39 protein-coding genes and 1 tRNA gene (1 of these 40 running past the window's edge) are annotated in these 57671 nt (G+C 65.6%); 20 read left to right on the top strand and 20 right to left on the bottom strand.

Going from position 1 to position 57671, the window contains the following annotated elements; genetic code table 11:
• The 15 genes from AC1HIY_RS11985 to AC1HIY_RS11915 form a co-directional block, all read left to right on the top strand.
• Nucleotides 1–277 carry the 3' portion of a polysaccharide biosynthesis/export family protein gene (locus AC1HIY_RS11985; RefSeq protein WP_479576975.1) on the top strand. The gene continues 212 nt to the left of window position 1, outside the view, so 277 of the gene's 489 nt are visible here — the last part of the coding sequence; the start codon falls outside the window, past its left edge; its stop codon occupies nt 275–277.
• 193 nt (nt 278–470) lie between these two features.
• Nucleotides 471–1994 (top strand): oligosaccharide flippase family protein, encoded by a 1524-nt coding sequence (locus tag AC1HIY_RS11980; protein WP_479577007.1) that lies wholly within the window; start codon nt 471–473, stop codon nt 1992–1994.
• Between the two features lie 27 nt (nt 1995–2021).
• Nucleotides 2022–2894: a sulfotransferase family 2 domain-containing protein gene (locus tag AC1HIY_RS11975; RefSeq protein ID WP_479576974.1), complete on the top strand. Its 873-nt coding sequence runs from the start codon at nt 2022–2024 to the stop codon at nt 2892–2894.
• A gap of 2 nt (nt 2895–2896) precedes the next feature.
• Nucleotides 2897–3916 (top strand): sulfotransferase family protein, encoded by a 1020-nt coding sequence (locus AC1HIY_RS11970; protein ID WP_479576973.1) that lies wholly within the window; start codon nt 2897–2899, stop codon nt 3914–3916.
• Nucleotides 3913–4872, top strand: coding sequence for a sulfotransferase domain-containing protein (locus AC1HIY_RS11965; protein ID WP_479576972.1), 960 nt, complete (start codon nt 3913–3915; stop codon nt 4870–4872). Before AC1HIY_RS11970 ends, AC1HIY_RS11965 begins: the two co-directional genes overlap by 4 nt.
• 46 nt (nt 4873–4918) lie before the next feature.
• A complete protein-coding gene (locus tag AC1HIY_RS11960) occupies nt 4919–5953 on the top strand; it encodes a glycosyltransferase family 4 protein (protein WP_479576971.1) in 1035 nt (344 codons plus the stop codon).
• Nucleotides 5954–6095: 142 nt separating this feature from the next.
• Entirely contained in the window at nt 6096–7010 is a 915-nt protein-coding gene (locus tag AC1HIY_RS11955) for a sulfotransferase domain-containing protein (RefSeq protein WP_479576970.1), read from the top strand.
• A 52-nt stretch (nt 7011–7062) separates the two neighbouring features.
• Complete coding sequence (locus AC1HIY_RS11950) at nt 7063–8193, top strand: glycosyltransferase family 4 protein (protein ID WP_479576969.1); 1131 nt, start codon at nt 7063–7065, stop codon at nt 8191–8193.
• A gap of 74 nt (nt 8194–8267) precedes the next feature.
• Nucleotides 8268–9146, top strand: coding sequence for a sulfotransferase family protein (locus tag AC1HIY_RS11945; RefSeq protein ID WP_479576968.1), 879 nt, complete (start codon nt 8268–8270; stop codon nt 9144–9146).
• 62 nt (nt 9147–9208) lie between these two features.
• Nucleotides 9209–10366: a glycosyltransferase gene (locus AC1HIY_RS11940; RefSeq protein ID WP_479576967.1), complete on the top strand. Its 1158-nt coding sequence runs from the start codon at nt 9209–9211 to the stop codon at nt 10364–10366.
• A 44-nt stretch (nt 10367–10410) separates the two neighbouring features.
• The gene (locus tag AC1HIY_RS11935; RefSeq protein WP_479576966.1) at nt 10411–11865 is read left to right on the top strand and encodes an O-antigen ligase family protein; all 1455 of its coding nucleotides are present in this window, start codon (nt 10411–10413) and stop codon (nt 11863–11865) included.
• A gap of 13 nt (nt 11866–11878) precedes the next feature.
• Complete coding sequence (locus AC1HIY_RS11930; RefSeq protein WP_479576965.1) at nt 11879–12655, top strand: hypothetical protein; 777 nt, start codon at nt 11879–11881, stop codon at nt 12653–12655.
• Nucleotides 12656–12680: 25 nt separating this feature from the next.
• On the top strand, nt 12681–13829 hold the full coding sequence (locus AC1HIY_RS11925) for a glycosyltransferase family 4 protein (RefSeq protein WP_479576964.1): 1149 nt from the start codon (nt 12681–12683) through the stop codon (nt 13827–13829).
• Nucleotides 13826–14998: a glycosyltransferase gene (locus AC1HIY_RS11920; RefSeq protein ID WP_479576963.1), complete on the top strand. Its 1173-nt coding sequence runs from the start codon at nt 13826–13828 to the stop codon at nt 14996–14998. Before AC1HIY_RS11925 ends, AC1HIY_RS11920 begins: the two co-directional genes overlap by 4 nt.
• 68 nt (nt 14999–15066) lie before the next feature.
• Entirely contained in the window at nt 15067–15843 is a 777-nt protein-coding gene (locus tag AC1HIY_RS11915; protein ID WP_479576962.1) for a rhomboid family intramembrane serine protease, read from the top strand.
• An 84-nt stretch (nt 15844–15927) separates the two neighbouring features.
• Here AC1HIY_RS11915 and AC1HIY_RS11910 read toward each other — a convergent pair whose 3' ends face one another.
• The 8 genes from AC1HIY_RS11910 to AC1HIY_RS11875 all read right to left on the bottom strand — a co-directional run bounded on the left by AC1HIY_RS11910 (nt 15928) and on the right by AC1HIY_RS11875 (nt 31291).
• Nucleotides 15928–18513: an ATP-dependent Clp protease ATP-binding subunit gene (locus AC1HIY_RS11910; RefSeq protein WP_479576961.1), complete on the bottom strand. Its 2586-nt coding sequence runs from the start codon at nt 18511–18513 to the stop codon at nt 15928–15930.
• A gap of 335 nt (nt 18514–18848) precedes the next feature.
• Complete coding sequence (locus tag AC1HIY_RS11905; RefSeq protein ID WP_479576960.1) at nt 18849–19205, bottom strand: HesB/IscA family protein; 357 nt, start codon at nt 19203–19205, stop codon at nt 18849–18851.
• A 271-nt stretch (nt 19206–19476) separates the two neighbouring features.
• Complete coding sequence (locus AC1HIY_RS11900; RefSeq protein ID WP_479576959.1) at nt 19477–23769, bottom strand: lamin tail domain-containing protein; 4293 nt, start codon at nt 23767–23769, stop codon at nt 19477–19479.
• A gap of 91 nt (nt 23770–23860) precedes the next feature.
• Nucleotides 23861–25102, bottom strand: coding sequence for an amidohydrolase (locus AC1HIY_RS11895; protein WP_479576958.1), 1242 nt, complete (start codon nt 25100–25102; stop codon nt 23861–23863).
• Between the two features lie 378 nt (nt 25103–25480).
• On the bottom strand, nt 25481–27643 hold the full coding sequence (locus AC1HIY_RS11890; RefSeq protein WP_479576957.1) for a hypothetical protein: 2163 nt from the start codon (nt 27641–27643) through the stop codon (nt 25481–25483).
• Nucleotides 27644–27722: 79 nt separating this feature from the next.
• On the bottom strand, nt 27723–29324 hold the full coding sequence (locus AC1HIY_RS11885; protein ID WP_479576956.1) for a S8 family serine peptidase: 1602 nt from the start codon (nt 29322–29324) through the stop codon (nt 27723–27725).
• 104 nt (nt 29325–29428) lie between these two features.
• Nucleotides 29429–30403: a calcium/sodium antiporter gene (locus AC1HIY_RS11880; RefSeq protein ID WP_479576955.1), complete on the bottom strand. Its 975-nt coding sequence runs from the start codon at nt 30401–30403 to the stop codon at nt 29429–29431.
• A gap of 69 nt (nt 30404–30472) precedes the next feature.
• Nucleotides 30473–31291 (bottom strand): cytidine deaminase, encoded by an 819-nt coding sequence (locus AC1HIY_RS11875; protein WP_479576954.1) that lies wholly within the window; start codon nt 31289–31291, stop codon nt 30473–30475.
• 139 nt (nt 31292–31430) lie between these two features.
• Here AC1HIY_RS11875 and AC1HIY_RS11870 point away from each other — a divergent pair.
• The 4 genes from AC1HIY_RS11870 (at nt 31431) to AC1HIY_RS11855 (ending at nt 34286) form a co-directional block, all read left to right on the top strand.
• Nucleotides 31431–31516 (top strand) — tRNA-Leu (locus AC1HIY_RS11870).
• A gap of 57 nt (nt 31517–31573) precedes the next feature.
• Nucleotides 31574–32299: a methyltransferase domain-containing protein gene (locus AC1HIY_RS11865; RefSeq protein WP_479576953.1), complete on the top strand. Its 726-nt coding sequence runs from the start codon at nt 31574–31576 to the stop codon at nt 32297–32299.
• 4 nt (nt 32300–32303) lie between these two features.
• Nucleotides 32304–33437, top strand: a complete 1134-nt coding sequence (locus AC1HIY_RS11860; RefSeq protein WP_479576952.1) for an NAD(P)/FAD-dependent oxidoreductase — start codon at nt 32304–32306, stop codon at nt 33435–33437.
• Nucleotides 33438–33503: 66 nt separating this feature from the next.
• A complete protein-coding gene (locus AC1HIY_RS11855; protein WP_479576951.1) occupies nt 33504–34286 on the top strand; it encodes a phosphatase PAP2 family protein in 783 nt (260 codons plus the stop codon).
• 16 nt (nt 34287–34302) lie between these two features.
• On the opposite strand, the gene AC1HIY_RS11850 is transcribed toward AC1HIY_RS11855, so the two are convergent.
• Complete coding sequence (locus tag AC1HIY_RS11850) at nt 34303–35250, bottom strand: L-threonylcarbamoyladenylate synthase (RefSeq protein WP_479576950.1); 948 nt, start codon at nt 35248–35250, stop codon at nt 34303–34305.
• Between the two features lie 114 nt (nt 35251–35364).
• Here AC1HIY_RS11850 and AC1HIY_RS11845 point away from each other — a divergent pair, with 114 nt between their 5' ends.
• Nucleotides 35365–35574, top strand: coding sequence for a dodecin family protein (locus tag AC1HIY_RS11845; RefSeq protein ID WP_479576949.1), 210 nt, complete (start codon nt 35365–35367; stop codon nt 35572–35574).
• A 33-nt stretch (nt 35575–35607) separates the two neighbouring features.
• Here the strand turns inward: AC1HIY_RS11845 and AC1HIY_RS11840 are convergent, their stop codons facing one another.
• The 11 genes from AC1HIY_RS11840 to AC1HIY_RS11790 form a co-directional block, all read right to left on the bottom strand.
• The gene (locus tag AC1HIY_RS11840; RefSeq protein WP_479576948.1) at nt 35608–38643 is read right to left on the bottom strand and encodes an efflux RND transporter permease subunit; all 3036 of its coding nucleotides are present in this window, start codon (nt 38641–38643) and stop codon (nt 35608–35610) included.
• The gene (locus tag AC1HIY_RS11835; protein ID WP_479576947.1) at nt 38640–41936 is read right to left on the bottom strand and encodes an efflux RND transporter permease subunit; all 3297 of its coding nucleotides are present in this window, start codon (nt 41934–41936) and stop codon (nt 38640–38642) included. The genes AC1HIY_RS11840 and AC1HIY_RS11835 overlap by 4 nt, the downstream gene beginning before the upstream one ends.
• Before the next feature lie 223 nt (nt 41937–42159).
• Entirely contained in the window at nt 42160–43212 is a 1053-nt protein-coding gene (locus AC1HIY_RS11830; protein WP_479576946.1) for an efflux RND transporter periplasmic adaptor subunit, read from the bottom strand.
• Between the two features lie 189 nt (nt 43213–43401).
• Nucleotides 43402–44031, bottom strand: a complete 630-nt coding sequence (locus tag AC1HIY_RS11825; protein WP_479576945.1) for a lysoplasmalogenase — start codon at nt 44029–44031, stop codon at nt 43402–43404.
• A 70-nt stretch (nt 44032–44101) separates the two neighbouring features.
• Nucleotides 44102–46132 (bottom strand): TonB-dependent receptor family protein, encoded by a 2031-nt coding sequence (locus AC1HIY_RS11820; RefSeq protein WP_479576944.1) that lies wholly within the window; start codon nt 46130–46132, stop codon nt 44102–44104.
• A 77-nt stretch (nt 46133–46209) separates the two neighbouring features.
• Nucleotides 46210–47529 (bottom strand): SpoIID/LytB domain-containing protein, encoded by a 1320-nt coding sequence (locus tag AC1HIY_RS11815; protein ID WP_479576943.1) that lies wholly within the window; start codon nt 47527–47529, stop codon nt 46210–46212.
• A gap of 210 nt (nt 47530–47739) precedes the next feature.
• The gene (locus AC1HIY_RS11810) at nt 47740–49377 is read right to left on the bottom strand and encodes an N-acetylmuramoyl-L-alanine amidase (RefSeq protein WP_479576942.1); all 1638 of its coding nucleotides are present in this window, start codon (nt 49375–49377) and stop codon (nt 47740–47742) included.
• 82 nt (nt 49378–49459) lie between these two features.
• The gene (locus AC1HIY_RS11805) at nt 49460–50500 is read right to left on the bottom strand and encodes a PorV/PorQ family protein (RefSeq protein WP_479576941.1); all 1041 of its coding nucleotides are present in this window, start codon (nt 50498–50500) and stop codon (nt 49460–49462) included.
• A gap of 52 nt (nt 50501–50552) precedes the next feature.
• Entirely contained in the window at nt 50553–53960 is a 3408-nt protein-coding gene (locus AC1HIY_RS11800) for a fibronectin type III domain-containing protein (RefSeq protein ID WP_479576940.1), read from the bottom strand.
• A gap of 84 nt (nt 53961–54044) precedes the next feature.
• Nucleotides 54045–56378: a TonB-dependent receptor plug domain-containing protein gene (locus AC1HIY_RS11795; RefSeq protein ID WP_479576939.1), complete on the bottom strand. Its 2334-nt coding sequence runs from the start codon at nt 56376–56378 to the stop codon at nt 54045–54047.
• Between the two features lie 17 nt (nt 56379–56395).
• Nucleotides 56396–57667, bottom strand: coding sequence for an IS256 family transposase (locus AC1HIY_RS11790; protein WP_479577006.1), 1272 nt, complete (start codon nt 57665–57667; stop codon nt 56396–56398).
• Nucleotides 57668–57671 lie beyond the last annotated feature (4 nt).

Below are 57671 nucleotides of genomic sequence, written 5' to 3'. Positions count from 1 at the left end.
TCTGGCGGGCGGTCCGGGTGAACGCGTTCGGGATTCCCGTGAAAAACGGTGGTCCATCGTTCGCGTCTCCCGCAAGGTAGGCGATGGATGGACGACGGCGTACGAAGCGCCCATCGAAGAATTGATGGCGTTGCGGCAACCCGAACCGGTGCTTCAGGACGACGACATCATCAAGGTGGAAACGTACGTGCGTCAGCGCTTCAGTTGGAGGGATGTATTGACGATCGTCGGCACGGTCGGAACCCTGGCCTTGATCGGCGACCGGATCCTCCGTTGATGTTTGCCTCGATGGTATCGCGATGTCGTTTGGGGCGCGAGATACCGACACCACGGGGGGGAGGGCCACCATGGACCGTGCGCGCACGGTCATCCTCCGCTCCCTGAAACGCACGGCGCGTCTCCGGTCTTCCGGGACCGCATAGGGCAGAGCCGCGCGTCTGAATGAATCAACCCCCGGCGTGCCGCACGGCATGGCGGCCATCAACAAGAGATCACGGGTGCCAGGCATGCGGGACGTGCACAAGCAGGCCAGAAAAGGGATCAGGCTGTTGCTTGTTCGTCAGGGCTTCCTCCAGGTGTTCACCTTTCTGGGAGGGATCGTGCTGGCCCGCGTGCTCAACCCCGCCGACTTCGGGCTCTTCGGCATCACGACGTTCCTCGTGAACATTCTGGCGCTGTTTGCCGACTTCGGGATGTCGCCGGCGCTGATTCAGCGCAAAAAGGAGATCAGTGACCGAGATTTGCAGATCGGCTTCACCATGAAGCAGGTGCTCGTCTCGGTGGTCGTGGTCATGCTGTGGTTCGGCGCGCCGTGGCTGGCGAGCTTCTATCCCAAGGACACCACGGCGTTGATCTGGCTCGTGCGGGCGATGGGCTTCAGTCTCTATCTGAACACGTGGCGCTCGATCAGTGCCATACAACTGGAGCGCACCCTTCGATACGAGAAGCTTGCCGTAGTGGAAGTGGTCGAGAGCCTCAGTTATCAGATCGTGGCCGTGGGGATGGCCGTATACGGTTTCGGGGTGTGGAGTCTGATTTCCGCCGTACTCATGCGGGGGCTGCTCGGCACGATCCTCGTCTACATCGTCGCGCCGTGGAAGGTGCGGCTGGACTTCGATCGCGAAGTGGCGCTCGAGATGCTCCGTTTCGGGCTGCCGTTTCAGCTTCACCGCGTCGTGGGCAACGTGCGCACATGGGTCACGCCCACGCTCGTGGCCTCGCTCATCGGCGCGGACGCCGTTGGTTTTTTGATGTGGGCCTCCAGCAACGGGCGCAAACCGCTCACGGTGGTGCAAAACGTGGTGCGCGTGTCGCTCCCGCACTTCTCCCGCATTCAGGACAACCTTCCGGAAGTGAAGCGAATCCTGTCCCAGTACGTGATGTACTTCCTCGTCTTTTGCGGGGCGTGGTTTGCCGTGATTGCCGCCGCCGGGTATCCGGTGGTTGAACTCGTCTATACCGCGAAGTGGCTTCCGGCGGTGCCGGCGCTCATCCTGTATGCCGGCCTGCTCAACCTGAATGCGGTGAGCTGGATCGTGAAGACGGCGCTCAGCGGCACCGGTCGCGTCAAATACGTGATGTACGTCACGATGCTTACCACGGCGATCAGCGTCGGGTTGAGCGTTGCGCTGGTGCTCACCGTCGGCTTCATCGGTGTGCCCATCGCCGAGGTGGTCAGCATGGTGGTGACCGTGCCCATCCTGGCGCGGGGCCTCGGGCGAAGCTCGATCCGCCGGATCTTTCTGCCGTCGGCCTGGGTGCTCGCTCCGCTCCTGACGGCCATCGTGGCCGGCTACGGCGTGCGCCTGATGGGACTGAACCTGGTCGGAGAAGCGGTCCTGGCCGCGGCTGTGACGGGGCTTGCCTATCTGGGCGTCAGCTGGCTCGTCGGTCCGAAGTGGATGAAAAAGCGGGTGTTGGCCCAGAAAGACCGGGTGCTCGCCAGAGTGCGGGGCCGAAGCGTCGTGAAAAGCCGGGAAACGCCGGTCGCCTGAACTCCGTGAAGGAACCCGAGCACGTTTATGAGAAACGATCTCTCTTCGAAACCGCGCCTGATCATCTTCGGACATATCCCGAAGACGGCCGGCAGCACGTTCAAGATGATCCTCTGGCGACAGTATGATCCGGAGCGCGTCTTCTTTTCGATGACGCCGGCCACACACGCGGAGAAATTTGCCGAGCTTCGCCGCCGTCTCGAAGGCGAGGGGGAAGGTGTCGACGTGCTCGTCACCCACGCGGGCTACGGTGTGCACGAGACGCTGCCGGACACCCATGCGTATCCGTACATCACCTTCCTCCGCGAGCCGATCGACCGGGTCATCTCGGGGTATCACATGTTCCTCCGGCAGGGAAAAGCGCCGAAAGGCATGCCCCTCGACGACTTCGTTCGGACGTTCCTCAAGCCGGGCTGCAACATGCAGACCTCCTTCCTCTCCGGTTATTTTCTCGAATGCCACCTCGCCGGGCGGGAGCCGGCGCTGGAGGCGTTCGACGAGGAGATGCTCGCAAAGGCGAAACGCAACCTCGAACGGCACACGGTGATCGGCCTGACCGAACGCTTCGACGAGTCCCTCATCATGTTGCGGGAGGCCTTCGGGTGGGACTGGCGCAAGCTCTTATATTACCGCGCCAACGTCGGCGCGAACCGCAAGCCCCGCGACGAATTTTCGGCCCAGACCCTCGAGGTCGTCGAACAATACAACCGCCTCGACCTCGAACTCTACGAGTACGCCCGGACGCTCTTCGAGGAGCGCCTCGAGGCGCGGCGCGGGGAGGTCGAGCGGGCGCTTCATGCGTTCAACACCGTCAACCGGTGGTATGAGGCCGTGGCGCCCCGCGTACTGCCGCCGGCCCGGTCCGTTTATCGTAGCTTCAAAAAAATCTTCGCACGTTAGAAATGTCTGCATCGGCGTCGACCCCCAACCGCTCCGCGACCGCCGAAACGACGGCGGGGGCCATTCATAAACCGGATTTTTTCATCGTGGGCGCGCCCAAATGCGGCACGACGGCCATGCATACGTACCTCTCGGAGCATCCGGACGTGTTCATGGCGAAAAAAGAGCGCCACTTCTTTGGCCGCGACCTCCGGCCCGAAGGCTATGCCGGTCCGCACTCCGATCCGGCGTGGTATCTGTCGTTCTTTGAGGACTGGAACGGGGAAAAACGCACGGGCGAGACGTCGGTGTGGTACCTGTACTCGAAGAAGGCCGCCGAAGAGATCAAGGCCTTCAGCCCGGACGCCGACATCGTCATCATGCTCCGCAATCCCGTGGACATGATGTACTCGCTCTACAACATGTTCGTGTGGGTGAAAGACCTCACGCCGGGCGGCGTCATCGAGGCGGAAACGAAGCGCGCGCTTTTCTTTGAGGAGGCGCTCGAGTCGCAGGAACGGCGAAAGGTCGAGTTCGAACGGCAGTTCCGGAACCCCGACCCGGACCGCGACCCGGAGATCGAGATGCGCCTCTTCCACACCGATGCGGCGATGTATGCCGAACAGGTGAAACGCTACCTCGACGTGTTCGGGCGCGAGCGGATCCACTTCATCGTTTACGACGACTTCAAGGCAAACCCCCGGAAGGTCTACCGCGAACTCCTCCGGTTCCTCGAGGTGGATCCGGACTTCGACCTCGATTTCGAGGTGGTCAACAGCAACCGGCACATCAAGAACGCCAGGCTGCATTATCTCCTCCGGACGCACGACTCGATGGGTATTTTGCGCGCAGTGGGGCGGGCGCTCGTGCCGGCGCCGCTCCGAAAAAAAGTGCACCGCGTGCTCATGGCGTATAACGTCAAGCACAAACCGCGCCACCCGATGCACCCGGACACGCGCGCCTTCCTTCAGGAGCACTTCCGCGAGGACGTCGCGCGTCTGAGCACCCTCATCGACCGCGATCTCGTCGCCCAATGGCTATGAAAGGACCGGATTTTTTCATCGCCGGGCAGTCGAAGAGCGGCACGACGGCGCTCTATCATTTCCTTCGGGCGCACCCTCAGATCTACATGAGCCGCCCGAAGGAGCCGAACTATTTCGCGAAGGACTTCTGCCGCGATCCCGATCCGAACGGCTCTTTCCACCCGCGCACGGAGGACGAGTACCTCTCGTTCTTTGCCGGCGCGCGCCCGGACGATCTTTGCGGCGAGGCGAGCGCATGCTATTTGTACTCGAAGGCGGCGGCGCGTGAGATCCACGCGTTCAATCCGGAGGCGAAGCTCATCGCGATGCTTCGCGAGCCGGTCGATTTCTTGTATTCGTATTACCTGCAACAACTCAAAAATCCGATCACCGAGGGGGAAGACGCGCCCGACTTCGAGACGGCGCTGGCTCTCGAACCGGAACGGAAGGCGGGACGGCGCATCCCGAAAGGGTGTCTCGTGCCGGAACTGCTCTATTATTCGGAACGCATCCGGTATGCCGAGCAACTCGAACGGGTGCACCGGTACTTCGAACCGTCTCAGGTGCTCGTAATCATCTATGACGACTTCCGGCGGGACAACGCAGCCGTCTACCGGCGCGTGCTCGAATTCCTCGGCGTCGATCCGGAGTTTACGCCGAATTTCGAGACGCACAACAAGGGCGCGGAGCTTCGTTCGAAGCGGATGCAGCGGCTCGTGCGGAAGGTGACCTTCGGCGATGGATGGGCTGCCCCGATCAAGAAAGCCGTGAAGGCGCTCCTTCCGCGGGATCTGCGGAAAGGAATGGTCGATGCGGTGTACGACAAAGTCGTCTTCAAGCCGAAGGAGGGGCTCGACCCCGCGTTCGTCCGGCGGCTCAAACGCGAATACCGGGCGGAGGTCGAGAAGATCGGCGCGATGCTCGGACGCGACCTCCTGACGCTCTGGGGGTACGAGGAAGAACAGGTGACCGTATGAGGCGGCGCGCCCGCCGGATTGCGGATTCTCGATACGGACGTTGAACATGACCACACTTTCGTGCCGTGCGCCCTACGGCAAAGGCGGGCTGGGACAACACTTCGCGCAGATCGTCGAAGAGGAACGCGAGGCCGGGCGCCTGGCGCGATACTTCAGCATCGGCGTGAAGCCGGGCGACGAAGCGCTCGGCTCGGTGGTGGCGATGCCCTACGCGCGCCCGCTCATCCGGGCGACGCCGCTCCGTGTGCTCCGAGGCTGGAAGAACTACGTCATCGGCGACCTTTTCGACCGCGCCGTCGCCGCCCGCCTCGACGCGCCGACGGAGACCTTTGTCGGCTTCATCGGAAAATCGCTCCGGAGCTTTCGGCGCGCCCGTGCGCTGGGCTTCGAACGCCTCGGGGTGCATGTGGGCAACAGTCACGTCGAGAAGGTGCGGCGGCTGCACGACCGGGCGTTTCGGCAGTGGGGCATGGAGCGGAGCTGGCTCAACGGCGCGCAGATCCGAAAGGCCCTCCTCGAGTACGAGATGGCCGACATGATCTTCGTCAACTCGGCGTATACGTGGGCGTCGTTCGTGGAGGCGGGGGTCCCGGCGGAAAAGCTCCGGCGCTTCCGACTCAAGCCGTTGCCGCGCTATCAACCGCCCCCCTCACGTCCGACGGACGGCGTCTTCCGCGTGGTCTATGCCGGGAGCCTGACCGTTCCGAAGGGCGTCCCGGTGCTCGTCGAGGCGTTCGGGCGGCTCGAAGGGGCGGCGGAACTGACGCTCGTCGGGCACTGGACGTCGCGGGCGATGCGGCGGTATCTCGAAGGCTGGATGGCCCGCGACCCGCGCATCCGTGTGGCGCCGGGCGACCCGCTGCCGCACTACCGGCGCGCCGACGTATGCGCGCATCCGACGTACGAGGACGGCTTCGCGTATGCTCCCGCCGAGGCGCTGGCGTGCGGCGTCCCGGTGATCGTCACCGAGGACACGGGCATGAAAGAACTCGTGCGCGAAGGGGAGAACGGCTTCATCGTGCCCACCGGGGACGTGGATGCGCTCTTCGAACGCTTGCGCCATCTCATGCGCGCGCGATAGAGGATCGTCCGCCCCGGACGCTCCGGGTTCCGGCCATCCAACCCATTGTTGATTCTCATGTGCCTGCCCTGAAGGGTCTGTCCCCGCCCGGGGATCTATGCTTTCCGGCGCGACGGCTTCAAACACTTTTTCCCACACGCTCATGACGCAAACGATGACGAAGGAACGCACGGACGCCGTTGCCGCCGAGGCGCGGCCCCTGTACGTTTTTTTCGGCCACCACAAATGCGCCACGGGATGGATCGACGGCATCCTTCGGGAGACGTGCTTCAACCTCGGGTGGCGCTTCCACATCGTCCACCGCCCCGTCGACTTTGCGCGGCAGGGTTCGCTCGGGCGGTACGTGGCGGCGGAACGGCCCGATCTCCTCGCGTATACGAACGCCGACCGGGACCACATCGGCGACCTGCCGGCCTTTCGCGGCTTTCACGTCGTGCGCGACCCGCGGGACGTCCTCGTCTCCGGCTATTTCTCCCATCTCAACACCCATCCCACCGACGGGTGGCCCGAACTCGTGGAACATCGCAGGCGGCTTCAGGCCGTCTCGAAAGAGGAAGGGCTGATGCTCGAAATGGCGTTCAGCCGTCAGTTCCTCGATCCGATGAACCGCTGGAACTACGAGATGCCGAACGTGCTCGAGATGAAGATGGAGGAGATCTCGGCCGATCCCGAGGCCGCTTTCCGCCGGATCTATACCTTCCTCGGTCTCCTCGACGACGCCGACGCCACCGTGCTTCAATCCCTGACCATGCGGCTGAACATTCTCAATCAGCGCGGGCGGCGCTTTACGCCGTTTCATCTGCCGATGTCGCCCTTTCGCTTTCCCATGATGCGCCTGCCCAAAGACCGGCTCCGGCCCATCCTCGAACGGAAAAGCTTCAAGCGCATGTCGGGCGGGCGCAAGCCGGGGCAGGAGAACGTGAAGAGCCATTACCGGAAAGGACGGCCGGGCGACTGGCGGAACCACTTCACCGAGGCGCATATCGACCGTTTCAAGGAACGGTACAACGACCTCGTGCTCAAGCTCGGCTACGAAACCGATCCGGACTGGCGATGAGGCCGGCGGCGCCCCCAGGCTCTCCCTTTTCGCCAAACCCCCTTTTCGACGCATGAAGATCTTCTTTTTCAGCCCGTGCGCGCTCGACCCGAAGCTCGGGGCCGCAAAAATGCTCATGGAGCTTTCCTCGGCCATGGAAAAGCTGGGCTGGTCGGCCACGCTCATGGGGCCGCCCGAACTCGGCGCGGACCGCCACGACGGCCCGGCGAAGCTGCAGGCCTACCTCGAAAAGCACGCGGGCGAATACGACGTCGTCGACTTCGATTACAAATACCTCAACCTCAAACGCTCCGATTTCAGCGACCGGGTTCTCTTCGTGGCTCGCGCGCAGCTTTTGCTTCATCATTATGTCTTCAGCCCGCTGCCGCCGGTCACGGACGTGCGCGGGGGGCTGCGGCTGCTCAAACATCAGGTGGATCGCTTCCGGAAATGGCGCACGCTTTCCGCCCTCGACGCCACGTTCCGCGAGGCGGACCTCGTCTCGGTGCTCAACCGTCACGCCCGGCGCGACCTCGCCCGGCGCGGCGTCGATCCGGAAAAGATCCTCGTGTTCCCGAACGGCATGAGCGAGGCGCGACGGCCCGCCTTCGAGCGTGTGCCTGCGGCGCCTCCGCCCGATCCGGTGGTGGCATTCATCGGCATGTTCGGCCCGCGCAAAGGCTCCGCCGACCTGCCGGACATCGTTCGGCGCGTCACCGACGCCGTGCCCGGCGCGCGCTTTCGGCTCCTCGGCACGCGCGGCATGTTCCGAACGGAAGCGGAAGTGCTTGCCCACTTTGCGCCCGAGCTTCGCCCGCGCATCGAGGTCATCCCCTCGTATGCCCCGGAGACGTTGCCGGACCTTCTGAGGACGTGCGCCGTGGGGGTCTTCCCCTCGTATGCCGAGGGCTTTCCACTCGGCGTGCTCGAGATGCTCGCCGCTGCCGTGCCGGTCGTCGCGTATGACCTGCCGGGCGCGCCGGAGATGCTCGACGCCGAATACCTCGTGCCGCCGAAAGACACCCGCGCCATGAGCGCCCGCCTCGCCGCGCTCCTTCTCGATCGGGAGCGGCTGGCCGGGGCGAGGGTCTGGGCGCGAGAACGGGCGCGCCGCTTCACGTGGGATCGCATCGCCGCCGAGACGCATGAGGCGTACATGAAGGCGCTCGAAAAGCAACGCGCCTTCGCGAAGCCCGCCCCCTGAGTGCCGCTCGCGCGTGAGCGGCTCCGCACGCCCCCCGTTTGGGACTACGATCACCTTCAAAAAGTAACAGATTCATGGTGGAAACCGGCATCGTCCTCGGCTGTCCCCGTTCGGGAACCACGTTCCTCATGGGCGTCCTCGACACCGTCCCGGGCACGGAGAGCGTGACAGGCATCATATGGCCCGCCGGCCTGTGTCAGATCGTCAACCACCCGCTCCCGGAGGAGGTGCGCCGCGCGATGGTCACCGAGTTCGAGCGCTCCCTCGTGCGGTATCTCGACTCCGGATGGTATCACTCCCGGGCGGCGGCGCTTCAGAAATGGTTCAAGGCCCCGACGTCGCTCGGCGACCTGGTGCGCGCCTCCCGGGGAAAACGGTCGCTCGAACGGCTGATCTATAAGGAACCCTTTCTCAGTTTTTGCCCCGACTTCGTGTACGAGGCGCTTCCGGAAGCGCCCATCGTCCACATCTACCGGGACGGGCGCGACTGCGCCAACTCGCTCGTGCGAAGCTACGACGTGCTCACGGACGAAAAGTTGACCGACCTTCGGAGCACGGAGATGCGGATGGGTCGAAAGGTCGATCACCGATACGTGCCGTGGTGGGTGGAGGAAGGGGGGGAAGATGCGTTTTTGGCCGCTTCGCCGTACGTGCGGGCCATATGGATGTGGAAAGCGATGGTGGAGCGCTGTCATGCCTTCTTCTCCCGCCCGGAGGTGGCCGAGAGCGGTCGCGTGCTTTTGCTCCGCTACGAGGACCTCATGCGCGATCCTCTGACGCACGGGGAACGGGTGGCCGAGCATTTCGGCATGACGTTCGGGACGAAAACGCGCAAACGTCTCGAAGGGGCCCATATGAAGTCTATCGGGAAATACAAGAAAAGGGACCGCGCCGAGATCGAAGCGGCCGAACGCCTGGCCGCAGACACGCTGCGGTTATACGGGTACCGTTAACAACATGCTTCGTGGGGGAAGGCCCCCACCTCCCTCCGCACTTTGCATCAGTCGCACGCCTTTTGACCATCGACCTCGTCTATACGGCCCTGCCGCCCACGCCGAATGCCATCGGCGAGCACACGGCGCTGCTGGCTTCGGCCCTCGCGGCGCACGCGGAGGTGCGCGTGTGGACCGCCGACGCCGACCCGGAGCCGATCCCGGGCGTCGAGGTACGGGCTTCGGCGTTCTCGGTCGGCGAGCCGAAGGGCGTGCGGCGGCTCGTCGAAGCGGCGTCCTCGGGGACGGCGGACTGGCTGTTGCTTCAATACAACCCGTTCAGCTATGGGAAGTGGGGGTTCAACCCGTATCTGCCCGGCGTCATCCGGGACCTTCGGCGGGCGCGCCCGTCGATGCGTTTTGGGTTGATCGTGCACGAGGTCGCGCCGCCGTGGTTGAACTGGCGGCTCATGCTCATGTCCTCGTGGCAGTTCGCGATGCTGGCGGGGCTCGCCCGACAGGCGGACGCCCTCTTTCCGGCGATCGACTACTGGGCAGCGGGCTTCCGACGCCGCTTCCCCCGCGCGCGCGTGGCGTCGGTGCCGGTGGGGTCGAACATTCCGTACGTCGGGGAAGCGTACGCCGGGGCGCGGGCGCGGCTGGCGATTCGCGACGAGGCGTGTGTGCTCGGCATCTTCGGCACGGCGCATCCGACGCGGCTCCTCCCGCTCATCGGCGAGGCGGTGGCGGCGGAGCGGCGGGCGGGCGCGCCGGTGCAGGTGCTCTATGTCGGACCGGACGGAGCGGCCGTGCGCGCCGCGATGCCGGACGTCCCCTTCCTCGACGCGGGACGGTTGCCGGGGCCGGAGGTCTCCCGCCATCTCGCTGCGATGGACGTCTACCTCTCGCCGTTCCGGAACGGGGTCTCGGCCCGACGCGGCTCTTTCCTGGCTGCCGTGCAGCACGGCGTGGCCTCCGTCTCCACGCACGGCCGGCACACCGACGCCTTCCTCCATGCCGCCAACGGAGCGGCGTTCCTGCTCGCTCCGGAGGGCGACGCCGCCGCCTTCGTCGCGGCCGTCCGAACGCTCGTCCACGATCCGAAACGCCGCGCACGGATCGCAAAGGCGGCACGGACGTTGTACCTGAATCATTGCGACTGGCCCGTGCTTGCCGAGACGTTCATGGATCATCTTCGGGCCGTCGATGCGGGTGAGAATCTCCCGGTCAAGAATCAATAGCGACACCTTTTGTCCCCGCCTCCGTTTCCGGTATCTTTCCGAGCATGATCGACTCCACGTATCTCCTCGAACAGCCTCAGCGCGCCGATCCGAGCACGACGTTCATCGTGAGTGCCTCCGTGCTCTTCGTGGCGGGGCTCTTCCTCATGATGTGGTGGGGGGGGACGATCGCGTACATGCGGCTGGTCTATCCGGCGGCGACGTTTCTGATCGGGGTGATGCTCTATCGCGCGTTCCCCGTGCTCTACCTCGGTTTCACGTGGTGGGTGTGGTTTCTCTCGCCCATGATTCGGAGAGTGGTGGACCTTCAGGCGGGGTGGGCCGATCCGAACCCCATTCTGCTCGCGCCCTATCTCGTCGGCGGCATTACCATCTTCACGCTGGCCAGACATGTGGGACGGTTGCGGGAGAAATCGACCTTCGCTTTCCTGCTCGTGCTCACGGGCATCTTGCTCGGGTATCTCGTCGGGGTCGTGCGCGTGAGCCCCTTTGCCGCCACGTTCAACCTCCTCCAGTGGATCGTGCCGGTGCTCTTCGGCTTTCACGTGTACGTGAACTGGCAATCTTTTCCCCGGTACCGCCAGACGTTCACCAGGGTGTTTCTCTGGGGTGCGCTGGTGATGGGGACCTATGCGCTCCTACAGTTTTTCTTTCTCCCCTCATGGGATGCTTTCTGGATGGTCAGCTCGGAGATGGATTCTGTGGGGAAGGCAAAACCGCTCGAAGTGCGGGTCTTCAGCACGGTGAATGCGCCGGCGCCCTTCGCCTATGCCATGATTCCGGGGATGCTTCTGATTTTCGCGGGTCGGCGGCTGCTCAACTTCCTCTCGGCCGTGGCCGGCTATGGCGGTTTTCTGCTCTCGCTCGTGCGTTCGGCGTGGGGGGGGTGGCTCGTCGGGCTGCTATTTCTGACGATGCGGACGAGCGGCAAGGGACGCTCCCGCCTGATCACGGTGATGCTCGTCAGCGGTCTCATCGCCTTGCCTTTGCTCTCGACGGGCGTCATCCTCGACAAGGTCGGCGCGCGGTTTCAGACTTTTTCGAGCATCGAACAGGACAACAGCCTCAACGCGCGCCTGGCCGCCTACAAGGGCGTGACGATCCGCATTCTGAACGATCCCATCGGGTACGGGATGGGCGTCTCCGGAAGCGCGAGCCGCAAGGTCAACGACAAGGTTCCCGTGCTCGACAGCGGTCTGCTCGACATCGCGCTTCAACTCGGATGGCTCGGCGCGTTCCTCTACTACTGGGGGCTGGCGCGGCTGACGCTCCCACTCATCCGAGAGCATCGGCTGCGGCAGGATCCGCTCGCGGTGACCTTTCTCAGCATCGTCCTGGCGATGATCTCGCTCCTGGTTTTCGGGAAAACGCAGATCGGTCTCGGCGGGATGATCCTGTGGAGCTTCCTCGGCCTTGCGGCGGCGGGCGCGCGGTATTATGCCGCAGAAGAAGAGCGCATGGCCGAGGCTGAAGAAGCCGTTTTCGAACCCCAAGCATGAACCCCTTTTTGTGATGGCGAAGCTGTACGACGTGCTCAATACGATCAAAGGCGGCCCGCTGATGCGCGCTCCGCGCCGGTGGAGCTTCGACGTGCGTTCGATGCTGGCGCGCGAACCGCTGCTCTGGCCCGTGTATCAGCCGTACATCTGGTGGGATCAGCTGAACATCACCTCGCGCGGCATCGCCGAGGCGCGGGAGCGCGTGGTGGGGCCGCACACCGAGATCGTCATCGACGGCTATCCCGGCTCGGCCAACAGCTTTGCCACCGCCGCCTTTCGGAACAGCCAGACGCGACCCGTGGAGCTGGCGCATCATATGCATTCGCCCGTGCAGATCATTCAGGGCGTGCGGCGGGGACTGCCCGTGATCGTCACCATCCGCGACCCGCGCGGGGCGACGCTCTCGCTTACGAGCCGGTGGCCCCACGTCTCGGTCAAGCAGGGGCTCCGCAACTACATCCGCTTTTACGAACGCCTCAAGCCCCACCTCGACGGCATCGTGATCAGCACCTTCGAGCGCACCACGAGAGGGTTCGACGCCGTCGTGGCGGAAGTGAACGAACGCTTCGGCACGAACTTCGACCTGTTCGAGCCCACCGAAGAGAACCTCCGGAAAATTCGCCGTCCCGAGAAGTTCGAGACCGAAGGCTGGCGTCGTCGACAGGAGGAGAAGCAACGCAAAGAGAAAGACTTCGAGACGCCGCGCTGCCGCGATCTGCACGAGCGGGCAAAGGCGCTTCACGAGGAGTATGCGGCCATGGCCGCCGTGCAAACCGTCCCGAAGCCTTGAATCACCGACGCCGCCGGAGAGGAGCATGAGCGAGACGATACGGACGTTGCAATTCGGCATGGGCTGGTTTCCCGAACAGGCGGGTGGGCTCAACCGGGTCTATTATCATCTGATGAAAGAATTGCCCGGCGCGGGCGTCTCGGTGCGGGGACTCGTCGCCGGAACACCTGCGGACGGCTCGGCAGAGCGGCACGACGTCGCTTTCTTCGCGCCCATCGCCACGCCGCTGCCGGTGCGGTGGCTTCGGGCGCGGCAGGCCGCCCGGCGCGCACTCTCGGGTGGCGACGTGGACCTGGTGGCTTCACATTTCGCGCTGTATACGTACCCCGCGCTCGGTCCGGTGACCACGCGTCCGCTCGTGGTGCACTTCCACGGGCCGTGGGCGCTCGAGTCGGCGGTGGAGCAAGACGCCGGGTGGTACGTTCGTTTCAAGCTCGCCGTCGAGCATGCGGTGTACGGGAAGGCGGCGCTTTTCATCGTGCTCTCCGAGGCCTTCGCGTCGGTGCTCCGGGAACGGTACGGGGCGCCGGCGGAGCGCATCCGGGTCGTCCCCGGTGGCGCAGACGTGTCGCGCTTCGGCGTCGAGGAGTCCCGGGCGGCGGCCCGTGAGCGCCTCGGGTGGCCATCGGATCGGTTCGTGGTGCTCGCCGTGCGCCGGCTGGCCCACCGGATGGGCCTCGAAAACCTGATCGACGCCATGGCGACGGTGCGGCGCGTCGCCCCCGAGGTGTTGCTCCTGGTGGCGGGCAAGGGGCCGCTGGCCGGAGCGCTCGAAACCCGCATCGCCGAGCGCGGCCTCGAAAACCACGTGCGGCTTCTCGGCTTCGTGCCCGACGAAGACCTGCCCTCCGCCTATCGCGCCGCCGACCTCTCCATCGTGCCGACGCAGTCGTTCGAGGGCTTTGGGCTGATCACCGTAGAGTCGCTCGCTTCGGGCACGCCGGTGCTCGTCACGCCGGTGGGCGGGCTGCCGGAGGTGGTGCGCGGGCTCTCGCCCGATCTCGTGCTTGCCGGCTCGGATGCCGCCGCGCTCGCCGAAGGGCTCACGGGCGTCGTGCACGGCGCGCGCAGGCTCCCCGACGCGGAGGCGTGCCGCGCCTATACGCTCGAACATTATACGTGGGCATCGGTGGCGCGGCGGACCGCAGAGGTCTACCGGGAGGCGCTCCGATGACCCCCCGCATCCTCTTCCTCGATCACGTCGGCGTCCTCGGAGGGGCGGAGCTGTCTTTGCTCGACGTGGCCCGTCACTTCGCCGATGTGAGCCGGGTGGCGCTCTTCGAAGACGGCCCTTTCCGCCATCGTCTCGAAGAAGCCGGGGTGGGCGTAGACGTGCTGGCCGCTCCGGAGTCGGTGAAAAAGGTGTCGCGGGAAGGGGGGAAGGGCGGGGATCTGAAAAGCCTGCCGGGGGTGGTGGCGCTCGCCTGGCGTGTGGCGCGACGCGCGCGTGGATACGACGTGCTCTATGCAAACTCCCAGAAGTCGTTCGTCGTCGGCTCCGTGGCGGCGCGTCTGGCGCGGAAGCCGATGATATGGCATCTCCGCGACCTGCTCACGAACGACCATTTCAGCGCCTCGCACCGTCGTCTGGCCGTCACGCTCGGCAATATGCTGGCGACGCGGGTGATTGCCAATTCCGAGGCGACGGCGCATGCGTTCGTCGAGAGCGGGGGGCGGGCCGATCGGGTGCGCGTGGTGTACAACGGGATCGACCCCGCGCCGTTCGAAGCCGTCACGCCGGAGGAAACGGCGGCGGCGCGCAGGGAGATCGGCCTCGGCGATGCTCCGGCGGTCGGGGTGTTCAGCCGCCTCTCGCCCTGGAAAGGGCAGCACGTACTCCTCGATGCGCTGACCCGGATGCCCGATCTTCACGCCGTGCTCGTGGGCGGCGCGCTCTTCGGCGACGAAGAGCGGTACGCGGCCTCTCTGCACGAGAAAGTCGTCGCCTCCGGGCTTTCGGACCGGGTGCATTTCCTCGGTTTCCGCCGGGACGTGCCGCGTCTGCTTCATGCCGTCGACGTGGTGGCGCACACGTCCGTCGCGCCCGAGCCCTTCGGCCGCGTGGTGGTGGAGGGGATGCTTGCCGGCAGGCCCGTCGTGGCGACGCGCGCGGGCGGAGTGCTCGAGATCGTCGAGGACGGCGTCACGGGGCGGCTCGTGCCTCCGGGCGATGCGGCGGCGCTTGCCGAGACGCTCGGCGCGCTCCTCGCGGATCCCGCGCGCACGGCAGCGCTGGCGAGGGCCGGGCGAGCAGACGCCCGCCGCCGTTTCTCGCGCGAAGCCATGCTCGAAGGCGTCGCGCGCCAGATACACGGGGTCGCCGGTTTTCAGGCGGTCACATAATCCTTTACCTTACCTTATCCCACGCGATAGGCTGGGAATGGCGCTCCTCACCATAGAAGGCAGACGATATGCTCTTTCCCATCGCAGACGACGATCATAAACTCAAACATCCGGGCTACGTCACCATCGGGCTCGTGGTGGTCAACATACTCGTCTTTTTCCTCCTTCAGCAGGTGGGGGCCAACACGAGCTTCACCTATGGATGGAGCGTGATCCCCCTCGAAATCACCACGGGGCAGGACCTCGTCACGCCGCAGACGATTTTCGTGAACGGGCACGCGATCACGATCCCCGAAGCGCCCGGTCCGAGGCCGATCTATCTGACCATCCTCACCGCCATGTTCATGCATGCCGGGTTCGCGCACCTCTTTGGCAACATGCTCTACCTCTGGATCTTCGGCGACAACGTCGAGCTCCGGTTCGGTTCCGGCACATTCCTCGCGTTTTATCTGGCGAGCGGCATCGTAGCCACGCTCGTGCAGGTGGGCATGGACCCGTTGTCCGTCGTTCCGAACCTCGGGGCTTCCGGCGCGATCTCCGGGGTGCTGGGGGCCTACCTCGTGCTCTTTCCCCGAAACCGTGTGTACGCGCTCTTCCTCTTCTTCTTCGTCATCTCCATCCCGGCCGTCGTCGCTATCGGGCTATGGATCGCGGTTCAGTTCATCAACTGGGGCTCCGTGATGATGTCGGCACAGACCGTGGACGGGGTGGCGTACGGGGCGCACATCGGGGGCTTTCTGACCGGCGTCGTGATGGCGCTCGTCCTGCGAAAGCTGATCCGAGAGGAGCCCGAGCATCCGTTCACCCGGATTGCCGTCGCCGACGGGTCGAGGAGGTACTGGTAGGCGCGCGGTTCGGGCAGATACGCAAAAGCCCCGCCATCGGAGCAGCGATGACGGGGCTTTCGTAGGGTCGGGAGAGAGGAAGGATCAGGTGCTTTCCTCGGCCGTCTCCTCCGTGGACGACTCGTCTTTCGGCTCGGCGTCCGGTTTGGGTTCGGGATCGGCGGCTTTCGCTTTCGGCTTCCGGGCCTTCTTCGTTTTGAAGATCAACTCCTGCGGGTTCTCCTTCTCGTTGTACGTGATCTGCAGCACGTCGCCGGGAGAGAGGTCGGAGCCCAGGATGGCTTCGGCCATCGGATCCTCGACGTACTTCTGGATGGCCCGGCGAAGCGGGCGCGCGCCGAACTTGGCGTCGTAGCCCTTCTCCACGAGGAAGTCCTTGGCGTTCTTGGTCAGCTTCACCTCGATGCCAAGGTCGTGAGCGCGCTTGAACAGCTCGGACGCCATGATGTCGATGATCTTGAAGATGTCCTTCTTCTCCAGCGGGTGAAAGACGATCACGTCATCGATGCGGTTCAGGAATTCGGGATTGAAGACCCGCTTGAGGGCGTCCTCCACCGTGCTCTTGAGCGCCTGATAGTTGAACTCCGTCTCGGACTGCGCGAAGCCGATCCCCTTACCGAGGTTTTTGATGTCCCGCGCCCCGATGTTCGAGGTCATGATGATGATCGTATTCCGGAAATCGACGCGGCGGCCGAGACCGTCGGTCAGGATGCCGTCGTCGAGCACTTGCAGGAGGATGTTGAACACGTCCGGGTGCGCTTTCTCGATCTCGTCGAGGAGCACGACCGAGTACGGCTTGCGGCGCACCTTTTCGGTGAGCTGCCCGCCTTCCTCATAGCCGACGTATCCCGGAGGAGCGCCCACGAGGCGGCTGACGGAGAACTTCTCCATGTACTCGCTCATGTCGATGCGGATGAGCGCGTCCTGCGAGTCGAAGAGGTATTCGGTGAGCACTTTGGCCAGCTCGGTCTTCCCGACGCCGGTGGGGCCGAGGAAGATGAACGATCCGATGGGGCGCTTCGGGTCCTTGAGCCCGGCGCGGGTCCGGCGAATCGCTTTCGAGAGCTTCCTGATGGCTTCGGTCTGACCGATGACGCGCTTCGTGAGCTCCTCCTCCATGCGGAGCAGCTTCTTCGTCTCGGGCTCGGAGATCTTGTCCACCGGGATGCCCGTCATCATGGCGACCACTTCGGAGATGTCCTTCGCGGTCACGTCGTGCACTTCGGTTTCGGCTTTGCGCTCCCATTCGCGCTTGGCCTCTTCGAGTTGTTCCTGAAGCTTCTTCTCCTTGTCGCGGAGGCGCGCGGCTTCTTCGAAACGCTGGCTCTTGACCACCTGGTTCTTCTCTTCCCGGATCGTCTCGATCTGCTCTTCGAGCACCACGATCTCTTTCGGCACGCGGATGTTGTTGAGGTGGACGCGCGCGCCCGCCTCATCCATCACGTCGATGGCCTTGTCGGGGAGGAACCGGTCGGTGATGTACCGCTCGGAGAGCTTGACCGTCAGGTCGATGGCTTCGTCGGTGTAGCGTACGTTGTGGTGTTCCTCGTACTTGTCCTTGATGTTTCGGAGGATTTCAATCGTCTCCTCCGGGGTGGAAGGATCGACGAGGATCTTCTGGAATCGGCGATCGAGCGCGCCGTCTTTTTCGATGTATTGCCGGTATTCGTCGAGCGTCGTCGCGCCGATGCACTGGATCTCACCGCGGGCGAGGGCGGGCTTGAACATGTTCGAGGCGTCGAGGCTGCCCGAAGCGCCGCCGGCGCCGACGATGGTATGCAGCTCGTCGATGAAGAGGATGACGTCCGGGCTCTTTTCGAGCTCGTTCATGACGGCCTTCATTCGCTCCTCGAACTGCCCGCGATATTTCGTGCCGGCCACGAGCGCGGCCAGATCGAGCGTGACGATGCGTTTATCATACAGCACCCGGCTTACCTTGCGCTGAACGATGCGCATGGCGAGGCCCTCGGCGATGGCGGTCTTGCCGACCCCCGGCTCGCCGATGAGCACGGGGTTGTTCTTTTTCCGTCGACTCAGGACCTGCGCCACGCGTTCGATTTCGCGTTCGCGGCCCACGACGGGGTCCAACTTACCTTCTTCGGCCAGCTTCGTCAGATCGCGGCCAAAGTTGTCCAATACCGGGGTTTTGCTCTTTTCCATTTTGCTTCGCTCCTTGTATCCGGACGAGGAGCGGCCGCCCTGGCCGCCGCTGCTTCGCGCGGATGCTTTCCCACTAATGATGGAGTCCAACTCCGAGCGAACGGCGTCATAGGTGATGGAGAATCCTTGCTGTAAGATCTGCGCGGCGATATTCTCGTCGTCACGGAGTAAGCTCAGCAACAAATGCTCGGTCCCGATGACGTCGCTCTTGTAGAGCTTGGCTTCCAGGTATGTAATCTTGAGCACCTTCTCGGCCTGCTTCGTCAGGGGAATGTTCCCGACGGTAAGCGTGCCACCGGTGCTGCGCACGGTATCCTCGATCGCCTTTTTGAGCTTGCCGAGGTCGCATCCAAGGTTGCGGAGGATCTTTACGGCGATGCCTTCCCCTTCCCGAATGATACCGAGCAATAAGTGTTCGGTGCCGATGTAGTCGTGTCCGAGGCGGATGGCTTCCTCTCGGCTAAACGAAATCACGTCGCGAACACGGTTTGAAAAATTTCCTCCGTCCATACTAAACTCTTCTTGAGCGTGAAGGACACTCTGGGCCATCCCCCCCTGAGCGTCTCTGTCAGTGTGTCGAAATAAAGGGTGATCCGGGTGATCACAAAATCCAGACCAATAATTGTAGGCCCGGTTTGGCGCAACGTTCCAGCCGGTGGCGCGGCGTCGGGAGGCCCGATGAGGGGAAGACGCTCGCGCGGCTGTGCACCATTATGGTCAAAAAAAGCGCGAGGGGCTCATTCGCCACACGCGCTCCACGGGCGGCGTGGGGACGAGGCCGTCAAAGCCCCGTGTACGCCGGCCTGTAAGAGAACAGGTTGAAAAACAAGCTTCACGGCCCAACGTCAGGCCGAAAAACTGGTGCCGCAGCCGCACGAGGAAACGGCGTTCGGGTTGTCGAACGTGAAGCCGCGTGCGTTGAGGCCGTCATGATAGTCGATCACGGTGCCCATCAGGTAGAGGCCGTGGCGCTTGTCCATGTAGACGGCAATCCCATCGACCTCGAACTGAGTGTCGTGCTCTCGTTTTCTGTCGAAGCCCAGGATGTACTGCATCCCGGAACAGCCTCCGCCTCGCACACCGACACGAAGACTGAAGCCTTCCGGAATGTCTTTCGTCGTCATGATCTTCTTGATCTCCTCCGCCGCGCGGGGGGTCAACTGAACCGGCGTTGCAAGCGTCTGGGTTGCGGTTTCTGCCATGAGGATTGATCGGTAATTGATGGGTGGCGGTGAAAGATAGCCCGTAAAAGGCTGTTCTTGCAACGACCGCTTTCGGGGGCTGTTCCGTATGGTTCATGGAATATTTGGTTGAACCGTAGGCGCCGTCGTATCAGTCGTTTAGGCATTCGGATGAGCGGGGAGGAGGGGCATTCGGAGCGGCATGCGCGCGCAACGGGTGATACGGCAGGGGTCGGCAATTAATTCCGGAAGAGCCTGCGAATCGGCGGAAAATGTGTCGTGGGGAGGCGCATTAATTCAGCGGGCGGGCCAGCACCACAGGGGCCTTGTATGCCTCGGTCGTGCCGGATTGCGGGGAGACGGCTTCGAGGTAGACGACGTAGATGCCGATGCGGAGTTCGCGGGCGTCGTCGTCGAGGCCGTCCCAGAGGAGCGCGCCGGTGCGGGCCGTCAGGCCGGTGTCTTCGAGGGTGCGCACGAGCCGCCCGCTCGCGTCGAAGATGCGAGCGCGGACGAGTGCGGCGTCGGCGCGGAGCGTGTACCGGATCTCGGCCACGTCGTCCATACCGTCGCGGTCGGGAGAGAAGGGGGAAGGCTCGACGGTGATGCCGGGCGTCTCCACCGGCGCGTCGGAGAGGAGGAAGACGCTGTTCCGGAACCCCGGCGTGCCGCCTGCCGCGGCCACACTGCTCGTCCAGTTCTCCGGGAGGTCGCTCGGCGCTTCCGGCGTGATGCGTTCGAGCGAAGTGCCGCGCGTGTCCCGCAGGTTCGGGTGATGCCAGTCGGGTCGGTAGGCGACGTCATCGAGCACGACGCCGTCGGAGGCGTGGAGGCGCACCAGGTCGCCGCTGTTGTCGAGCGCGAGGGAACGGCGGATGGGCAGCAACGCGACGCTGGGGCCCTCCGGGTCGAGGTCGGGGAAGGGGCGCGTGAGCACGAGCGCGAGGCTGTCCACAGGCGTGCCCGAAGGCACGGTGTAGACCACCGCGTATCCGCCCGGAGGGAGCACGGTCGGGGTGAAGGCGATGCGGACCGTGTCGGCCACGCCGTTCTCGTCGGGACGGTCGGTCAGGAAAAGGCCGTTGAGTTGAAGCGCCTCGGCCGAGCGATTGAAGAACTCGACGTACTCGGGCTGGTCGGGCCGGTTGTCGAAGGCGTCGGCGAGGGGTTCATACATGATCTCGTTGACCACGAGCTCGCCGGGTTCGGGCGGGCGGGCATCGGGCGTGGGCATGACGGAGTTCACGCGGCCGGGCGTGCCGCCTTCCGGCGCTTCGGAGCTCGCCCAGTTCGTCGCCTGTTCCGAGGGTCCCGCCGGGTCGATGCGTTCGAGGGCGACCCCGTCGGTGGCGGCGAGGGCGTCGTTGTGCCACGCGGGATCGTAAGAGACCTCGTCGATTACGGCGTCGTCGGCGCGATGGAGCCGGATGAGGTCGCCGCCGTTCAAAAGGCCGAGCGACGAGGCGCGGACGGGAAGGAGCGTCGCGCCGAGTTCGGCGTACGGCGCGGGAAAGGCGAGCGCGAGCTGGGACTGCGAGAACAGGTCGGCGTCGTCGAGGTCGGTGGGCTGGGAGAAGACGACGGCGAAGTTGCCGGGGGCGACGGCGGAGGGAGCGGAGACGAAGCGCGTCGTGTCCGCCGCGCCGTTCTCGTCGGGGAGGTCGGTCCAGTAAAAGTCGCGGAGACTCACGGGGTGGTCCGAGCGGTTGAAAAGCTCGACGTATTCGGGTTGATCGATGCGCCCGTCGTCGGGGTCGGCGAGGGGATCGTACATGATCTCGTTGATCACGAGGTCGCCGGGAGCGGCGAGGCGGGCCAGCGTGAGGCTCGCCGTGGTGAGCGTATTGCCGGTGAGGTCGCGCACGTCGCGCACGGTGAGCGTCGCGCCGTCGAGGTCGGCGGCAAAGGCAAGCCGCACGCGCGCGCCGTCGTCGAGGAGGAGGAGCGATGCGGGCATGACGCCGTCGAGGTCGAAGTCGCCGGGCGCGACGGAAGCCGGATCGAGCGGCTCGTCGAAGAAGACCTCGATACGGCGCGCGTCGGTCTGTTCGGCGAAGAAGGGGTTCGGCGGCGTCGTGTCGGGTGCGAAGATCGCATTGACGCCCCCCGGCGTGGCGCCGTTCGGGTCCGTCGAATCGCCCCAGTTCACCTGTGCGCTCGACGGTCCGGCCGGGTCGCGGCGTTCGAGCGAGACGCCCTCGCCGCCCCATGCGGGCGTATACGCCACCGAGTCGATCACCGTCTCGCCGGAAAAGAGCACCACGGCGTCGCCCGAATTGTTGAGCGTGGGCCATCCCGTCACTTCGAGGAAAGCCGTGCCGGGGAAAGCTGCCGCGAACGCCTCACCGTCGGCGACGAGCACCGCGAATGCGCCGGGTTCGAGCGGCGTCACGGCGGCGGTGACGGGAACGGGCGCGAGGCGGTTGTCCGAAAGCCCGAAGTCGCGGAGGTCGAACGTCTTCTCGGATCGGTTGAAAAGCTCGACGAACTCGGGCACGCCCTCGGGCGGATCGTACATGATCTCGTTCACCACGACGTCGCGCGGCTCGGGAAGGGCCGGCGCGAGGATGGTGAACGCGGCGGAGGCGGAGACGAGCGTGTTGCCGAAGAAGTCCGCCACGTCCGTGACGACGAGCACGTAGTCGCCCGGGGCGAGAGGCGCGGGGAGCGCGAGCGTCACCGTCTCGTCCGTCACCTCGGCGCTGACGGGCGTCACCGTCCCGCCACCTTCGACCATGAAGTCGCCGGGCGCGACCGTCGCCGGGTCGAGCGGCTCGTCGAACGTGGCGATGAGCGCGTCGTTCTCCTCTCCGACGAGGACCGAGACGAGGGCGGGCGGCGCGTTGTCGACGAAGAAGATCGAGTTCCGTTCGGCAGGCGTGCCCCCGCGAACACTGACCGAGGAGCCCCAGTTCGCCGCCGTGTTCGACGGGCCGTTCGGGTCGCGGCGTTCGAGCGAGACGCCGTCGCCGCCCCACGCGGGCTCGTACGCCACCGAGTCGATCACCGCCTCGCCGAAGAAGAGCACGGCGGTGTCGCCGGAGTTGTTGAGGGCGGGCATCCCCGAGGGGGTGAAGAACGGCACGCCGGGGAAGGCGTCGGCAAACGCGGCGCTGTCCCGCGCCACCACCACGTATTCACCTCCCGGGAAAGGGGTCGAGGCATCCGTGATCGGGATCGCGTTGAGGCGGTCGTCGGAGAAAGCGAAGCCGCTGAGGTCAAACGTTTGTTCGGAGGTGTTGTAAAACTCGACGTACTCGAGCGCCGAACTCGGCGGGTCGTACATGATCTCGTTGACCACCACCTGGCCGGGTTCGGGGGCGAGGTCCGTGTCGAGGAACGTGAACGTCGCCGAGGCTTCTGCGAGCACGTTCCCGAAGGGGTCGGCGATGTCGTGCACGGTCAGCGTGTACGTCGTCCCGCTCGTGAGCGGCGGCGAGACCGCGAGGGTGATGACGTCCGCGAACGGAAACTCCGGGATGATGGTGTTTGTCACGGCGACGACCTCAATGCCGTTCGAGAGCTCGAAAGCAGAAGGATCGAGGGCAACCGGCTCGTCGAACGTGACCTCGATCTCGAAAGAGGAAAGCGCGGTGACGCCGAGGAGCGAGGGGGGCGTTGCGTCGGTGACCACGGGGACGGTCACGGTCGTCTCGACGAGCACGTTGCCCGCTAGGTCGGCGATGTCGCGGATCGTCACGTCATAGTCGCCGGTGGGGAGGAAGGAGGGAATCTGAATGCTGACCCCGTCCGTCTCGTTGACGCCCGAGAGGGGGCCAATGGAAACGATGGTGTCGACGCCCTCGATGGTGAAGTCCTCCGCCGAGACCGTGCTCATGTCGATGGATTCGGAGAAGAAGACGAAGAAGCCCGGAAAGGTCTGATCGTAGCTCACCTCCGTCACGGTGGGCGGCGTCACGTCCACCGGCCCGAGGTCGGGGGTGACCACGATGTCGTCGAAGAAATACCCCTGATTGCGTGCGGGCGAGTGCTTCACCCACAGCCCGAAGTGTGTGCTCTCGTTGACGAGGTTGTCCGCCTCGGTCGCGGTGAGCACCTCCACGCCGTCGAGCGAGACGGCCCATCCGTCGGCGATGGTGCGTGTGACGACGACGTTCATCGTTCGGGCGTCGCCGGTGATGACGTCGGCGTCGGATTGCGCCAGGAGCACGCGCCCGCCGTCGGCGTCGGGGTCGCTCCGGTAGAGGCGCACGTCCCGGTCGTTCGTGCCGAGTTGAAGGTGATAGCCGCGCACGTCGCCCGTGAGGTCGGCGGTGTCGGCAAGGAGAAAGACGCGGGCGAGGTTGAAATTGCTCAGTTGCCCGCCTTCGTACCGGAACGTGAAGGCCCACTGTCCGAACGCCTGCGTCGATGCGGTGGCGAGGTGGAGCGTGTCGGCCACGGAGGGTCCGTCGGATCGGAGCGCGAAGTTTGCGCCGAAGGGCACGACGGTCCACAGGTCGGTCGCGCCGGTCCACGCCGGGTTCTCGGTGAAGTCGCCGTCGGCGAACGTCTCGGTGAACTGTGCGGCGACGGGAGGGGCGACCGCGAAGAGAAGGGTAAGGACCAGGAAAAGACCGCGCATCAATCGTTCGGGACGGAGGGGCAAAACATCGGGAGCATCTGTCGGAGCCCCAAAATCCAAAATCCCGGGTCCAATGTCCAAGCCTCGGAGGTCAGGAGAGCGGATTTTTCCGGAGGTGGTTCAAGAGGGCGCGGGCCATGAGTTGCGCCGCCGGGGCAAGGGCGGCCTCGTCCACGTCGAAACAGCTGTCGTGGAGCGGATAACTCGTTTCCGGGCCGGAGGAGGTGCCGACGCGGATCAGGACGCCGGGCACGTGGTCGAGGTAGAAGGAGAAGTCCTCGGCGCCCATGCTCGGGCGCTCGATGTCGTGCACGGCGTCGGGGCTGTACAACTCGTGAATGGTCTCCCGCACGTTGGCGATGATGCGGGGGTCGTTTTGCACGGCGGGCGCGCCGGCGTCGAAGTCGATCTCGACGCCGGCCTCGTGCAGTGCGGCAATGTGGCCGGCAGTCTGCACGATGTACTCCTTGAGCCGTTCACGGTCCTCGCTGATGGTGCACCGGAGCGTGCCTCCGAAGGCGACCTCAGCGGGGATCACGTTGAACGCATCGCCCCCGTGGATCAGACAGATGGCGACGACGGCGCTGTTGCGCGCATCGGAGATTCGCCCGACCAGCTGATAGATGGCGTTCATGATTTGCGTGGCGACCCAGATCGTGTCGGTCGCCAGGTGGGGGCGCGCCGAGTGTCCGGTGGCCGGACCTTTCACCACGATGCGAAAACGGTCCGCCGAAGCCGTCGCCGGGCCGTTGATGAGGCCGTATTTTCCCACCGGAAGGGTGGGGTCCACGTGGATGGCATAGGCGGCCTGGAGCCCGTCGAGGATGCCGTCGTGGATCATGAGGGGGGCGCCGCTCGGTATGCCTTCCTCGTTCGGCTGGAAGAATACGCGGACGCTCCCGTGGAGATGCTCTCGCACCAGGTGGAGCAGCAGCGCTACGCCGATGCCGATGGACGTGTGCGCATCATGTCCGCAGAGGTGCGCGACGCCGGGGTTCTGCGATGCGTACTCGGTCCGTTTACCGTCCTGGATCGGCAGCGCGTCCATGTCGGCGCGGTAGCCGACCCGGGGTCCGGGGTGGCCCCCCTCGATGTCTACGTAGAGCCCCGTTCCGGCCACCGGTCCCCGGACGTGTAGTCCGTGCATCTCGAGCACGCTTCGGATGAAACGCGAGGTCTCGCGCTCCTGAAGTCCGAGCTCGGGATGCATGTGAAGATGCCGCCGGAGGGAGATCAACAACTCGGAGAGCTCGAACGGCGGATCCGAGAACGGATCGGACCCATTGAGGCCGTTGACGGGGGTCGTGATCGAGGTTCTTTGTTCGTCGAGCATCTTGCCGTCACAGACAGGGTTCGTGGTGCATGAGCGGTTCGTCCTCCCGGTGAGGGCTTCGGAGCCGATGGGTAAATGTAGGGTCCATCAAAGCACTTTCTACCCTGCGATTGGATGAATGTTTTCCGATTTCTGTCGGGCAAATATGCTGCCGGAAGGGCGTGCGGGGGCCAGGAGAGATGCGATTACGGGGATCTTCATGCGGGGCCCCGCCTCCCGTCTTCCGGAGAGGGTTCACCGCATCGCCGGAAGGGTGTTCGAAGACTTCGAAGGCAGGCAAGCCCGGGAGCCTCGAGATCCGGGGGCGTCTCATCGGGGGGAGAAAAGCGCGGCGGGCCGCGAAACGCACCGTTCGACCCGAGGAAGCGCGACGAACGCTCAGACCATGCCGCTTCGCTTCCGGAAAAACCACTCCGCGGTCAGCAGCACGAGGACGATGGCCAGAAACGCATACTGCCGCCACAGCCGGATCTCACGCTCTTGCGCGACGGTGACGGGGGTGAACGTGCCGGAGGCGGCCAGGCGTGTGGGAAGCGCGCCGACCTCGCGGGGCAGGAAAAAGCTGCCGCCCGAGCGGTCGGCGATCTGCCGCATCAGTGCGGCGTTCGCGCGGGTCTCTTTGTACTCCAGCGTCAGCGCGCCGACGGCGAAAGCGCCGCTGTCCTCGCCGAGATCCGCGCCGTCGCGGCGTGCGCGGGCCGTGTAGCGGTACGTCCCTTCGGGCAGCGCGCCCGCGTCGAGGAGGTAGCGCCCGTTGCCGAGCGCTTTCATCGTGTACGGAAACCGTTCGCCGTCCGGCGCCGTGACTTCGACCTCGACGGAGGCGTCCTCGACGGGGTTGAGGCTCTCGTCGTAGACCTGTCCGGTGAAGGTGACGGCCTCCCCGCCGCCGAAGAGGTTTTCGACGGGTTGCACGCGGACGAGCCGGGTGTCTTCCCGCGTGGCGACCCACTGGATCAGGTTCTCTAGAAGGGTGGGCCAGAAGGGAGCCGCCGCGTCGAGGGCTTCGGGCACGTTCTTCCATCGCCAGGTGTCGGCTCCGAGAAGCGTCGCCGACCGGGTCTTGCCGCGCCGGCGCACGACGAGCAGCGGGTCGCTCAGCGGCACCCCGCGCACCTCGACGGTGGCGAGGACGCGGGCGTCGGGGCTGACCTGCCAGCGACTCTCGCTGTAGACGAGCGGAGGCAAGCGCCGGAGCATCGGCAGCGGCACGTCCGGCACGTCGAGGATGGGGTGATGCGCGCCCTGCGGCGTAGGTGCGAAGACCGCCTCGACGAAGCTGCGCCGGATCACGCGGGGCACGGCAGGCAGAAGATCCGCGAACCGGTTCTGAAGGGTCCGGAGGTCGGTCTGGCGGCTGAGGAGGAAGAGGAGCGGCACGCCGCTTTCCGCGGCCCGTGTCACACGCTCGATCACGGCGGCGTCGGCTTCGGGGCCGGGATAACCGGCAAGCAGGATGAGGTCGAAGTCGTCGAAGCTCGGCGGCGGCGTCCCGCCATAGAACGCTCCCCGGCTCTTCTGGACGAGGACGCGCACTTCCGTGTGCGCATCCGTGTCGAGGAGTTGGCGGAGCGCGGCAAGGTCGGGGCCTGGCGCCGGAGCGAGCACGAGGAGGCGGCGCTTGTTCTTGAGCACCCGCACCGTGAACGTCTCGGCATTGTTGCGGTGCGTCGCCTCGCCCGGCAGTTGCGAGACACTTACCCGAAGCCGGTGCAGCCCCTCGGTTTCCGGCGTATAGCTCAGGTCCACCGGGATCTCTGCCGTCCCCCGGGGCAGCTCGACGGTCCGGGTCGCGAGCGTCCGGCCGCGCTCGGAGAGCGTCACCGTCACACGCTCCCCGGGATAGTCCTCCACCCGCAGCCCGACCTGCACCGGAAGCTCGGTGTCCACGTAGGCGATCTCGTTCGTCGTGATGCGGCGGACCTGGATGTCGCGGCGGGCGGTCGTGTCGCCGACGGCGACGGTGTAGATGGGGACGGGATAACGCTCGGCGAGGTAGAGGGGATTGCGGCCCGTGTTGTACTGTCCGTCGGAGAGGAGGACCACCCCCCGCAGATTTTCGTCTTTGAGGGCGTCGCGGACGTAGTCGAGCGCGCGGGAGATGTTCGTGCGCGCCCCTTCGAAGGTGAGCGAGTCGAGGCGGTCGCCGGGCAACGGCTCGACGTCGCTGCTGAAGGCGAAGACCCTCATCGTGCCGCCGAGGTCCTCGCGGGGCAGCTGCCGGAGCGCTTCGCGGACGGTTGCGGGCAGGTCGAGGGCGGGGCCTTCGTCGCCGGGGCGCTTCAGGCCGAGGCTCTGGCTCTCATCGACGAGCACGGCGAGCACGGGCGGTTTCTCTTCTCTGGTGATCCGGCGGAGGATGGGCTCGAAGAGGAGGAAGAGGAGGAGGAAGAGCGCGAGGAAGCGCAACGTGCTCAGCAGCGCGCGCCGACCCGTCGAGAGCGGGGGCGAGGTGCGGTGATAGGTCCAGTACGTCAACCCCGCCGCGCCGATGAGGCACAGCACGAGCAACCACGGGCTCAGGCCGAAAGAAAGAGTCATGGACAACAGGCAGGGTGAGCAGTCGGGTGAGCGGTCGGGTGAGCGCCGGGGGAATCAAGGCCCGGCGACGGTTCATACGTCATCGCATCACCACGAGATTCCCCGACTGCCGCAGACGCCCATTTTCCAGGGTGTAAAAATAGACCCCCGGGGGGAGCGGGGTGGCATCGAAGCGAACGCGGTTGAGGCCGGGCGCGAGGAGGCCTTCGAAGGGGACGGCCACGCGCCGGCCGAGCACGTCGAAGATGCTCAGACGAGCGGGGGCGGGGCGGAGCGGAGCGCGGACCTCGAAGGTTGCGGCTCCGGCGACGGGGTTCGGGAAGAGCGTCACCGACAGCGGCGCGGGGGCGTCTGCGGCCTCCGTGCCCGTGGCCATCGCCTCGGCGAGCGTGACGGCGGCGTCGGCGTCGATGATGCCCCATCCGAGCGCATTGTCGGGGTTCTCGGCCTGGCTTGCCGTCGCCCGGAGCAGGTCGCGTACCTCGATGGGGCCGAGGTCCGGGTTCACCTGCAGGATCTGCGCGACGACCCCGGCCACCATCGGGCTGGAGAAGGAGGTGCCGTTCGAAAAGCCGTACCCGGTGTCCGACGAGGCGAGCCACACGCTCACGCCCATCGCGGCCACGTCGGGCTTGATGCGCCCGTCGGCGGTGGGGCCGAAGGAACTGAAGCTTGCCTTGGCTCCGGAGATGCTCACCGCGCCCACGGTGATCACGGAGTCGGCATCGGCCGGAGACGTGATGAAGTACCAGCAGAGGTCGGGGGAGGAACAGCCCTCGTTGCCCGCGCTCGAGACCATCGTCACGCCGAGCGCCGCCGCCATGTCCGCGGCGATGGAGGTCACCGCCGTGTCGCCGTTCATGTCCTCCACGGTGTAACTGCGCTCTCCGGGGTCGAACTCCGAGTATCCGAGCGAGACGTTCACCACGTCGACGCCCATCGACTCGAGCCATTCGAGGCCCGCCACGAAGTTGTCCTCCTCCTGGTTCGTCTCCGTCGGCGTGTACTCGGTGCGGGCGTGGAGGATCTCCGCGCCGTTGGCCGGCCCGATGAGGTTGCCCTCATCGAAGCCCGCGGCCACGGAGAGCACCGAGCGCCCGTGTCGGCTGCCGTCGTCGGGTTTGTTCGTGAAGTCGCGCGACTCGATGAGCCGCCCCTCGTCCAGCATACGGGCGAAAGCCGGGTGCTTCGTCAGGTCGCCGATGCCGGTGTCGAGGATGCCAAGCCGAACGCCCGCCCCGTCGATGCCCCGTTCGAGCACGGAGAGGTCGTTGACGAGCGCGAGTTGTCCCTCCGAGTTCCCGTAATCGAGGCGGAAGGTACCGGAGGCGGGAGCGACCGGTGACGCCTCCACGAGGGGGCGCGGAGGCTCCGTGTCGACGGGCTTCACGCCGCCGACGGGCCGCACCCCGCGCACGAACGGCAAGGCCCGAACCGCCGCGAGCGTCCCGGACGAGAGACGGGCGCTGACGGCGTTGAGCCACCGGCTCTCGACCAGCGGCGTCACGCCGAGGGTGCGAAGGGCGTCGAGGTAATCCGGAGACGGCCCACGGTCGATCTCCGAAGGGATCGCCCCGCCCCGACGCGCCCGACGGGCAAGGGCTTCGGGACGGACGGGCACGGCGTCGGCTTTCTTTGCGGCTCCGGCCCCTTTGTCCGAAAAGAAAATCCAGTACTTCACGGGATCGGGTGGGGATTGGGCGCGGGCCGGGGAAAAGACCACGGATCCGACGAGCACGAGCGGAAGCAAAAGCAGAAAACGAGCAGGGCACATAGAGCGGTTGTTCACTTCAGATAGGGCCAGGCCAGATAAACCATATAGGCGACGAACCCCGCAATGAGGATGCCGCCTTCGAGGCGCGAGATGCTATACTTCGTCCGCGCGAGCGGGTAAAGCAAGAGCCCGAAGCCCAGCATGATGGGGAAATGGATCTTGATCGATTCCTGATCGACGGCGAGCGGGCGAATGAGCGCCACGAGCCCGACGACGAAGAGGACGTTGAGCAGGTTGCTCCCGAGGATGTTTCCCACGGAGAGGTCCGGCTCTTTTCGCACGGCGCACATCACCGAGGCGGCCAGCTCCGGCAGGCTCGTCCCCACGGCGACGACCGTCAGGCCGACCACGACGTGGCTGATGCCCAGGATGTCGGCGATGTTGACGGCGGAGGTCACCATCAGACGCGCGCCCAGCGACAGCCCGATCATGCCCCCGAGGAGCAAGAGCACCTTTTGCCAGACGGGGTAGATACGCCCGCTCATCTCTCCGTTCTCGAAAGCCCTCAACTCCTCTTCCACCTGTCTTCGACTGTCGGCCGTGCGGGAATCGAGCACGAGGTAGATGAAGAACGAGATCAACCCCAGGACCAGGATCAGCCCGTCGATCTGGCTGATGCGCCCGTCGAGGGACATCCCATAAAAAACCCCCATGACGAGGATCATCATCGGGTATTCCTTGCGGAGGGTGGTCGGCTGGACGGCCAGGGGATAGATGAGCGCGCTCATGCCGAGAATCAGGGCAATGTTGGCGATGTTCGAGCCGACGATGTTGCCGAGCGCGAGCGCATCTTCGTCCGAGACGGCCGCGAAAAAGTTGACGAGAAATTCCGGCATCGACGTGCCGAGGGCCACTACGGTCAGGCCGACGACGAGTCGCCGGATCCCGAAGCGCAGGGCGAGGCTGGTCGCTCCCTTGATCAGCCACTCCGCGCCGTAATACAGGGCCGTCAGTCCGACGCAAAAAATGAGGCTTTGGAGGAGCATCCGGGAAGCGGGAAGGTGAAGCGTGGAGGAGGGGGCGGCAGTATTGGAAAAGAAGCGGAGGGGGGCGCGCTAGGCGTCGAGGTGGGCGGACCCGGGCGGCTGAAGCGCGTGCCCGGTGAACGAGTCCGGGAGCAACTCGGTCGGAGCGGCGACCTCCGGGAGCGCGTCGCCCCGGTCCATCCAAACCGAAAGCTCCGGAGCCTGTTCCACGAGCAGTTGACGGCAGGCCCCACACGGGCTGCCCTGCGGATCTTTCGGGCAGGAAAGGTACATGTTCCGGAGGCCCGACAGTCCGTAGCTCACGGCCGTGCCCAGCGCATTGCGCTCGGCGCACAGAATGCGCGACCAGTCCGGGTGTTCCACGTTGACGCCGGGAATGAGCCGCCCGTCTCCAAGTTCGAGCACGCAGCCGACGGGGAAATGCGAGGCCGGGATGAAGGCGCGGCCGGCAACCTCGTGCGCCAGGCGGACGCCCACGGCGGGCGACTCGGGCGGGGCGGCATCGAGGAACGGAGCAAGCGGCCCATAATCCTCAGTCAACTTGACGACTTCCCGGATCACGAAGGCGTCCTCCGCCACGAGATCGAAGGCGCCGGCGGGGGGATGCGCCATGAAGGCCCGCTCCCCGGGCGAGAACGGACGGCTCTGCACCACCGCCTCGACGTCGGGGCGACCGGCAGCCACCGCCGTGGTGAAAGCGTTCACCAGCGCGGGAATGGTGAGGGAAAAAGACGCGCTCTCGACCCGAACGCCCGGCGCCCATTGTCCGTCGGAGAGAAGCAACACGACGCCCGTCGGGCGATGGGAATACGGCGTATACGACCGCTCCGCGACGCTCCGGGCGAGCATCCGAAGGTCATGAAGCCGCTTTTCGATGGATACGGGCATGACGCGTGCCTGCTCTGTGGTGAAACGGGACGGGCGGTAGTCTCGAATGTGATGGGGGGCGGCGAGGTTCCGCCCGAATCCCTCCGACAGGATCGCCGATTGATTTGCTTCGTAAATTGAGGTAGCTTGATCCTCCCAGGCCGGGATGGCGGAATAGGTAGACGCAACGGACTTAAAATCCGTTGGGGCGTAAGCCCCGTGCGGGTTCGAGCCCCGCTCCCGGTACTCCCGTGCCCGCTTCATTCCTTCGACGCGGGCTTTTCATTGCAAGATCGTACTGCCGTGCCCTCTTTCGCCGACAGGCTTCACGCCGAGGAGATGATGGACGACTTCTCCATCACGGACGAGCGTCTGATCGGCGCCCTCGATGAACTCAGGTGGGTGAACCGGCTCCTCGGCGGCTATGCCGCGACGATGCGCGTGCTCGCCCCTTACCTCGAAGCCCGGCGCGGACGGCCGGTGCGCCTCCTCGACCTCGGCGCAGGCGTCGGCGACTATGCGGAGCACATCGTGCGGTGGGCCCACCGGCGCGGCCTCGACGTCTCGGTCACCGCCGTCGATGCCAACCCCGCCACCGTGGCGCATGCCCGCCGCACGCTCGACCGTCGCCTCCCGCCGGAACTCAGGGCCCGCGTCGACGTGGCCGTGGCGGACGCGCGCGCCCTCCCGTACGCCGACGACGCCTTCGACGTGGCGATGGCGGCCATGTTCATGCACCACTTCGAACAGGCCGAGGCCGTGGCGCTCGTCCGCGAGATGGACCGAGTGGCGCGGGACGGCCTCCTCGTCAACGACCTCCACCGGCATCCGCTGGCGTATTACGGCATCCTCGCGCCCGCCCGGCTTCTCCCCGTCTCGCCTATGTTCCGCCACGATGCGCCCGTGTCGGTGCTTCGGGGCTTCCGCCGCGCCGACCTCGAAGCCCTCGCCCGCTCCGCCGGGCTCGAGGCGCCCCGCATCCGGTGGCACTGGGCCTTCCGGTGGTCACTTTCCACCCTCGGCGCGTGACGGCATGGCTGCGAACGCATACGACGTCATCGTCATCGGAGGGGGACCGGCGGGGTGTGGAGCGGCGATCGCTCTTGCCCGCCGAGGCTTTCGGGTGCTCCTCCTGGAAAAAGCGCGGTTGCCGGTTCACAAGCTGTGCGGGGAGTTCCTCTCGGTCGAAGTGATGGCGCTCTTCGAGCGGCTCGGAGTGGCCGGAGCCGTCCGGCGTGCCGGGCCGCATCTCATCGACGAGACGCTCGTCACCACGGCGGACGGCGCGGCCTTCCGAAGCCCGTTGCCGGGGACGGGGCTCGGTCTCAGCCGTCACACGCTCGACCACCTCCTCTTCGCGCACGCCGCCGCCGCCGGCGCCGACACGCGCGACGGGGTGACGGCCCGCGCCCTCACCGGCAGCCTGGCCTCCGGCTTCACCGTGACGACGACGGCGGGGACCTTCACGGCGCGCCTCGTCCTCGGCGCCTGGGGCAAGCGCGGACGCCTCGACCGCACGCTCGACCGACGCTTTCTCGTCGAAAAAAGCCCCTTCGTGGCCTTTAAGGCTCATTTTGAAGGCCTGGAGATCCCCGGCGTCGTCGAACTTCACGCGTTCGCGGGCGGGTACTGTGGGCTCTCGCACGTGGAGGACGGGCGGGTGAACGTATGCTGGATCACCCACCGGGATCGGCTCCGGGAGGCGGGCGGGCGGCCCGAGGGCATGATCGCCCGGACCTTCGGTGCGCATGCGGCGCTCGCCCGACGCTTCGGACGGCTCCGCCGCGTCACGGACTTTTGCGCCGTGGCACAGATCTCGTTCGCCGTCAAGGGGCCGATGGAGGGAGACGTCCCGATGATCGGAGACACGGCGGGCATGATTGCGCCCCTGTGCGGTGACGGCATGGCGATGGCCCTTCACAGCGCCGAGATGGCCGCCGCGCACGCGGACGCCTTCCTTCGGGGGAGGGCCGATGCCGGGGCCTTCCGCCGGGGATACACGCGCGCGTGGCGCGAAGCGTTCGCCGGCCGGCTGCGTCTCGGACGGTGGATGCACCACGGGTACGTCCGGCCCCTGGCGGCGGGTCTCGCCGTGCGCGCGCTCGCCGGCATGCCGGCGCTCGGACGCTGGCTCATCCGCCACACCCGTGACGCGGCGCAGACGTGACTCTTCCCGGCTAAACCCGTACCTTTCGAAGCCATTCCCCTGACCTCGCAGCGAGTATTTTTTTCCATGAGAGCGTTCGGACGCGCACATACGGCGTTTCCGGCCCTGGCGCTCGTCGCCGTGATGGCGACTGCTCCGGCGGACGCGCAGCCTCGTCGTTCGGCCGACCCGTTGCGCTTCCTGATCTGGCCCGCCGGGGACGCCCGGGCGCTCGCGGGCAACCTGGCCTCGTCGCGGGGCCTCTATGTGCTCGGAGCCGGTGCGGCCCTCGTGTGGGCGAGCCGGTACGACGAAACGCTCACCGACAAAGCCTCCGACCTGGCGGACACCTCCGTGCTCCGGGTCGTCGAGGAGTTCGGGAACGTGAAGGCGGTGCAGCCGATGGCCGTCGTGCTCTTCGTCGGCTCGCTCATGAGCGGCGACGCGCGGTTTCAGGACGCCGCGTTCACCTCCCTCGAAGCCGTCGTCTTCGCCAACCTGATCACGAACGGCCTCAAGGGCGCTTTCGGGCGCGCGAGGCCTCGCCAAAATCACGGCCCCGGCGCGTTCCGGCCGTTCTCGGGCGACACCTCGTTTCCCTCCGGACACGCGACTACCGTTTTCGCCCTGGTCACGCCCTGGCTTTTCTATTATCCCCACTGGACCACCGCCGGGCTCGTCGTCCTCGCCGGCGGCACTGCCTTCTCCCGCATGGCGACGCGGGCGCACTGGTTCACAGACGTGGCGGCGGGGGCCGCCGTCGGTTTTCTCACCGGATACGGCCTTTCTCGGCGGCATCTGCGCACGGGCGGCCTCCGCATCGCGCCGCAGTTCGGCTATCGAAGCGCGGGCGTACGGGTGCGGTTTTGACGAGCGCCCCCGTGTCTCACCGCCGGGAGGCGCGGTGGAGGCGGTCCATGAGGGCGAGGCCGAGGCCGGTGGTCGGCGCCCGCTCGCAATGGATCGTGCGGAGGCCGGCGGCATCGCACCGGCGGAAAAAGTCGAAGAGGGCGTGGGCGTAGTCCTCGACGCTTGCGCAGACGCGGACGAGCCCGAAGGCCTCCGGCGCGGGGGGCGGCGCGAGCCCGATGTACGCGGCGTCCGGACCGGGTTCGGCTTCTCCGGGCGCGTCGATGAGGCGGACGCGGGCGCGGGGAGCATAGTGCCGGTACCGCGCGCCGGGACTCCGCGCGAGGGCCTCGGCGGCGGGTTCGGCAAGGCGGGTGGCGGGGAGCACCGCCCGAAGCGCTTCGAGCGTGACGACGCCCGCCCGGAGCACCACCGGCGTCTCGTCCGTGCAATCCACCACCGTCGACTCGAGACCGGCTTCGGTGCGCTCGCCGACGAGGATGCACGGGATGCGCCCTTCGAGGTCGGCGCGGACGGCCTCCCACGTCGTCGGGCTCGGTCGTCCCGAGCGGTTCGCCGAAGGGGCGGCCACCGGGACGCCGCATGCCGCGAGGAACGCCTGCGCCACAGGATGACGCGGCATCCGCACGCCCACCGTCGGCAGCCCGCCCGAGACGAGGGCCGGGACGTCCGCCCGGCGGGGCAGGATCACCGTGAGCGGGCCGGGGAAGAAAGCGTCGATGAGGGTGCGCGCCGCCGGAGGGACCCGCGCGGCCACCCGCGCGAGCTGACCGAGATCGGCGAGATGCACGATGAGCGGGTTGTCGGCAGGCCGCCCCTTCGCCGCGAAGATCCTCCGGACCGCTTCCTCGTCGAAGGCGTCCGCGCCCAGGCCATAGACCGTCTCCGTCGGGAACGCGACGACCTCGCCCCGCCGGAGGAAGGCGGCGGCTTCTTCGGGGGAATCCGTGAGAAGGGTCTTCAAAGGCGGGTGTGGGGAACGTGCTTACGATAAAAGTCCGGCGCGCCCGGCAAAAGCCTTCGGAGCGACGTATTATGCTCAGGACAACGCTTTATTATCCACAAAATCGAGGGCGTCATGGAAGACAGCGTATACAAGATTATCGAACTCGTCGGGACGAGCACCGAATCGTGGGAGAAAGCCGCGAAGAACGCCGTCGATCGGGCGGCCCAGTCGCTTCGCAATCTCCGCATCGCCGAGATCGTCAAACTCGACATGCACCTCGAAGACGGGAAAGTGCTCAACTATCGGGCGCGGGTGCGGGTTTCCTTCAAGTACGAAGACTGATCCCGCGTCATACGGATCGTAGCGGCGTGAGGGTCATCGGCTTGCCGCGCGGGCGAGCTTCCGGCTCCAGATCCGCACGTCGTCGAGCATGACGTAGATCGACGGCAGAATGATGAGCGTGACGACCGTCGAGAACGTCAGACCTCCGACGATGGCGCGGGCCATGGGGTAGTACGGCGGGCCGTCACCACCGATCTGCGTGTTTCCGATGCAGAGCGGGATGAGCCCCAGCACCGTCGTGGCCGCCGTCATGAGGATCGGGCGCATGCGTTCCCGCCCGGCGCGCACGATGGCCTCATGGCGCGGCAACCCTTCCGAGCGGAGCAGGTTGATGTGGTCGATGAGCACGATGCCGTTGTTCACCACCACCCCCACGAGGATCAGGATGCCGATCCACGCCATGATCGAGAAGACAGTGTCCGTGAGGAGAAAGAACCAGAAGACCCCGACGATGGCGAAGAGGATCGAGGTCCAGATGGCCGCCGGATGGATGAGCGACTCGAAGAGAGCCGCCATCACGAGGTAGATCAGGGCGAGCGCGAGCAGCAGGTTCAGGAGCATGATGGCCTGAGACTCCTCCTCCTCGCGGAAGCGCCGGCCATAGCCCCACGAATACCCTGTGGGAAACTCGTATTGCGCGAGCAGGTTTTCGATCCTTTCTCGCGCTTCCCCGAGTGTGATTCCGTCGAGGTTGGCGGTGACGCCGATCATGGTGGCGCGGTCTTCGCGGTGGATGCGACGGGGCGCGCGGCGCACGTTGAGTTCGGCGAGGGCGGCCAGCTTGATCGGCTCTTGTCCGGCGCGCTGGATGGGCAGGTTGCGGATATGGTCGAGCGTCTGCCGGTCCATGTCCTGAAACTTGAGCCGCATCTCTACCTCGCCTTCGGGCGTGCGAAAACGCCGGAGGCTCTGCCCGCGCATGGCTGCCGCCACGGTACGGGCGATCTGCTGCGTGGAGTAGCCGTATCGCCGCGCGCGCTGCCGGTCCACGACGACGTGAATCTCCTGCTCGCCCTGCTCGGCTTCCGAGCGAACGTCCTTGAGGCCGTCCACGTGGGCGAGCGTGCGGGCGACCTGCCGGGAGAGCTCGGCCAGCCGCTCACTCGATTCGCCGTGGAGCGTCACCCGCACCGACTCCGCGCCGCCCGCGCGTTGCCAGGAGAACGACGGATCGCCGATGGTGAGCTTCGGCAACCCGGCCCGCATCAGTTCCTGGATCTCCGCCACGTCTTTGTGCGCCTGGTCGCCTTCGGTGAGCAGGATGGTCGAACTTGCAGAGCCGCTTTCATAATACGTGTATACCGAGGCGATCTCGAATGCTTCCTTGTGCGCAAAGAGGTATTCCTCCACCCGGTCTACCGCCTCCTCCACCCGTTCGAGCGTATACGTCCCGTTGATGTGATAAAAGAGGCGTATCTCGCGGTCGTTGTTCTCCTCCGGGAAGAAGTCCTGCTTGACCATGGAAGCCGGGAGGATCACGCTCGCGAGCATGGCTGCGATGAGGAGCGCCGAGGTTTTGCGGTGACGGAGCAGCCAGTCGAGGAGTGCCTCGTACCGCACCGTCAGCCGGTCGATGAACGTCGGTTTGTCGTTCGGCGGCGGTGGTTTGAGCCGGGCCGAGAGCAACGGCACGACGGTCAGCGAGATGACCAGGGACGTGACGAGCGCGATGATGATGGCGACGGCGACGTGCTTGAGGAAGAGCGTCACCTGATCGGCGGGGCTGACGATCATCGGGAGGAAGACGATGGCCGTCGTGAGCGTGCCTGCCGTCACGGCAAGCGCCACCTCACGCACGCCCTGAAGCGTCGCACCCCACGGGTCGTCCGGACGTTCGTGCTGGCGCCGATGGATGCTCTCGGTCACCACCACCGCGTTGTCGACGAGCATCCCCACGGCGAGCATCAGCCCCATCATGCTCAGGATGTTGAGGGTCAGGCCGAAGAAGTACAGAAACCCGACCGTCACGAGGATCGAGATGGGCACGGCGAGCGTGACGATCAACGTGGTGGAGAAGCGCCGGAGGAAGAAGAACAGCACGAGGAGGGCGAAGAATCCCCCGATGACGCCGGACTCGAGCAGGTCGCGCAGGGAAGAGACGATGCCCTCGGCGCTGCTCTCCATGAAATACAGCGTGATGCCCTCCATCTCCGGGTCGTCCCGGACCTCATCGAGCACCTTCATGATCCGGTCCGTGACCGCGACGGTGTTCGCGCCGCCTTCCTTCGAGAGGTTCATCCCGACGGCATACGCCCGGTCGAGGTGGCGTCCATGATCGAGGAGGGGCTCGTCGTACGTCACACGGGCGATGTCGGAGAGGCGCAGTCCATTCGGTCCGACGATGAGGTTCTCGATCTGGGCGAGGGTCGTCAACGCGCCGATGGGGCGCACCACGAAGCGCCGCCCCCCGTCGGTGATCCGCCCGGCGGTGACGGAGAAGTTCGCGCGTTGAAGCTCGGCGGAAAGCCGGTTCAGATCCACGTGATGCGCCGCCACCCGGTCGGCGATGAGTTCGATGCCGACCTCTTTCTGATTGACGCCGTAGAGCTCGACCTTCGAGACGCCTTCGACCCGTTCGAGGGGGCGTTTGAGCTTGCGGTTGAGGAGGTCGTACGCATCCGAGAGGTCCCGTTCCGAAGAAATGCGAAGGATGAGGATGGGCTGATCGGAAGACGAAAACTGCCTGACAAAGATGCGCTCGACATCCTTCGGCAGCTGATCGCGGATGCCTTCGAGCTTCTCCCGAACTTCGATGGCCTTGACTTCGGTCTCCTCACCCCAGTCGAACTCGAGCTGGATGCCGGCGCGGTCCTGCCGCGAATCCGAGCGCATGCGCTTGATCCCGCTGACGGTGGCGATGACCTCCTCGGCGGGCCGGGTGATCTGCCGTTCCACCTCTTCGGGCGTCGAACCGGGGTACGGGATGTCGACCGTGAGGAAGGGGGCGTCGAACTCGGGGAAAAGTTCGAGCGGGATCAGTCGCGTGGCGATGGCGCCGATGACGATGAGGCTAAGAAAAGCCATCATCGTCGTGACGGGACGCCGCATGGAGGACTCTGAGAGGTTCATCGGCGTGCGGGGTCGGAGGTGGAGACGTCCGGCTTCCGGTCGAGGGCGGCGTACATGACGGGGATGACGACGAGCGTGAGCAGGGTCGAGACGACGAGGCCGCCGATGACGGTGATGGCCATGGGCGCGCGAATCTCGGCGCCTTCTCCGATGCCGACGGCGAGCGGGAGCAGGCCGAGGGTCGTCGTGAGCGTGGTCATGAGGATCGGGCGGAGCCGCAGACGCCCGGCTTCGACGATGGCCCCGGCTTTCGGATGACCCTCGGCGCGCAGCTGGTTGATCAGGTCCACGAGGACGATGGCGTTGTTGACCACGATGCCCGCCAGCAGGATCAGGCCGATGAAGACGACGACCGAGATCGTCGAGCCGGTGAGCCACAGCGCGAGCACGGCGCCGATGAGGGCCAGCGGGATCGAGAAGAAGATGACGAACGGGTGGAGGAGCGACTCGAACTGCGAGGCCATCACGAGGTAGACGAGGAAGACCGCGAGCGCGAGCGCGAAGAGGAGCGAGCGGAAGCTCATCGCCATCTCTTCGCTTTGCCCGCCCATGCGTACGGTGAGGCCCTTCGGGACGGCCACGCCGTCGATGATGCGGGTGATCTCGGCCTCCGCCGCGCCGAGGTCGCCGCGCCGGAGGTTCGCCGAGACGATTGCCACGCGCTGTTGTCCCACGCGCCGGATCTCACCCGGTCCCACGTCCACGACGACGTCCGCCACGGCTTCGAGCGGCACGGGCCGCGCACTCTCCGGATTGACGATGAGCTTGCGGAGGTCCTCGATGGAGCCGCGGTCGTCTTCGCGCGCCCGCACGAGCACGTCGATCTTCCGGTCGTGCCACGAGTACCGGGTCGCTACCTCGCCGCGCACCTTGTTCACCACACGGTCGGCGACGTCGTGCACGGCCAGGCCGAGGGCGGCGGCGCGTTCCCGATCGAAGCGGATCTGCACTTCCGGACGGCCCACCTCCATGCTCGACTTCACATCGGCGAAGCGATCCGACCGCGCGAGCCGTTGCGCCAGAGCCTGAGAGACGTCCTTGAGCCGGTCGAGGTCGAACCCCGCCACCTCGATCTCGATGGGAGTCTTGAAGGTGAAGAGCGCCGGACGGCTGAACTTGTACTGGACCCCCGGCAGGTGTTCGAGTTCGCCCCGGAGGGCGGCCACGGCGCGGCGCTCACCGGCCTCACCCACGCCCGGCGCGAGGGCCACGTGAAGTTCGCCCCAGTTCTCACCGCCCTCTTCGGGGTTGGCGTCGAGGCGGTTGCCGGAGCCCGCGATGGAGAAAGACGTGCGGATCTCATCCACGTCGCGCGCGGCGCGCTGGATGCGCGCCATCACGGCGTCGGTCGTCTCGATCGGCGTGCCGGGCGGGAGCCGAAACGTGACGTTGAACTCACCCTGTGCCGGCTGCGGGATCAACTCGACGCCGAGCCGGGGCACGAGGAACATCGTTCCGGCAAAGAGGGCGAAAGCGGTGACGAGGACGAGCCCTTTGTGGCGAAGCGCGCCTTCGATCATCGGGGGATATCGGAGGGCTAGGGCGCCGTACCCCCGATTGAAGAGCCGGACGAACGGGGAGAGCAACCCGCGCATGAGCCGCCCGGCGCCCCGCGCGGCGAGCACGAACGCGCGCGCCACCCACGTCGGGAGCGTCGTGAACACAAAAATGCGCCCGGCGCGCACGCCGCGACCGAACCGGGTGCGGGGATCCGGGGGGGGAGGCGGGGTCTCGAGCGCCGGGTTCTTGCCGCCGAGCGAGGCGAGCATCGGGATGAGCGTGAGCGCCACCACGAGCGAGGCCAGAAGGGCGAACGTGACGGTCAGCGCCTGATCGCGGAAAAGTTGCCCGGCGATGCCCCTTACGAAAACGAGAGGGAAGAAGACCGCTACCGTCGTCAGCGTCGAGGCAATGACGGCCTTGCCTACCTCGTTTGCGCCTTCCCGGGCGGCAAGCGGTCCGGCTTTGCCCATCTCCCGGTGCCGCGCGATGTTCTCGAGCACGACGATGGAGTTGTCGACGAGGAGCCCGATGCCGAGCGCAAGCCCGCCGAGCGACATGATGTTGAGCGACAGGTCATAGCCGTACATGACGTTGAACGTGGCGATGACCGACACCGGGATCGAGAGCGAGATGATGAGCGTGGTGGCGAAGTTGCGGAGGAAGAGGTAGAGCACGAGGATGGCGAGCAACCCGCCGATCAGCCCCGCCTGGACGACCTCGTCGACGGCTTCCGTGATGAAGTGCGACTGATCGTACACTTTTTCGAGCTTCATGCCTTCGGGCAGGAGCGCTTCCACACGGCGCATCCGGTCTTCCACGGCGCCGGCCACGGCCACGGTGTTCGCGTCGCCCTCCTTATAGATCGCCACCTCCACCGCCTCGACGCCGCTCATGCGCGTGACCGCCGCCCGCTCCTTGTATCCCATGCGCACCGTGGCGACGTCTCGGAGATATACGGGCCGCCCGTCTCGCGCCTCCACGATCACGTCTCCGATCTGATCGACGGTCTCGAACTGGTTGACCGTGCGGACGAGGTACTGCCGGATGCCTTCTTCGAGCCGCCCGCCGGAGAGGTTGACGTTTTCGGCGCGGAGCACCTCCACCACGCGCTCGATGGGCAATCCGAGTTGGGCAAGCTTTTGCTGGTCGATGAGCACCTGCACTTCGTCTTCGAGCCCCCCGTTGACCTTCACGGCGGCCACGCCGGGCGCGGATTCGAGCGCCTTTTTCAACTGCTCGTCGGCAAAACGACGGAGTTGCTTGAGACGCTCCTCGTCGTATCGGTCGTCCGCCTCGGCGCGGAGGCTCGTCGGCGTCACCGGGGCCTCGGAAGCGCCGGCGAGGGTCGGCTGCTCCGCTTCAACGAAGAGCCCGTACCGCATGATCGGATCGAGCGAAGGATCGAAGCGGAGGATGACGGGACGGCGCGCTTCGAGCGGAAGCAGGAGGGCGTCGAGCTTCTCGCGCACGTCGAGTCCGGCGAAATCCATGTCGACGCCCCAGGCGAACTCAAGCACCACGTCCGACTGTCCCGTACGCGAGATCGACCGAAGCTCCTTGACGTTTTTTACGACGCCGAGCGCCTCTTCAATGGGTTTCGTGATCAGGTTCTCGATCTCGGCGGGCGCTGCGCCGGGATACTCGGTGCGGATCGTGAGCGTGGGGTAGGTGAGATCCGGCAAAAGGGTGATGTTCAATCGCGAGAGCGACACCGTGCCGAAGAGCAGGACGGCCACCGTGAACATGGCGATGGTGACCCGGCGGCGCGTGGAGAGATCGATGATCTTCATGAGCGGAGTTCGGTCGGGGGGAGAGGCGCGCGTTCGCTCGCCGTCACGGGGCTCACGTTCGCTCGCCGTCATTGATGCGCATCGCGCCTATCATTCATGGTTGTAAGGTTTGTGGTGAGTCAGAGGGACCGTTTCCAATGACACGACCGAAGGGAGCCCCTGACGCGCCGCAGGCGCAAATGACGCGAGAGCAGCGAGCCTCTGACGCAACCGAACGGAGCCCTCATCGAATGACTTCGACTCTTGAACTGTCGCGGAGATTGGTTTGCCCGGTCGTGATGACGAGGTCGCCGGGGGCCAGACCTTCGAGGATCTCGATGTGGTCGGCGTCGGCATAGCCGGTGTGGACGGAGCGGCGGAACGTCATGCTGTCGCGCACGACGAAAACGGCTTCGGCGTCGTCCTCGGTGAGGACCGCTTCCCGGGGCACGAGGAGCGCGCCCCGGTGGGTGTCGTACACGATCCGGATGCGTCCGAACATGCCGGGTTTGAGCGCTTTCGTGCGGTCACGCACCTCGATGGTCACTTTGAACGTGCCCGTGGCCGGATCCACGACGGGGCTGATGCGCTTGATGCGACCCGTAAAGACCCGCTCCGGCAGGGCATCGACGAGCACCTCTGCCGTCTGCCCGACGCGCAGCCGCGACATTTCACGCTCGGGCACGTGCATCACGGCGAGCAACGGGTCGAAGTCGGTGATCCGGAACGTCGCCTGGTGGGTTTGCACCATGTTGCCGACCTTGATCAGCCGCTCCGAGACGACCCCGCTGATGGGCGCGCGCACGGTCATGTATGCGAGCGAGAGGCGCGTCAGATTGAAGTCGGCCTGTTGCGCTTCATACTCGGATTTGACGGTTTCGTACTCTTCGGTGCTGATCAGCTTTTTCTCGTGAAGCTCGGTCTTTCGTTCAAAGTCTCGCCTGATTTTTTCCAGCCGGGCCTCGGCACGGGCCGCTTCGAGCGCAAGGCGTTCGTCGTCGAGATGCGCGAGCGGCTGGCCCTCTTTCACGTGCATCCCTTCTTCCACGAGGACGGCTTTCACAATGCCGCCGGCCTTCGCAACCACGATCGCTTCGTGTTCGGTTTCGAGCGTGGCGGCGCCGACGAAAAAGGCGGAGATGTCGCCGGTCGTTACGGGGGCGGCTTCTACGGGGATGGAGAGGGTTTCTTCGGCTTGATCCGAGGCATTTTCGGAATGTGCGTCATTGCAACCCATGATGAAGAAGGGACCGACGATCAGGAGCGACAGACCGAGGATGAGGGCGAGTGAGCGCATGTATGGAACGGGTTGGAGTGGTGGAACCGGGTGAGGTGGCGCGGTTTACGGGGACGGGAAGAAAGGAGTTACAATCGCGCCGGAGAAGGGACGTGTGTCGGGGGGGAAGGGTTACAAAAACAGGAAAAAAGACCCTGGAAAGGCAGTTTGATCAGGGGAAATGTCTTTTCTCCGGGAACGGAAGGTCGGTCAAACGGACAGCGCAATCAGTCCTTGCGCGGCATAATACGTCGTGAGGATGAGCGCCTGCGCGGCAGGAAAGGGACGAGCGAAGCGGTTGAGGGCTAGCGCGGCGTCGGAGACGATGAAGAGCGTTGCGCCGACGGCGGCCAGGAGCGGGCCTGCGCCGCCGAGGGCATCCCACCGGGCCGCCGCCTGCCAGCCCATCACCACGATGACGAGGCCGTAGAAGAGCACCGGCCCACGCATTGTCCCGAGGTGCGGCCATAGTGCGTACCCCAGCGCCGCACCCCCGATGAGATAGGGGAGCAGGGCACGCACGTCCAGGTGCAAACCGGCGTCGGTGGTGAAGGCGACGAGGTACCACACGTGCGCGAGGAGGAAACTGAGAAGGCCGGGAAGGAACCGGTCTTTCGGGAGCATGAGGAAGACATCGCCGAGGAGCGAGAAGGCGAGGCCGGCAAGGATGGCATAACGGTAGGTAGACGTCTCCGCAGAGGCGGTGGCGGCGAGGACGAGGATGAGCGCCGTCGTCAGCGGCTTGAACACATACACCCGCGCCCTCGGGCCGACATATTCGGCCCGGATATGGATCGCAGCGGAGACGAAGATGAGCGCGGAGAGGATCGGTGCGAGCATGGCGGTCGGCGGCGGGGTCGGACACGGCGCATGATAGGGCGCGTCCGTGAAAAGAGCCACCCGGTGCGCCTCACAGCGTCACGTTAAGGCCCGCCTCGAAGACACGGCCCGGGGCGGGCTCGAAGAAGCGCCCGCCGAAGGCGTTGACGCTCACCGAACCGCTGTATCGCGCGTCGAAGAGGTTTGCGATGCGGCCGAAAGGCTGAAGCCGGACGCGGCCCACAGACAGCCCCGCGTGCCCGGCGTACACGTCCACGACCGTGTATCCGTCGTTCCGCTCGGTGTTCGCGTCGTTGACGAAGTACGCGCTCGCACGTTCGAGCGCGAGACGCGCCCACCATCCTCGCTGCTCCACACGCATGTCGCCGAAGAAGCGGCGGGGAGGGACGCCGGGGAGGCGGTGGTCGGCGAGGGCCTCGTCGTCGAAGACGAACCGGCTGCCGGCATACACGGTCCGGAGCGTGAGCCACGGGCGCGGCGACCACGTGACGGCCGCCTCCACGCCGTCGTGGGTATTGGCCCCGCTGTTCCGGAAGTACGTGCGGCCGTCGTCCTCCGCCTGAAACGGCACGAGCCGGTCGCGCACGGCGAGGCGGAACACGGCGAAGTCGATGCGGACCGGGACGCCGGGAAGGACGCCCCGCACGCCCGCTTCGAGCCCCCGCACTTTTTGAGGATCGAGGTCGGGATTGAAGCCGCCGGTGAGGTCGGGGCGGTTGACGAGTTCGGTCGTGGTCGGCGTCTCGAAAGCGGTGCTCACGTTGGCAAAAAAGAGCAGTTTTCCGAGACGATAGGCGACCCCGGCGGCGGGGCTTACGGCGGAGAAAGTGCGGCTCCCGGACTGATCGCCGTTGGTGAGGAGGCGGTCGGTCATGGCGAAGCGGATGTGGTCGGCGCGGAGGCTGAGCGTGAGGCGCAGCGGCGCAGCGAGCGGGAGGCTCACGAAGCCGAAGGCGGCGAGGTCGCGGACCGTTTCACGCTGGTCGAGCCGGCGATCCTGTCCCGGCCGTCCGGCATCGTTGTTGAAATTGCGGCGGTTGTCGGCCTGAAACCCGGCGTCGAGGCCGAGGCCCCATCGGAGGCGGTCGCGCGCCGCGCGGAGCATGAACCGAAGTCCGCCCGCCTTCCGGTCGAGGTCGATGTATGCGAAGGGAAGGGGGTTGTCGAGGGTGCGGGAGAGGCCGTATGCGGTGACGGTGAAGAGTCCGATCCCGGTGTCTCGGAGGAGGGTGGCGCCCGCCTGTGCGTGAAGGCTCTCTTTGCCCGCCCGCGTCTCGGCGAAGCGAGGGTTGGCCCCGCGCGGGTCGGCCTCGAACTGAGCGCGGGTGAGCGAGCCGGGGTGCTCGACGTCCTGAGCGGCGAGGGCGGCGGTCAGGCGCAGGCGTGTGCGCGCGTCAAGGGCGAGGTCGCCGTGGAGACCGGCGCGGCTGAACCTGCCGGCGCTGTGGGTGCGGTAGCCGTCGCTGCGGAAGTCGGAGGCATGGACGTGGAAGCGATGCCGTCCTGCCGGGACGGAGGCTTCGAAGGCGGCCTGCCTCGCGCCGTACGAGCCGCCGAGCACGCGGGCGCGGAGCATGGGCCGATCCGAGAAGAACGCCGTCGAGAGAAAGAGCGCGCCGCCGCCGCCGTTGCCCCAGAACCGCGACGCCGGTCCGCGCACGAGCTCGGCGCGACGAACGAAGGCGGGGTCGACGACGTCGAGGACGGCCTGCCCGTCGGGCATCGTGAGCGGGACGCCGTCGAGGATCACCTGCACGCCGCGCACGCCGAAAGCGGCCCGGCTGCCCATGCCGCGCACGGACAGACGCTCGCCGAGCGCGAAATGCCCCCGGTCGTTGATCCACAGTCCGGGCAGCTCGCGCAGAAGGGACGCGAGCGAGAGGTCGGCTTCCTGCGCCACCCGCTCGGGACCCCGGACCAACACCGAGACGGCATATGGGGCCGTCGCCTCCGTCTCGGTGGCGCGCGCCGCCTCGATCTCGATCTCAGGCAAAACCACACGCGCCGTGTCGGGCGACTGAGCGAAAACGCTCCCGGAGGCGGCAATAAATACGAGGATGATCAGACCCGAGCGGGAAAGGAGAGAAGGACGAGGACGCATAGGGGGACGATGGGTGGAAGGATCGGGTGGGGTCCGAGGCGGAGCGTGGAGAGGGAGGAGGCCGTCCGACCTTCCCCTCACCAGCCGAGCCGTCTCCGCTTCTTCTTCGCTCGCGCGGCAGGCGTCTTCTCCGCGACCGCCGGGGGCGAAGCGGCGGGCCCCGGATCCTCATCGGCGACGGTGACGGGCGGCGGCTCCGTCGGCGCGCGCGCTTCGCGTTCACGCCCCAGGAGCGCGGCATAGTCCGCATCATGGGAGAGGGCCACACCCGTATAATAAAACGTAAGGATGTCGCGGTAGGAATGGCCCTTTTGCGCCATCTCATGCGCGCCCCACTGGCTCAGCCCGACGCCGTGCCCGAACCCGCGTCCCTCGAAGACATAGGTTTCGCCCCGGACGCGGGCGTCGAAGAAGGTGCTCTTCAGTGTCCGCGCGCCGAAGGTACGGATCACGGCGAGACGGAACGCATTGCCGGAGATGGTCCGTTCACGCGCGCCGAGGAGCGTCATCGTTTGCACGCGCCCGTCGCGGCTTCGTCGGGCGATGCGAATGCCCTCCACGGGAAAACCATACGCTTTCGAGAGCGCGTCGAGGAGCTTTTTCCTCGGGATCGTCGCTTTCCACGTTGCGTGCGGCGAGTGGTCGTACGGGTCGCGGATGCCTCGGAGGTAGGGCTTCGGCTCGGTTGCCCACACGGTTTCATTGTCCGCCGTGTGTCCTCCGCTCGACGCGAAGTAGACCGCTTCGACGAGCGCGCCGTCGTACGTGAGCACTTCGCCCCGCGTTCGCCGGGCCGCCTCGCGAGAGACGTCCGTGACCGCGTCCGCGCCGCGATAGACCTGCGAGAGCGTGTGGTCGACGTGGTCGTAGTCCTCGCTGAACTTCCCGAGGACGCGGAGGGCGTACGTGCGGATGATGACGGCCATCGCCTTCGCTCCTTCGAGGTCGTCGAACCCGTATTCGCTCGCCACCACGCTCGCCACGTACGCCTCCACCGGAACGTGGTTGACCAGTTCGAGGACGCCCCCCGAGGCAGGCGCGACGGTGAGGTGGCCCTCGTATCGCCGCGCCGCGACCGGATCGCCTCCGGCGGTGACGTCGAGCGTGAACGTCGCGTCGTCGTTCGGCTCGATCCGAAGGCTGCGGGTGCGGATTCCCCGGCCCGACACGGTGAAAAGGATCTCGCCCGCTTGCGCCTCGATGTGCACGGCTTCGCCGGGAGCCAGACGGAACAACGGCTCGGCTTCCTCTCCGATGAAAAGGGCCAGCCCCGATGCTCCGGACACGGTCACCGCCCCGGGCCGGTTCTGTTCGAAAAGGAGGATGCGGAGCAAGTCATCGGAGGCGGCGCGGCTGGGAGACGCTCCGGAAAGGATCGTCAGGCAGGCCGCGAGCATGGCGAGACAGCGATGAGCGCACAATGACGGCATGAGGGAATAGACCGGTGACATGCGGGAAGGCCCTGCCCGAAGCGCGCAACGTTCCGGGGTGCGAACACGGGAAAGATAGGGCGCGTCGGGCGGGTGCGCCAGGCATTACGCGGGGGGAAGCCTGAGAGATCCGAGCCCCTCGGGTGGGAGCTTTCCGAGACGCCGCCCGCGTGGCCGTCACTTCACGAGCACGAGCTTTCCGGTCTTGTCGAAGTCGGTCGTGGCGAAGCCTTCGACGCGGAGGCGATAGAAATATACGCCGCCCGGCAGTCCCGAGCCATCGAAGCGCGCGGCATACCATTGGCCGCCTTTCTGGAACGTATCGACGAGCGTTTGCACCTCGCGTCCGGTGACGTCATAGACGCGGAGCGAGGCGATGCCGTCGCGTTCGAGGAAATACCGGATGGTGGTTTGTCCGTTGAAGGGATTGGGGAAAGCGTCGGCGAGCGTGTATCGTTCGGGCACGCCGACGACGACCTCGGCGGCGGTGAGCAGTTGCTCGCGTCCGGTGGCGCTCCGCGCATAGAGTTCGTACAGCACCACGCCCGGCTTCCGGACGCCCACGTCGACGAAACGGTCGGGGACGGCGTCCTCGCCTTCATACACCACGGTCGTGACGCCCTCGAAAGTGCGTTCGATGCGATAGGCAACGATGCCGAAATCGCTGAGAAAGTCCCATTCGAGCGTGACCACACCGTCGGCGTCGGTCGCGGCGGCGAGGGTTGCTTCACCGAGCAGCGCATTGCCGGTGAGGATCAACTGCGCGACATCGGCGCGGATGCCGGGCAGGAGGGGATAATTGTTGTCGCCGGGACAGGCGGTGCTCGAAAAGTCGCGGTGTCCCCGGATGAGTTCGGGCGGGACGCCGTAGCGTTCGCTCAGGAAAGCGAAGAGGGTGATGTACGTGTCGAGGGCCTCGGGGGTGATGACCTCATTGCAATAGGAGCCTTCGGGAGGATGATAACAGCCGAGGATCACCACGCCGATGTTGCCGGTGTTGAACCCGCCCACGTGCGCCCCGAGGGCGAGGACCGGCACCTCTTCGAGCGACGTGCTGCCGTCGAGGAACGGACGTCCCTGATACAGCCGCCCCCCCCGGTCGATGGCGAACTGATAGCCGATGTCGCTCCAGCCGCGCACGTTCTGATGGAGGTCCTGGATCGCCTTCACCTGCCGGATGCCCTCCTCTCTGGTCGTGGCGGAGAAGCCGGCGGCGTGATGAAACGTCATGTACTTGTAGTCCGGGTTGGCGAGCGGGACCGGGTTGCCGCGGATGAAGGGCGCCGCGCCCCATTCGGCCCGGGTGATGAGCGGCGGAGGGATGATTTCGCCGGTCTTCTTTCCGGGAAGCGGGACGATGGCGCCTCCTTCGCGCGCGCGGTAGTCGTCGTCTTTCCGGTTGTCGAAGACGCCCGCGCCGGTAAGGGAGAAGGACGCCTCCGCGGCCACGTCGAAGCGGAGTTCGAAGCGTGTGCGCTCACGAAAAACGTTGCCGCGATAACCGGCCACGAAAGTGCCGCCGGTGGCCGAGCGCACGACGTGCAGGGGCAACCAGTCGCCCCAGGCGCCGCCTTCCTCGAAGCGGATCCATCCCACGAAGGCCGGGTCGGTGGAGAATCCCTGTATGACCACGCCGTTGAAGGCTTCCTCCACGGTCGGAGCGGAGAGGGTGATCTCGGCGCGCTTGCCGGTGCGGGTCGTCTGCGGGGCGGAGAGCGTCACGGTGCGGTCCGTCAGATCGTGCAGGATCTGGGCGCGGGCCGGAGCGACAAGAAGGAGGAAAAGTCCGAAGAGCAGCGGTAGACGGTATTTCATGGGCAATCATCGGGCGAAAGGACGAAGGACGCGCATGAATATTGAGTGACTGCGCGGCCCTTTCCGTTTCGTAGGTGAATCCTTAAAAAACGAGATCGAGCGTGAACCAGTGGGTCTGTTCGAGGCGGCCGAAGTCGGCATAGGCATAATCGAAGCGGGCACGGAGCGATCGGTCGATGCGGAAGTTGAGCCCGCCGCCGAAGGTGAGGCCCTGCTCGCCGTCCACTTCAAAGAGGTTGCGGAAGCCGGTCCGAAGCGAGATCAGGTCCCGGAAGACGTACTCCAGACCCATGTTCACGTATTCGCTGTTGTCGTTCGGGTGCGCGGCGTCGGTCATGAGCACGATGCGATGATTGGCCGTGGCGACGGCGTCCCAGGCGAGGCCGACGCGGAACAGGAGCGGCAGCGCGAAGCGATCGGTGAGAAACTCCGAGTTGACCACCTCGACGTTGCCCTGCTGTTCCGGAGCCGGGTCCGTGCTGAAGAGGATGTCGCGTCCGTTGATCTGCATCTTCGGGCCGAAGTTCGACATGCTCGCGCCGAGGCGGAGCGCGCGGAACGGGGTGGTGAAGAGCAGCCCCACGTCGAAGGCGAGCGCCGAGGCGGTGCTGTGCCAGACGCGCTCGTTGACGTACTTGAGCGTACCACCGATGGAGAAGCGGTCGGTGAGAGGGCGGGCGTACGAGAGCTGGAGGGCGAAGTCCTGGACCTTGAAGCGCTCGCCGGTGCCCTCGGGTTGGCGGGTGGTGCGGACGTCCATCTCGCCCGAGTCGAGGAAGATCAGCGAGGCGGCCAGCGTGCCCGCGCCTCCGAGGTTGATGCCGAAGGCGGCGAAGTTGTAGTCGATGTTGGCGAGGTACTGCGTGTGCGCCAGCTGGACGGCGCTGCCGTTCATGCGGGCCAGCCCCGCCGGGTTCCAGTACAATGCCGAGAGGTCGCTCGCCTCGGCCACGAACGCCCCGCCGAGCGAGATGGCCCGCGCCCCGACGCCGAGCTTGAGAAACTGCGCCGACGTCGTGCCCACCTTCGTGATGGTCCGCGACTCTGACGCGTCGCCGATGGTCTGCGCCCGCACGGGGAGCGCGAGGAGCGCCAGGGTCGTCAAAAGGAGAAATCGTTTCATATCGTCAAAACGTTGAAAGTTTGAACGTTCAATCGCACGAACGTCGTCCCGCTTATTTGATGACCGCAAACTTGCCGATGTACGAGCCTTCCTCGGATTCCACGTGGAAGAGGTACAGCCCATAGGCGATGTTCATGTTGTCTTTGGTGCGGAGATTCCAGAAGGCCTTGCCGTCGTCGAGGGCGCTGTCGTGCTCGATCGTGTCGACGAGCTCGCCCGCGAGCGTATAGATGCGGATGGTGCACTTCTGCGGGACGTTGGCGAAGTAGAGCCGCCGGTCGCCGCGCTCGGAGCGGGAGACGGGGTTGCGCGGCTCGATCTCGTTCGTGGCCACGTACGGGTTCGGCACCACATAGATGTTGCGGAGCCCCTCCTTCACCTGCGCCGCGTCGGTCGTGGCGGCGACGGTCTTGAAGGTGAACATGTCGTTGCCCCGGAACGGCTTGCGGGTGCGAATAAAGAACACGTCGCCGTCGCCGGGCATGCGGCCCACGTCTTCGAGCTTGAGCTCCCACGTGGCCGTCAGTTCGCCGTCGACCAGTTCGAGGAAGATGATCTGCTCGTTCACGTCCCACTGGCCGTTCCGGTTGATGTCCGGCACGAAGGTCTGGATCGGCTGGTTGGCGCGCGTCAGGTTCGAGACGTCGAAGGGCAGCGGGAGGTTGTTGTTGAAGCCGATGGTCACGGGACTGTCGGTGAAGCGGATCTCATAGTCGAACGGTTGCGCTTTCCGCCCCGGCCCGGCCGTGGCCACGCGCACTTCGAACGGGATGTCCTGCCCGCCTTCGACCCAGCCCGTCTGGTCGAGGTCGAGTTCGAGCGGGTCGTCCTGGACGAAGAGGTGCATGCCGTCGAAGACGAGGTTCGATTCCTCCGAGTGCAGCCGGTCGCTCCGGTAGAGGGGGCGGTACTTGAACGTGGCGAGGAGCTCGTCGCCGTCCTGTGCGCCGGAGAAGATCTGCACCGAGCCGGTTTCGGGGAGCAGGGTGTAGTCGGTCCCCTCTTCAAGCACCGTCCCCGAAGCGGTCGTCAGGCGGAAGGTCTCGGGAATCACGTTGCGGAAGCCGAGCGAGGAGGTCTTTCCGATGGACGCCCGGACGGTGACCGTCTGCGGCGTCTCGTCGATGACGGAGTACATCACGCGGTCGTCCACCTCCTCGAAGTCGATGGCGTACGTCGCGCCGTCCTTCACGGCGAGTTCGTCGATGATGTTGAGGGTGATCTGCCCGGTGGCCGCGCCCTGTTCGTGGACGATGCCGCCCCCCGCCTCGATGGTGGGCGGCACGTAGCCCGTCACGCGCGGACGCGGAATCACGGACGAGGTGTTCACGTCGAAGATGAAGTCGTCGGTGACGGGATTGAATGTGATCGTCTTGCTCGTTTCGCTGGGCGGGATGCCGTTGAGGAAGCTGCCCTCGTCCCCGCCCGCAAAGCCTTTGTCGTAGGCCGTCACGGCATAATAATAGGTTTGCCCGTTGACGACGTTGTTCGAGTCCACATAGGTGTGGAAGAGCCCCGTGTCGTCGCCGAGGTCGAACGAGACGCCGCGCTGAGGGAACGGGATGGGGGAGGGGCCCTTGAGGCCGTCTTCGAGGTCGAACTTGGCTTCGACGCCGACTTCGTTCGTGAGCGGCCGGAAGAGAAACTTCGAGCCGTTGATGTCCGTGATGGTCTGCTGGTCGCTGAACTCGTGATCGGTCGAGCGATAGATGACGTAGCCCTCGAAGTCGTTTTCACGGGAGAGGGGGTCGACGGAGCGCTCGGCGCGATCGTCCCAGTAGAGGGTCACCTTGCCGTCGCCGGGGACGGCGCGCACGACGGGTTTGTCCGGCGGCTTGGCGAAGCGGTAACCGACGTCGAAGATCTGTTGCACGGTGGCGGCGTTGAGCTTGAGGTCGGCCAGGTTTTCTCCGACGATGAGGGCGATGGAGAAGCGTTTCGTCTCTCCGGCGCGGAGGCCGAACGAGCCGGACCCATAGAGGAAGACGTAGTCGCCGGCTTCGGTGGGGACGCTGTCGAAGCGCTGGGGGCGGACCCAGTCCCACACCTGCTCGTCGTTCGAGATGCGGCTGCCGGCGAAGCGGGGAGAGGCGAACGAGGTCAGCCCGATCATGTCGCTCTCGTCGATGTCGGTGAACTCGAAGTTGGGCTCGCCGGGCTTGGTGATGTCGAACGGGTCGCCGGCGGTGGGCACGCCGTCGCCCTCGCCCGTGTCGCCCGTGCCGGGGATGCCGTCGATGCCCACGTCGTCGCGGTCGATGTTCCAGTCGTTGTCGTTGTCGATGCCGTCGGTCCACGACTCGTCGATCATGCCGTCGTCGTCGTTGTCGATGCCGTCGCCCTCGAAGAACTGTCCGCCGATGATCTCATTGCCGATGCCGGGACTTTCGAGGAATTTGTACCCGAAGTAGCCGGGCACGCGTCCGGGGATGTCGGATCGTCCGTCGGCGTCCCACGCGAAGACCATGTCGAGGTTTTTGTCGAAGAAGGCGAAGTCGTCCGGCCAGTCGCCGGGGCCGCCGATGTGGGGGTCGCCCCACATGCCGAAGGTCACTTTTTCGAGGTCGCGTTCGCTCTTGTTCGTGATCTTGTAGATGAGGAAGATGGCGTCTTCGGCGAGGGGGTTGGCCCACTGGTAGATGCGCACCTCCACTTCGAGGCCGAGGCCGCAATTTCGGTCGGGGTCGGAGGGGAAGGGATCATACGCGAATTCGCAGTTCATGTAGTCGTTCATGAAATACAGCGCCTCCTTGTCGGCGTTCGAGGCGCCCTGCTGCAGCGCGCCGGGCCAGACGTACTGTTTCAGGTTTTCGTTGAACCACGAGGCGGGCCACGAGTCGGGCTTGCCGTCGAGGTCCTTGTCCGGCGCGTCGCTCGTGGGGATGAGGCTGGAGGTCTGGCTCACCACCTCGATGCCCCCGAAGTTGCCCACCGGTTCGGCGCACGGGATCGGCTGCCATCCCCAGAACGCGGAGCCGTCGGGAGAGACCTCGCCGCCATTGGAGACGATGCCGTCCGAGACGATGTGCATCACCCAGATCGGGTCTCCGTTCTCGTCGAGGACGAGGTTGCCGTTGTCGTCACGGAGTTGCACGCTCTTCGGGTCCCGATGTCCCTCGTCCACCACTTCGGCGGCGACGAAGGGACCGAACTCGAAGCCGTAGCCGAGGCCGTTCCACACGATGTCCGTGATGGTGTTGCCGGGCGAGGAGATCGAGCCGAAGTTGAGGATCTGCGTCGTGATCCGGTTGCCGTTCATCACGGCGTCGCGGCGGTTGGTGAAGTCCACGCAGTCGAGGTCGGAGCGCCGGACCTGTTTGGCCGACTGCGCGTCGACCCATTGCCGCACCTGGTCGTACGTCCACCCCCGCTGCCGCGTCTGTGCATCGGCCTTCGTTTGAGCGAAAGCGGGGAGGGCCAGAAAAAGGCTGAAGGTTATCCATACAAACCGTTTAAACATCATCTCGTCGAATTTGATTTTCGAGATCCGGTATCTCTGCTCCGCGCCGGGAAGCTTTGGGCCGTCGCGTGCGGAAGCCATTCTCTAAAAACTGAGCGTCGCTCCGAGGCGGATTTCGCGGGGGGCGGAGTAATAATGGGGGCGCGTATTGTACTCGTCGAGCGTGTGGATGCCCGGTTGCCCGTAGGCCGGTTCCCACGTGGCGTGGATGCCGCGCTGTCCGTTGAGCGAATAGGTGGCGCGGCCCGTGTCGTTGAAGACGAACCGCTCGTTGAGCCGGTCGAGCGCGTTGAAGACCTTTGCGAACGTGCGGACGGTCATCTTGCCGAAGCGGAAATCTTTGTACAGATGCAGGTCGAGCTTGATCTGCGCCGGTTTCCGCCCGCTGTTGGGGAGCTGGTCGATCTTCTGGTCGATCAGCAGCGGGGTGTACGGATAGCCGGTCGAGAAGGAACTGATGACCGAGAGGCCCCAGTTGCCCGGCTTCGTGAGCGTGACCGTGGAGGAGACGATGTGTCGCTGGTCGAAGTCGAGCGGGATGAGCTCGAACTCGTTCTCGCGGCCCGAGAGGAAGTTGAAGAAGAAGGCGTTGGCGTCGTTCCGGTTGCCCTCGGCGATCTGGAACGTATAGTCGAGCGTGGCCGAGACCAGGCCGCCTCGTTGCCGTCGTTTCGTCAGCGCGAAGGTGACGCCCTTGACGTTGGCGTAGTCCCGGTTGAGGTAGATGTTGTAGACGTCCTCCCCGGCGATGGTGCTGAAGCGGACGGTCTGCCGGGCGAGGTAGTCGCGGATGTCCTTGAAGAATCCGGTGACGTCGAAGGCGACGTCGTCGGTGAGTTGTTGCTGCAGGCCGAGTTCATATTGCACCGTGCGCTCGGGTCGCATGTTCGTGTTGCCGAAGGTAGGTTGGGCGCCTTTCGGGAATTCGAACTCGGGGTTGAGATACATGCGCCGGAGCGTGGGCATCTGCGCGAAATGGCCGTAGGAGAAGTGGACGATGCCGGTCTCGGTGATCGGAAAGGAGACCCCCAGACGCGGCAACACCAACTGTTTGACGGAAGCTTTACGAAGCGGCGTATCCCGACCGAAGGGGTCGAGCAGGTTGGGGATGTATTGCCCGTGCGGGTCGAAGCGCTCGTACCGGATCCCGGCATTGATGATGAAGTCCTCGAACTCGAGCTTGTCCTGCACATAGGCGCTGAACTCGGTCACTTTCTGACCTTCATACCGATCGTGCGCCGGGGAGTCGAGCGGGGGCACGGTCGGTTCCTTGTACTGATCTCCGTCGAAGAGGACGACGAAGTTCTCGCGGTCGAGGCTGTGCAATTGAACGTCGATGCCCGCTTTGGCTTCGTGCACGACGCCGAACTGCCGGGTGAAGTCGAACTTCGTCCGGAGCGAGCGGGAGCGCTCGTCGATGTGGCTCTTCTGGTTGCCGCCGAAGAGGAAGTTGTTGCCCGGGAAGCCCTGGATCTTGTTGGAAGAGACGTACCGGGGATCGAGGGGGTTCTCGTAAAGATACTGTTGAAACTCATTCGTGGCGTAGGAGAGTCGGAGCGTGTAGAAGGTGCGGTCGTCGAGGGTGTGGGTCCAGTGGAGGCTGTGGTTGTAGCTTTTGTCGCGGTTGGTGACGACGCCGTCGGGGTTGAAGCGGTAGGCGAAGTTGAACGGCTTCCGTTTGCCCCGGTCGTGGAGGAACGAGTATTCGACCTTGACGCCGGAGAAGGGCCGGATGCTCAGCTTGCCGATGAAGTTGGCGCTCGAATTCGGGTTCATCGCCACCCGTTCGCCGCGGGCCGCGGCGGGGTCGTCGGCGACTTCATACCAGGGCTTGCCCTGAAGCTCATAATACCAGGCGGGTCCGTCGTAGTCGGGGAGGAATTCCCGGATGTTTTCGAGGAGAGCGGGGTCGCCGTTGAAGTTGGCCGAGTCGGAGGGGAGGTGCTCGCGGAAGCCGAAGATCGAGCCGTCGTCGACGTCCCGGCGGTAGGAGACGAAGAACCGGAGCGGTTGGTAGAAGGGAACCGGCCCGCTGAGGGTGCTCTCGAACGTGTACACATTGAGCCGGTAGCCGGAGGGGGTGAAGAAGATGTCGTCGTTGCCGGTGACGGTGTCGCCGCCGTAGAAGCTGGCGGAGCCGTGGTAGTCGTTGCCGCCCTCTTTCGTGACGAGGTTGACGATGCCGGACATGGCGCGTCCGTACTCGGCATTGAACGCGCCCGAGATGACGGTCATCTCCTGGATGGCGTCCGAGGCGACGCTCGTGGCCAGGCCGTTCGTCTCGAAGGGGTTGCCCACCGAGAGTCCGTCGACGAGGTAAGCGATCTCGTTCGAGCGCCCGCCGCGGATGTGGATCGCCCCGTCCGCCCCCTGGTTGACGCCCGCCTGCGTGACGAGCACGCCGAAGAAGCCTTCCACGGGCAGGGCGTCGATCTCTAGGCGGCGATCCTGTCTGGGTGAAATCCGTCGATGTAGGTGACGTTGGCGGCTACGTCGCGCAGATGCTCCGAGCCATTCAACCGACGCCATTTCTTCTCGGCGCAGCGACCGAACTGGAACACCATCGTCAGCACCGTCTCGCGCGAGAAGCAACCCCGCACCTTCGCTGTGCGCAGTCCTACCGTGGCGAAGGTCGATGCGATCGGGTTGGTCGTGCGCAGGTGGCGCCAGTGCTCGGCCGGAAAAGCGTAGAAGGCCAAGAGCATCTCTCGGTCCTTGGCCAGGCAGGCCGCCGCCTTGGGATACTTGGCCTGGTAGGCCTCAAGGAAGAAGTCGAAGGCCTCTTCAGCCTCCTGCCTCGTGGCCGCTAGGTAGATATCGTGCAGCCGACTCTTGGCCTTGGCCTGCTGCCACTTGGGTAGGCAATTGAGCACGTTGGCCGTCTTGTGGACCCAGCACCGCTGCTGCGCCGTCTGGCTGTAGATCTCCGAGAGGGCCTTCCAGAAGCCGAGCGCTCCGTCGCCGAGGGCCATCTGCGGGGCCTGCTTAAGCCCCCGTCGCTTGAGGTCGAGCAGCTGTTCACGCCAGGCCTGCGCTGACTCGCGGTAGCCGTCCTCTATGGCCAGCAGTTCCTTGCGCCCGTCGCTCGTGGCACCGATGACCACCAGGATGCACTGGTCATCCTGATCCATGCGCACGTTAAAATAGACACCCTCGACCCGGAGGTAAACGTAGCGTCGGGCGGAGAGGTCGCGCTTTGTCCAGGCCTCGTACTCGTCTTTCCAGCCAGCCTTGAGCCGTGAGATCGTCGCCTGCGAGAGGCCCGGTGCCTCGACCCCGAGCAGGGCGGCTAGGGCCTCGGAGAAGTCGCCAGTGGAGACCCCCTTGAGGTAGAGCCAAGGAAGCAGCGCCTCGATTGAGCGTGTCTTGCGCATATAGCGGGGCAGCATCGATGGCACAAAACCAATGGCCCTCTCGCCCGTGCCGACCCGATCGCGCACGCGAGGTACTTTGACCTCGACGGGTCCGATGCCGGTCTGCACCTGGCGCTCGGGGAGGTAGCCATTGCGTACCACGCGCCGACGCCCGTGCTCGTCACGAAGGTCGCTGGTGCTGGCAAGCAGCGTGTCGAGTTCGGCTTCGAGGGCCCGGCTGATGGCATCGCGAAAGAGATTCGTGTCGATCAGCGTGCCGGCAGCTTTGAGCGCATCATTGGCCTGCTCTATACGGTAGGCAACGAGGGCTTTGATCTTGTCGGTTTCCGTCATGCTG

The organism is Rhodocaloribacter sp., from assembly GCF_056451265.1.
Note: the sequence above shows the minus strand (reverse complement) of the source record. Positions and strands in the feature narration are given on the sequence as shown.

Coding starts and splice junctions, on each gene's coding strand:
- AC1HIY_RS11980 (WP_479577007.1), top strand. CDS start 471: ATGGCGGCCATCAACAAGAGATCACGGGTGCCAGGCATGCGGGACGTG.
- AC1HIY_RS11975 (WP_479576974.1), top strand. CDS start 2,022: ATGAGAAACGATCTCTCTTCGAAACCGCGCCTGATCATCTTCGGACAT.
- AC1HIY_RS11970 (WP_479576973.1), top strand. CDS start 2,897: ATGTCTGCATCGGCGTCGACCCCCAACCGCTCCGCGACCGCCGAAACG.
- AC1HIY_RS11965 (WP_479576972.1), top strand. CDS start 3,913: ATGAAAGGACCGGATTTTTTCATCGCCGGGCAGTCGAAGAGCGGCACG.
- AC1HIY_RS11960 (WP_479576971.1), top strand. CDS start 4,919: ATGACCACACTTTCGTGCCGTGCGCCCTACGGCAAAGGCGGGCTGGGA.
- AC1HIY_RS11955 (WP_479576970.1), top strand. CDS start 6,096: ATGACGCAAACGATGACGAAGGAACGCACGGACGCCGTTGCCGCCGAG.
- AC1HIY_RS11950 (WP_479576969.1), top strand. CDS start 7,063: ATGAAGATCTTCTTTTTCAGCCCGTGCGCGCTCGACCCGAAGCTCGGG.
- AC1HIY_RS11945 (WP_479576968.1), top strand. CDS start 8,268: ATGGTGGAAACCGGCATCGTCCTCGGCTGTCCCCGTTCGGGAACCACG.
- AC1HIY_RS11935 (WP_479576966.1), top strand. CDS start 10,411: ATGATCGACTCCACGTATCTCCTCGAACAGCCTCAGCGCGCCGATCCG.
- AC1HIY_RS11930 (WP_479576965.1), top strand. CDS start 11,879: ATGGCGAAGCTGTACGACGTGCTCAATACGATCAAAGGCGGCCCGCTG.
- AC1HIY_RS11925 (WP_479576964.1), top strand. CDS start 12,681: ATGAGCGAGACGATACGGACGTTGCAATTCGGCATGGGCTGGTTTCCC.
- AC1HIY_RS11920 (WP_479576963.1), top strand. CDS start 13,826: ATGACCCCCCGCATCCTCTTCCTCGATCACGTCGGCGTCCTCGGAGGG.
- AC1HIY_RS11915 (WP_479576962.1), top strand. CDS start 15,067: ATGCTCTTTCCCATCGCAGACGACGATCATAAACTCAAACATCCGGGC.
- AC1HIY_RS11910 (WP_479576961.1), bottom strand. CDS start 18,513: ATGGACGGAGGAAATTTTTCAAACCGTGTTCGCGACGTGATTTCGTTT.
- AC1HIY_RS11905 (WP_479576960.1), bottom strand. CDS start 19,205: ATGGCAGAAACCGCAACCCAGACGCTTGCAACGCCGGTTCAGTTGACC.
- AC1HIY_RS11900 (WP_479576959.1), bottom strand. CDS start 23,769: ATGCGCGGTCTTTTCCTGGTCCTTACCCTTCTCTTCGCGGTCGCCCCT.
- AC1HIY_RS11895 (WP_479576958.1), bottom strand. CDS start 25,102: ATGCTCGACGAACAAAGAACCTCGATCACGACCCCCGTCAACGGCCTC.
- AC1HIY_RS11890 (WP_479576957.1), bottom strand. CDS start 27,643: ATGACTCTTTCTTTCGGCCTGAGCCCGTGGTTGCTCGTGCTGTGCCTC.
- AC1HIY_RS11880 (WP_479576955.1), bottom strand. CDS start 30,403: ATGCTCCTCCAAAGCCTCATTTTTTGCGTCGGACTGACGGCCCTGTAT.
- AC1HIY_RS11875 (WP_479576954.1), bottom strand. CDS start 31,291: ATGCCCGTATCCATCGAAAAGCGGCTTCATGACCTTCGGATGCTCGCC.
- AC1HIY_RS11860 (WP_479576952.1), top strand. CDS start 32,304: ATGGCTGCGAACGCATACGACGTCATCGTCATCGGAGGGGGACCGGCG.
- AC1HIY_RS11855 (WP_479576951.1), top strand. CDS start 33,504: ATGAGAGCGTTCGGACGCGCACATACGGCGTTTCCGGCCCTGGCGCTC.
- AC1HIY_RS11845 (WP_479576949.1), top strand. CDS start 35,365: ATGGAAGACAGCGTATACAAGATTATCGAACTCGTCGGGACGAGCACC.
- AC1HIY_RS11840 (WP_479576948.1), bottom strand. CDS start 38,643: ATGAACCTCTCAGAGTCCTCCATGCGGCGTCCCGTCACGACGATGATG.
- AC1HIY_RS11835 (WP_479576947.1), bottom strand. CDS start 41,936: ATGAAGATCATCGATCTCTCCACGCGCCGCCGGGTCACCATCGCCATG.
- AC1HIY_RS11830 (WP_479576946.1), bottom strand. CDS start 43,212: ATGCGCTCACTCGCCCTCATCCTCGGTCTGTCGCTCCTGATCGTCGGT.
- AC1HIY_RS11825 (WP_479576945.1), bottom strand. CDS start 44,031: ATGCTCGCACCGATCCTCTCCGCGCTCATCTTCGTCTCCGCTGCGATC.
- AC1HIY_RS11820 (WP_479576944.1), bottom strand. CDS start 46,132: ATGCGTCCTCGTCCTTCTCTCCTTTCCCGCTCGGGTCTGATCATCCTC.
- AC1HIY_RS11815 (WP_479576943.1), bottom strand. CDS start 47,529: ATGCTCGCGGCCTGCCTGACGATCCTTTCCGGAGCGTCTCCCAGCCGC.
- AC1HIY_RS11810 (WP_479576942.1), bottom strand. CDS start 49,377: ATGAAATACCGTCTACCGCTGCTCTTCGGACTTTTCCTCCTTCTTGTC.
- AC1HIY_RS11805 (WP_479576941.1), bottom strand. CDS start 50,500: ATGAAACGATTTCTCCTTTTGACGACCCTGGCGCTCCTCGCGCTCCCC.
- AC1HIY_RS11800 (WP_479576940.1), bottom strand. CDS start 53,960: ATGTTTAAACGGTTTGTATGGATAACCTTCAGCCTTTTTCTGGCCCTC.
- AC1HIY_RS11790 (WP_479577006.1), bottom strand. CDS start 57,667: ATGACGGAAACCGACAAGATCAAAGCCCTCGTTGCCTACCGTATAGAG.